We start from the raw sequence: 57,671 nt of genomic DNA on the forward strand, positions 1-57,671 counted from the left end.
ATACGATTTGGAAAAACAAAAAACCACAACAGCTCCCAAATTGGTTATTAACGGCGGAACCGATATGTCTATAAAACCCGTTTGGATTGAAGGCCCACATGTTGTTAAAAGAAACGGATTTTATTATTTAATCTGTGCTCAAGGCGGAACAGGATTTAATCATTCTGAAGTTGTTTTTAGAAGTAAAAATATCTACGGTCCTTATGAAAGTTATGCTGATAATCCGATTTTGAGGCAGAAACATTTAGATCCGAATCGCAAAAATCAGGTTTCTACAACGGGTCATGCTGATTTTGTAGAATTGCAAAATGGGGATTGGTGGTCGGTATTTTTAGGATGCAGACCTTACGGACCAGATTTGTACAATTTAGGAAGAGAAACGTTTATGATGCCAGTAGAATGGAAAAACGATTGGCCAGAAATTGTTGGCGGAAACGAACCGATTCCAATGATTCATAAACGCCCGAATTTGCCTCTTTCAAAAGAAAAAACAGAACCTCTAAATGGAAATTTTATTTCAAAAGATGATTTTAGTTCGAATGAATTGGATTTTAAATGGAGTTTTATAAGAACACCAAAAGAGAAATGGTACGAATTGATTAACGGAAAATTACTCATTAAACCAAGATCAGAATCGATTCATACCGAAAGCAATTTTTCTTTTATTGGAAGAAGACAGCAGCATTTAAAATTTGAAGCTTCGGTAAAGTTAGAATTTAATCCGAAAAATAATTTAGAAGTTGCTGGACTAACTGCTTTTCAAAATGAAAAACATTATTTTTTGGTTGGAAAACGTCTGAATGCGGATCATAAATTGGAAGTTTTTGTGGAAAGAACAGCTTCTAAAATTAATGAAGGGAAATCTGAAATTATTTCTAAAAAAGAACTTTTAGATACTGATGAACCGTTATTGGTAAAGATTGAAGGAAACGGAAGATTATATAGTTTTTATTTTAAAACCGCTGAAAAAGCAGAATGGAATTTATTGATTAAAGATGTTGATGGTTCTATTTTGAGTACGAAAGAAGCTGGTGGTTTTGTGGGGACTTATTTGGGGATGTATGCTTCTAAGAAACATTTTTAAAAAGAGTCCCAGCGGGGTGAAATATGTTTCGTAATGCGTCGCTCCGCTGGAGCTTTTGGGCTATGAGGTTAAAATGTTTCTATAAATATTATGCTCCTCTGGAGCTTTTTGCGGAAATTGATGTAAAGTCCCAACGGGACGAAATATTTATAGAAATTGTTTGTGCAATCCAATAAGAGAGCCCCAGCGGGGTGAAATATGTTTCTTAATGTGTCGCTCCGCTGGAGCTTTTGGGCAATGTGGTTTGAATATTCTATAAATATTTAGCTCCTCTGGAGCAATTGAAATGAAGCGAAATAATGTTCTGTCATTTCTTATGAAACCGTTCGCGTGAGGGATAGCAGTGGAAAGCCCACAGACGCGAGGAACGAACAGGCGAGGACTTGGAACGGATAGCCCGATTCGCCACGGCGAACACGCCCAAATTATTAAGATTAAAACATTTAAAAAAATAACAATTTTAACCTAAAAAATAATTTTTTATAAAAGATTTTTGTCTACTTTAGCATAACAGAACGGAACAGAACGGTATGCCAAAAGAAGAAGAAAAATTTGAGTTTATAATTAATCACGAAAGCGATATTCCGAAGTATCAGCAATTGGTTGACGGAATTACAAATGCGATTGCAGAGAATATTTTGCAAAAGGGAGATTTGCTTCCGTCTGTGAATGTGATTTGCAAAACGTATCAGCTTTCGAGAGACACGGTTTTTAAGGCGTATTCGATTTTGAAGGATCAAAAAGTGATTGATTCTGTGCCAAACAAAGGCTATTATGTGGCGGGCGAAACGAGAAAAGTGCTTTTGGTTTTAGATACGTTTAAAGCTTATAAAGAGGTTTTGTACCATTCGGTTGTGAATAATCTGCCTGATAATGTGATTATCGATGTGCAGTTTCACCATTATAATATTGATGTTTTTAAAACAATCATTAATAACGGAATCGGGAAATATTATAAATATGTGGTGATGAATTTTGACCACAAAGAAATTTCACCAGCGTTATCGGCAATTTCAAAAGACAAACTGCTTTTGATTGATTGGAATATCAGAGCTGATAAAGCGAATAATTATGTTTTTCAGGATTTCGGAAAAGCGTTTTATGATGCTTTAAAAGAAGCGGTTGATTTATTTAAAAAGTATAAAAAAATAGATTTTGTATATCCGGATTTCACGAATCATCCTTGGGAAACGGTAGAATTTTTTAAGAAATTTTGTGCTGATTTTGATTTTCAATACGACCTCATCACAGATCCGAAAAAGTTCAATATCGAGAAAGGAATTGCTTATATCAGTGTAAGCGACAGGATTTTGGGATACTTTTTAGAGCAGTGCAAAGAAAAGGATTTTGAACCGGGAAAAGATGTTGGTTTGCTTTCGTATAATGAAACGCCAATGAAGAAATTTATATATAAAGGGATTTCAGTTGTTTCAACTGATTTTAACGAAATGGGAACCAAAGCAGCGGCATTTATTACGCATGACGAAGAAACGAAATGTTATGTGCCGACTAAATTAATAATAAGAGAATCATTGTAAGTTATGTATTATATCGGTTATGATATTGGAAGTTCTTCTGTCAAGGCAGCCTTGGTGGAAGCAGAAACAGGCAAAAAAATCATTGTGCTGAATGAGCCTCAAAACGAAATGGAAATCCTTTCGATTCATCCAGATTGGGCAGAACAGGATCCAGAAATGTGGTGGCAATACATTTGTACAGCAACAAAAAGAGCCATTAAAGAAGCGAATATTGATGCTTCTAAAATTCAGGGAATTGGTATTTCGTACCAAATGCACGGATTGGTAATTGTCGATCAACAAGGCGCTCCGTTACGCAATTCAATTATCTGGTGCGACAGCCGCGCGGTTGAAATTGGAAATAAAGCTTTTGCCGAAATCGGAGAAGAAAAATGCATGTCTCATTTATTGAATTCGCCAGGAAATTTTACGGCTTCGAAACTGAAATGGGTTAAAGAAAACGAACCAGCAGTTTACAGCAAAATTGATAAATACATGCTTCCGGGAGATTACATCGCTTTGAAATTGACAGGCGAAGTAACGACAACTAAAAACGGTTTGTCTGAAGGAATGCTTTGGGATTATAAAGAAAATAAAGTAGCAGATTGGCTTTTGGATTACTTCGGAATCGATCAGTCGCTGACGCCAAAAATTGTAGAGAATTTTACAAATCAAGGTGTTGTTACAGAGAAAGCTTCACAAGAATCTGGTCTTCCTGTGGGAATCCCTATTGTGTACAGAGCGGGAGATCAGCCAAATAATGCTTTGTCATTGAATGTGCTTCGTTCGGGAGAAGTAGCGGCTACAGGCGGAACATCAGGTGTTTTTTATGCGGTTACTGAAACCAATTCAGGAAAAAGCACTCGTGTAAACAACTTTGTTCATGTCAATTACACAGAATCAAATCCGAGAGTTGGAAAATTACTGAATATTAACGGAGCGGGAATTCAATACCGATGGATGCGAAATAATATCGGAAATGAGTCGTATGAGGAAATGAATGAAAAAGCATCTCAGATCAATGTAGGTTCGCAAGGATTGGTGGTAATTCCGTTTGGAAATGGGGCTGAAAGAATGTTCAATAATAAAAACATCGGATCTCATATTTTAAACCTGAATTTTAATATTCATACCAATGCACATTTATTCAGAGCCTCTTTAGAAGCCATTGCGTTTTCTTTTGTGTACGGAATGGAATGCTTGAAAGATGATAATGCAACGATTAATGTCATTAGAGCTGGAAATGATAATCTTTTCCGTTCTGAGATTTTCTCAAATACTGTGGCGACATTAATTGGTCATGAAATCGAAATCTACAATACAACCGGAGCAGTAGGAGCGGCGAGAGCAGTAGGTTTAACCGATGGTGATTTTGAAAAATTTGGTTCAGCAATTACGACAAACGATCACGTAATGACCTTTTTACCTCTAAAAAACAAAGAGGAATATGAAACGGCATATAACAAATGGAAACAAGAATTAGAATTAATATTAACAAAATAAATAAAAGAACAAATGATAGTTTTGGGAGATAAAGAATACTACAAAGGTATTGGCCAAATTAAGTTTGAAGGAAAAGAATCAGACAATCCATTGGCGTTTAAATATTACAATCCAGACCAAGTTGTAGCTGGAAAAACAATGCGTGAGCACTTTAAATTTGCAATCGCTTACTGGCATACTTTCTGCGGACAAGGTAGCGATCCATTCGGACCTGGAACTCAAAATTTTGCTTGGGATGCATCGTCAGATCCGTATCAAGCGGCTAAGGATAAGGCAGATGCTGCTTTTGAATTCATTAGCAAAATGGGATTTGATTATTTCTGTTTCCACGATTACGATTTGATTAACGAAGGACCAACTTTCGCAGAATCAGAAAAACGTTTGGCATTCATTACAGAGTATTTAAAACAGAAAAAAGCAGAATCTGGAATTAAATTGCTTTGGGGAACTTCAAACTGTTTCTCAAACCCAAGATTCATGAATGGTGCAGCTACAAATCCTGATTTTAATGTTGTAGCAAGAGCTGGAGGACAAGTAAAATTGGCTTTGGATGCGACAATCGCTTTAGGAGGAGAAAATTACGTATTCTGGGGAGGTAGAGAAGGTTATATGTCTTTGCTAAACACAGATATGGGAAGAGAATTAGACCACATGGCGCAATTCTTAGCAATGTCTAGAGACTACGCAAGAGCACAAGGTTTCAAAGGAACTTTCTTCATCGAGCCGAAACCAATGGAGCCATCTAAACATCAATACGATTTTGACTCTGCAACTGCAATTGGATTCTTAAAACAATACGGTTTAGACAAAGATTTCAAAATCAACATCGAGGTAAACCACGCTACTTTAGCACAACACACTTTCCAACACGAATTAGAAGTGGCTGCAAAAGCGGGAATGTTAGGAAGTATCGACGCGAACAGAGGAGATTACCAAAACGGATGGGATACTGACCAATTCCCTAATAACATTCAGGAAACGACTGAAGCAATGTTGGTTTTCTTAAAAGCTGGCGGATTGCAAGGTGGTGGAGTTAACTTTGATGCTAAAATCAGAAGAAACTCTACAGATTTAGAAGATGTTTTCTTAGCACACATTGGTGGAGCTGATACTTTCGCAAGAGCTTTACTAACTGCTGATAAAATCATTTCTTCTTCTCCATACGAGAAATTAAGAAAAGAAAGATACAGCTCATTCGATTCTGGAAAAGGTAAAGATTTTGCCGATGGAAAATTAGGTCTTAAAGATCTTTACACTATCGCTCACGAAAATGGAGAATTAAATCTTCAAAGCGGTAAACAAGAATTGTTTGAAAACATCATCAACCAATATATTTAATTGGTAAGATTTTAAAACATACTAAACCTAACAGGTTTTAAAAACCTGTTAGGTTTCTACAAAATATTTAGTGAGACAAAATTTTTAAAAAGATTTACGTTTTTAAATATGATAGCTGTAAGACGTTATAATTGTTTAAAATGTTTTTTAGATTTAAATTTGAGAAATGTGTATTAAGATAATGACCTATTTTTTGACTTTCGAATAGGAGAGAATAGATTGAAGGTTTAGTTACTATTTTCTTTTTATTTGGAAGACCATAATTGAAGTCAGTTTGATAAGAATTAAGTGTGAGTTAAATTTTTATTGAAGGTTTTTTGAAGAGCAGAATCGATCGAAATGCACATTTTTTCTCGCTAAAATTAAGACGCACTTCAGTGCGTTTCTACTACTTAACCAAGAGAATACCCACAGTTTTGTTATTTCTCCTTTCAGTCGAAATGACAAACATTACGATTATGGTCTTCGAATAAACACACTATATTTAACCAAAAAACCACAAAAAACATGAAATTTTTTATTGACACTGCCAATCTTCAGGATATTGAAGAAGCGCAGGCTTTAGGCGTTTTAGACGGTGTAACTACCAATCCGTCTTTGATGGCAAAAGAAGGCATTACCGGAAAAGAAAATATTTTAAAACATTATTTAGCCATTTGCAATATTGTTGATGGCGATGTTTCTGCTGAGGTTATTTCTACAGATTTTGAAGGAATGGTAAGAGAAGGAGAAGAACTGGCTGCTTTACATCCCCAGATTGTGGTGAAATTACCCATGATTGGCGATGGTGTAAAAGCTTGTAAATACTTTTCTTCAAAAGGAATTCGTACCAATGTAACATTAGTATTTTCGGCTGGTCAAGCTTTGCTTGCCGCTAAAGCTGGAGCAACGTATGTTTCTCCATTTTTAGGACGCTTGGATGATGTTTCTACAGACGGAATGCATTTGATTTCTGAGATTAGAGAAATCTATGACAACTACAATTATCAAACCCAAATCTTATCGGCTTCTGTGCGACATACCATGCATATTATCAATTGTGCTAAAATTGGATCAGATGTGATGACAGGACCACTTTCTGCGATTAAAGGATTGTTGAAACACCCGTTAACCGATATTGGTCTGAAACAATTTGTAGAGGATGCCAAAAAGATGAACTTATAGTATTTTCTATTTCCCTTTTTATAGTTTTAAAACTCTCTTCCAGCTATCTGGAAGGGAGTTTTTTTTATGGAATAAAAGCAACCGATTGTTTCTTTTTTATGTTTTGTAAGAAATATTGTCTTTTGGTTTTATTGTGCTGGTTTACAGTTTCTAACGTGCCGTAAGGCGCGTTTTATAAGGGCTAGCTAAAACTTTAATTTAAGAAGAATTTTTAGACAGTTACTACAACGTTTTAGTGTTTCTTGAAAAAACCTCGTAATTTAACATTTTATGTTTTTTTTAAGATTTCGAATTAAATGATTTATTATCTCTAACGTTTTCGTTGTATTGAAGTTTGTTTTTGAATATTATTTAATATTTTACGAGTATTAATGCAATTTGTTCTTTTTTTTATGGGTATTTTTTTGAAATCAAGAAAAAATATTCACGCAACCGATTGTGTGTTGTTGTTTTTTGCATATATTTGTTTTGACTATAAGTTGTTATTGGCGTCAAATGTTAAAATAAAAGTCAATAGTAAAGTCACTTAAAAAAACAAACTAACTAAACCAACTATTAACTCATTAAACCAATTATTTATGACTAACTTTTTAATTACTAAAAGCAGATCTAAATACTTTAAGAATTTGGGGTTTGTATTCCTGATGCTGGTATTTTCTGCTGCGGTAAATGCACAAATTACTGTTACAGGTACTGTAACTGATGGTGTCGGACCAATACCAGGTGTCAATATTATTGTAAAAGGAACCAAAACCAGTACGGTGTCTAATTTTGACGGAACGTATTCCCTTCAAGCTATTCCCAATAATAGTATTTTGGTCTTTAGCTTTATCGGATATAAACCTCATCAAGTTGCAGTGAACAATAAAACTAAAATTGATGCTGTACTAGAAGAAGATTTAAATGATCTAAAAGAAGTTGTTGTAATCGGGTACGGAACCGCAAAAAGAGCAGATTTGACAGGAGCTATTTCTTCTATATCTAGTGCAGCGGTGGCGCAATCTGTTTCTACAACTATTGATCAGGTTTTACAAGGTCGTGCGGCTGGGGTACAGGTACAGCAAAACAGTGGTACACCTGGTGGAAGCTCTTCTGTACGTATTCGTGGTGTAAGTTCGATTACAGGTTCAAACGAACCAATATATGTAATTGATGGTGTTATTATAGATGGAAATTCAGGTTCTTTAAATTCAAATCCACTTTCTGGAATTAACCCTAATGATATTGCTTCGTATGATATCTTAAAAGATGCTTCTGCAACTGCAATTTATGGATCTAGAGCTGCCAATGGTGTCATTATGATTACCACAAAAACAGGTAGAAAAGGAGATTTGACTTTAAATTTTGACAGTTATGTAGGATGGCAGCAAATGCCTAAAGAATTGCAAGTCTTGAATTTAAGAGAATATGGAACACTAAAGAACACAAGAGCAGATTTAGGTATTGTACAGAGAGACCCTTATTTTATTCGCCCAGATTTATTAGGAGAAGGAACGAATTGGCAAGATGAATTATTTCAAACGGGTTTAATTCAGAGTTATAACTTATCTGCTTCAGGTGGATCTGATAATACAACATATGCATTAGGAATGTCTTATTTTGATCAAGAAGGAACTATCATCGGATCTTCTTTTGATCGTATGACGATTCGTGCCGTAATCGATTCTCAAGTAAAGAAATGGATGAAAGTTGGCGTGAATATGAATGCGTATAAAAGCAATCAGGTTACTACAGTTAATGATGACTCCGTAATCTTAACCGCTTTAAAACAAACTCCAAACGTAGCGGCAAGAAATGCTGATGGAACTTTTGATGGTCCAGATACAACAGAATTCGTTCAAACCAATCCGTTAGGAATTGCAATGCTGAAAGACAATCACGGAAAAGACTATGGAATTAGAGGAAATGTTTACGCAGAAATTGGCTTTACAAAAGATTTAAAGTTTAAAACAACTTATTCTATTGATTATGGTTTTGGAAACCGATATACTTTTAATCCATCTTACACTTTTGGCGCGTTATCAAACGAGATTAGAGAAGGATCAAGAACAAAATCGACTAGCGAAAACTGGATTTGGAATAATTTATTGACTTATAATAAAGCATTTGGAAAACATAACATAAACGCTATTTTAGGGCAAGAAATGCAAGAACAAAATTGGGAGAATCTTTACGGATACCGTTCGGGCTATTTAACAAACGGAGCAACAGATTTAAATGCTGGTGACCCAACAACAGCTAGAAACTCAAATGCAAGTTCTACTAAGTCGCTTAGTTCTTATTTTGCAAGAGCAAATTATACATTCGACGACAAATATATTTTAACTGGAACAATTAGAAGAGATGGATCTTCGCAATTTGCTGAAGGTAACAAATGGGATTGGTTTCCATCTGCTTCTTTAGCTTGGAAAGTTTCAAATGAATCATTTTTAAAAGATAGCAAAGCGGTTAGTAACTTGAAGTTGCGTGCAGGATGGGGAGTTACGGGTAATTCAAGCGTACCAAACAATGCGTATACTTCTGTTTATGGTACTTCAGCCACCAATTGGGGAAGCGGGCAAATTGCGACTAATACGGCAAATCCAGATTTGAAATGGGAAAAATCGAATCAAACCAATATTGGTGTAGATATCGGATTTTTGGATAACAGAATTGAAATTACAGCCGATGCATACTACAAGAAAACAGACGATTTATTATTGAGATTGTCACTTCCTGCTTATGTTGGGACAACTGGTCAGGGAGCTACATCACCGCCTTTTGCTAATGTTGGATCTCTAGAAAACAAAGGTTTCGAGTTTACCATAAACACGATCAACATGCAGAGAAAAGATTTTATTTGGAAATCAAATTTCAATATCTCAATGAACAGATCTAAAGTGTTGAAATTGAATTCAGAATCTGGTGTTTACGATCAGACTTTACAGCAAGGTTCAGACGTAACGGTGGTTACTCGTACAGCGGTTGGGCAGCCAATAGGACAATTTTATGGTTATAAAGTAATTGGGCGTTTTGAAAAAGCAACAGATTTCTACTATAAAGATGCCACTGGAACCGTAAAACCAACAGCTTTGCCAGAAGGAATGGCAATTGGTGAAAATGGAGTTTGGATTGGAGATTATATGTTTGAAGATGTAAACAAAGATGGCGTAATCAACGAAAAAGATGCTGGCTATATCGGTAATCCAAATCCAGATTTTACATTCGGACTTAACAATAGTTTCTCTTTCTTAGGTTTTGATGTGAGCATTTTATTTACAGGTTCTTACGGAAATGAAGCTTTAAACTACCAAAGAAGATGGTTAGAAAATCCTCGTGAGAATACCAACTTATTGAAAACGGCCTTAGGCTACGCGCAATTAGAATTAATCGATCCTAATGGGCCAAACGATTATCGTAATGTTCAGATTGTAGGCGGAGATCCTTATATGCCAAGAATTGGTGCTTCTTCAGCTTCATCTGCATCAAATTACCGTTTGAGCAACAGATTTGTAGAAGATGCTTCTTATGTAAGACTTAAAAATATTTCATTATCGTATAATCTCCCTAAAGACTTGTACTCTAAATATGGAATTTCAAATGTAAAGGTGACTTCAAATATGCAGAATATTTTAACCTTCACAAAGTATAAAGGATATGACCCAGAAGTTGGAGCAATAAATCAAAACCAACTTTTAAATGGTATCGATAACGGACGTTATCCTACGCCAACAATCACGACACTTGGATTAACAGTTAATTTCTAAAAAGCGCACAATGAAAACAAAGAAAATATTTTACACGGCTTTAATTATTGCATTGCCATTTGTTTGGACGAGTTGCAGCGACCTGTTAGACGTTGAACCAAACGATGTAATTACAAAAGAGAATTTTTATAAATCAGAGTCTGATTTTCAGGCAGCAACAGGACCATTGTACAACAAAGTATGGTTCGATTTTAATGATAAATTTTATTACGGATTAGGAGACGGACGTGGAGCAAACATGTATGCACCTTTCTCAGACTACGTTTATCCTTTTACAGATTTAACAGAAACTGGATTAACAGGGCCTTTGGTTTCGGCTTGGGCATCATTGTATAATGTTGTTCAACAATCGAATAACGTGATTATCGGAATTTCTGGAAGTCCGTTAAGCGATGCTGTTAAGAACAAATATATTGCTGAAGCTCGTTTTATGAGAGGAACGGCTTATTGGTACTTAGCTTCATTATGGGGAGATGTAATTATTTCTACAGATCCAAGTGAGCTGGTGAAGAATCCAATCGTAAATAAAAATCCGATGAAAGATGTTTACGAATTTTCTATTCGTGATTTAGAATTTGCAGCAAAATATCTTCCAGAAACTGCGGGCCAAGCTGGACGTTTAACAAGATATAGCGCATTCGGAATGCTATCTCGCGTGTATTTATCATTTTCTGGAGTAAGCGACAACCCAAACAGCGGAACTCGCAATCAAGAATATCTTGATTTAGCCAAAAAAGCGGCAGAAAAAGTAATGAGTTCTGGGCCATACGCTCTAATGACCAATTATGAAGATTTATTCATGATTGACAATAACAACAATACCGAATCGATGTTTGCACTGCAATGGGTTCCAAACGGAGATTATGGAGTAAACAATACCCAACAGGCTTATTTTGCATTAGGTTCTGATATTACAGGAGACGATGCCGCTTGGGGATATTGGACAAGAGCTTCTTACAATGTTTTGCAAGAATATGAGTCAAAAGATCTTAGACGTAGAGCAACTTTTATGGGAGACAATGACCATTATGCAGAAATTAATAAAGCAAACGGAGGCTATACAGTAGATCATAGCGCAGATTTCCTTACTGTTAAAAAAGGGGTTGTGGGTTCTACGAAAGACAATTCTAAAATTACCCGTATGAATTCTGCTTTGAACACTTATATGTTGCGTCTAGGAGAAGTGTATTTAAATTACGCAGAAGCTACTTTAGGAAACAATGCCTCAACAGCAGATGCAACTGCAATTTCGGTGGTAAACAGACTTCGCACCCGTGCAGGTTTAGATCCAAAAACAACTTTGACTTATGCTGATCTTGCACACGAGAGAAGAGTAGAATTGTGTATGGAAGGACAATATTGGTACGATTTAGTTCGTCGAGCATATTACAAACAACAAGAAGTTATTAATTATATAACAGCACAAAACAGAGGCGTAATTACTCCAATTTTGTATGATACAGCAACAAATACAGTTACGGTAGACGCTTCAAAAAGTACAAGTCCAAGAGCAATTGGTGTAATTGATGCGACAATTTTTACGCTTCCTTATCCAGAATCTGAATTAGTTCAGAATCCATTATTGAGAGAAAATCCTGTTCCGTATCAGTTTACAGAAGAGAAAATAAAAGACTTATTCTAGTTTCAGAAATAAAAAACTAAAAGACATAAATATGAAATATATTTTAAATAAAAAGTATTGGGCGCCCATCGCATTGTTAAGCATGATGGTTTTCGGTATGCTGTTTACTTCTTGCGACAACAACGATTCAGACGGAGGCGCAATTACTATTACAAAAGTATTTTTAGAAGACGTAAATTCATCTGTACCAGATAGAGAAGTTAGTTTTGCCCGTTTAGGACAATTGTTACGTATTGAAGGTTCTGGTTTTTCTGGACTAAAGAAAGTTTATATTAACGGGTATTCAACGTACTTCAATGTTGTTTTTGTTTCTAACAATTCGATGCTGGTAAGCGTTTCAGCAGATACGCCAATTGCAGATGCAGATCCGTCGGTAAGAAATACAATTCGTTTTGCAAATGATACCCATGAGGTGACATTTCCGTTTCAAATTCGTGCAGGAAAACCATCAATCACAGCAATTTCAAATACATTACCAAATCCAGGGGAAAGTATTACAATTGTAGGAAGCGGTTTGACAGAAGTAAGCAAAGTAATTTTTCCTGGAAATGTTGAAGTAACAACAGGGATTACTTCAGTAGAGGATGGAGAAATGTTTACAGTTGTTGTACCAAACGGAGTATCAGATTTAGGAGGTTCAATTTACGCAGAAACATCAAACGGAGGAGTTTATTCTCCGAGATATTTCAATTTCAAAAAAGGAATTATTTTGGATTTTGATGGATTAGGACAACACAGTTTTTGGGGAACACCTCCTGCTACTGGAATGATTTTAGGAACTGATTTAGAATCTGCATCTATAGGAGCAGGAAATCTTTCACATGGTAAATACGTACCGCATCGTCCATCTCGCATCACATCAATTGCACCAGCTACAGGAAGAGCTACAGAAGTTTGGACAGGAGGAACAGGTGTAGATAACTGGAGAGCACAATTAACGCCTTATATTCCGGCAACTACTTCGCTTGATAAAGTAGCGTTCCAATTTGATATTTATGTGCCAGATGCATGGAAAGATTCAGGTTATTTAAAAATATGTACAATCAATAATTTCAATGCAGGAACATGGTCTGGAGGTGTGTATAACTATATTCCTTGGCTAGTAGACGGAAAATCTGTCCCTTTTCAAACTGCAGGATGGACTACTATTACAATTCCGTTAAACAAATTTTATCAATGGTCTAAAGAAGCTGCAACATTTGAAACTGTTTTAACGTATCGCGAAACGGCAACTTACCAAAACTTTGGTATTTGGTTCGAAAATGCCGATGTAAAAATGAAAGATGTGCTAGGAACTGCAAGCGAAGTAGAATTCCCTTCAAAAGCAACATCTGTAAAAGTGTACACAGACAACTGGAGAATTGTACCGTTGGATACGCCAGTTTACAATGATTTTAACTAACTCAACAACCACAAAATGAAATATAAATATATCATACCAATAATTGCTTCATCACTAATGATTTTGTCATCATGCGATGATAATTTGATGGAGTGGGGAAAAGACCCAGAGCATGGAGCAGTAACAGGAGCTGAGCTTCCGTTGGCTTTAGTGGAAAAAATAGGCCGTTACGAACCTTTAAAAAACTATTCAGACTTTCCTTTAGGAAACGGAATCGGAATTAGTTTGTACATGAGCGATGCAGCTTACAGAAAAATCGTAAACGAAAATTTTGATGAAGTAACCCCAGGCTACGAAATGAAGCACGGTGCAATGGTAAACTCAAAAGGAGAAATTAATTTTACCAATGTAGATGCTTTTATCACCGCAACAAAAAGCGCAGGATTAAAAGTTTTCGGTCATACTTTAATTTGGCATTCCAACCAAAATGCTAGTTATCTAAACGGTATTATTGCCCCAACAGTAATTCCAGGTTCAAGCGGAACAAACGTTTTGGACCTAACACCTATTAAAAACGGAACCTTTACCGGATGGGCTAGAAATAACCCAGGGAAAGGTATTACAACAGTTGCTAATTCTGGATTAACAAGTACTTCTGCTGCCATTCAGTTAGCTTCAAGTGCGAGTTCTTCTGCGGCTTATAGTTTACAGCTGACTTCGCCAAACGTTCCAATTGTTGCTGGACATAATTATGAAATATCATTCTATATTAAATCGGATGTTGCTGGTAAAGGGCGTATTTCATTCAACGCTTCATTAACGAACCAATATCCATACAAAGATTGGTTTAATACAGGAGGAAGTTGGACAGAAGCTTTTGCAACAACCTCATCTTGGCAACAAGTTAAAATTAAATTAGCGCCAGGCGATTTCAAAGCAGGAAGTACAACTTTTCAGTTTAATTTAGATTTAGGATATCTTCCAAATGTAACGTATTTAATTGATGCGAATACCCTAGCAGTTGTCGATCTTGATGCCGCAACAGGACCAGTTAATCTAGTTTCTAATGGAACATTTAATTCTGGAATAACAGGATGGAGCAAAGCCAATGGAGCTGCAGATGCATTAAGCGCAGCAGGATCTTCTAACGCTTACGAAGGAAGCGGTGCGATGAAAGTAGTAAATGCTACATCTGATGCGGCAAACCAATGGAAAACGCAGATTCAAACGACCTTTACTTCGCCATTAGTAGCCGGAAAAAGTTATACTATTTCTTATATGATTCGTTCTGAGGCGGCTGGTTCTGTAAGATGTTCTACAACACCATCAAGTTTAGCAAATTACCAAGGCGATCAAGCTACTTCTACAACTTGGAAACAAATAGAATGGAAAATTACAGCAAAAGGCGGTGAGACAGGATTTGGTTTTGATTTAGGAGGAGCGGCAGGAACGTATTATATCGATAATGTTATGGTTACTGATGGTGCAACATCTGGCGGCGGCGCAACAGCTCCTGTTACAATTGAAAAAACAGATGCTGAGAAAACTAAAATCATTACCGATGCCATGACCGATTGGATTTCTAAAATGATGACGCATTACAAAACAAGCGTTTTCTCTTGGGATGTGGTAAACGAACCAATGAAAGAAGATGGAACGCTAAGAAATGGAACTGAAGGCGATACAGCTACAGACTATTTCTCATGGGTGAAATATCTAGGAAAAGATTACGCGGTAACAGCTTTCAAATTAGCACGTCAATACGGAAATGCAACAGATAAACTTTTCATCAACGATTACAACTTAGAATCTAGATTAGATAAATGTGACGGATTAATTGAATATGTAAAATATATTGAAGGTAAAGGCGCAACAATTGACGGAATTGGAACGCAGATGCACATTGGTTTAACAACAGATAAAGACAAAATTGTTCAGATGTTCCAAAAACTGGCTGCTACAGGAAAACTCATTAAAATTTCTGAATTAGATATTAGATTAGGAACAGCAACACCAACAGTTGCGCAGCAAGCTTCTCAGGCAGAAATGTACCAATACGTAATTGATATGTACAAAAAATACATTCCTGTACCACAACAGTATGGAATCACTATTTGGGGAGTATCTGATAATGCTAAAGAACATGAATATTGGCTTCCAAACGAGTCTCCAAACCTTTGGGATGCAAACTACGTTCGTAAACATGCTTACAAAGGCACGGCAGACGGTCTTGCAGGAAAAGATGTGAGTTTAGGTTTCTCAGGAGAATTACAAAAACCTTAAATATTTAATTAGTAATACTATCCATAGTGCAAGTCTGTAAAAAGGAATGCACTATGGATTGTTTATTTTCTTAACTTTTATCGCTCAAGATTTCTCAGAGCAAAAAACAAATCAAAATGGCTTTCAATCTTAGAATAAACCGAATAAAAGTTTTTACCAAAAGTAAATTGTTTGTCACGGCATTTTTGGCGATGCAATTTGGTTTTAGTCAAAACATACCTCATCTTCAAAAAGCGGGAAACAAAACACAATTAGTTGTCAACCAAAAACCATTCTTAATACGTGGCGGAGAATTAGGAAATTCATCTGCAACGAGTATGGAAAGCATGGAACCCATTTGGTCGAAACTGACCGATATGAACCTCAATACAGTTCTAACGCCAATTTATTGGGAATTGATAGAACCGCAAGAAGGCAAATTTGATTTCCAATTGGTAGACGATTTGATTCTTCGTGCGCGAAAAGAAAACTTAAAACTTGTTTTTCTTTGGTTCGGATCTTGGAAAAATAGCATGTCGAGCCACGCTCCAGAATGGGTAAAACTCAACCAGAAAAAATATCCAAGAGTAAAAGATGATAAAAACAAAAGCCACGAAATTTTGACGCCTTTCAGCGAAAATAATCTTCAGGCTGACTTGAATGCTTTTAAAAAACTGATGGCACATATTAAAGATTTCGACCAAAAAGACCAAACCGTAATCATGATTCAGGTTGAAAACGAAATCGGAATGCTGCCAACAGCTCGTGATTATCACGCTTTAGCGAATGCTGCATTTCAGAAACCAGTTCCAGATGAATTGATTCAATATTTAGAAAAAAACAAACAAAAACTAGTTCCCGAATTTTTAGAAATCTGGAAGAAAAACGGATTTAAAACCAAAGGAAACTGGGAAGAAATTTTTGGAAAAGGATTGCATACCGACGAAATTTTCATGGCTTGGTATTTTTCTAAATTTACCAATATCGTTGCCAAAGCTGGAAAAGAAGCTTATCCAATTCCGATGTTTGTCAATGCCGCTTTAAACGCACCAGAAAAAAAGCCGGGACAATATCCAAGCGCAGGACCATTGCCTCATATTATGGACGTTTGGAAAGCAGCAGGAAATTCCATTGATTTTTTAGCTCCAGATTTCTATAATCCGTCATTTAAACAATGGAACGATTTATTTACACGTCAAGGCGATCCGCTTTTTATTCCAGAACACCGTTTTGATGAAACCGCGCCATTCAAAGGACTTTACGCAATCGGACATTACGAAGCAATGGGATTTTCTCCGTTTTCAATCGAATCTGTTGCCGATGCCAAAAAAGAGCCTCTAGGTAAAATCTATGATTTGGTACAACAGCTAACTCCAACAATTGAAAAATACAAAGGACAAGGAAAAATCGACGGTGTTTTATTAGACAAAGAAAACAATACGCAAATCATAAAAATGGGCGATTACGAATTCACATTTAAACACGATTATACCCTAAATTGGTCTGATGGAGCAAAAGCCGAAACTTGGCCCATATCAAGCGCGATTATTATCGAAATTGCCAAAGATGAATTCTACATTTCTGGATCAGGAATTGTCGTTACTTTTAAACCTTTAAAAGAAAATGTAAACGCGGGAATTCTAAAAACAGATTTCGGCAAATTCGAAAATGAAGTTTGGAGAACCATAAGACATTTCAACGGAGACCAAACCCATCAAGGAAGGCATTTAAGAATCTCGGTGGGCGATTACGAAATCCAAAAAATAAAATTATATACTTATGAATAGGATTTTTTTTCTGCCACGAATTTAGTGTCAATTTGTGGAATTTGTGGCGAAAAAACTTTAGCCACAGATTAAAAGGATTAGAAGGATTTTAATAATCTGTGACAAAAAATAAAGAAAAAAAATCTGCGAGATCTGCGCAATCTGCAAGAGAAATTTTAGACATAGATTATAAGATTTAAAGAATTTTAATAATCTCTGACAAAAAATAAAGAAAAAAAATCTGCGAGATCTGGGCAATCTGCGAGAGAAATTTTAGCCACAGATTAAAAGGATTGGAAGGATTTTAATAATCTGTGACAAAAAATAAAGAAAAAAAATCTTCGAGATCTGCGCAATCTGCGAGAGAAATTTTGGCCACAGATTAAAAGGATTAGAAGGATTTTAATAATCTGTGACAAAAAATAAAGAAAAAAAATCTTCGAGATCTGCGCAATCTGCGAGAGAAATTTTAGCCACAGATTAAAAGGATTGGAAGGATTTTAATAATCTGTGACAAAAAATAAAGAAAAAAAATCTTCGAGATCTGCGCAATCTGCGAGAGAAATTTTAGCCACAGATTAAAAGGATTGGAAGGATTTTAATAATCTGTGACAAAAAATAAAGAAAAAAAATCTTCGAGATCTGCGCAATCTGCGAGAGAAATTTTAGCCACAGATTAAAAGGATTAGAAGGATTTTAATGATTTGTGACAAAAAATAAAGAAAAAAAATCTTCGAGATCTGCGCAATCTGCGAGAGAAATTTTAGCTACAGATTAAAAGGATTAGAAGGATTTTAATAATCTGTGACAAAAAATAAAGAAAAAAAATCTGTGAGATCTGCGCATTCTGCGAGAGAAATTTTAGCCACAGATTAAAAGGATTAGAAGGATTTTAATAATCTGTGACAAAAAATAAAGAAAAAAATCTGTGAGATCTGCGCAATCTGCGAGAGAAATTTTGGCCACAGATTAAAAGGATTAGAAGGATTTTAATAATCTGTGACAAAAAATAAAGAAAAAAAATCTTCGAGATCTGCGCAATCTGCGAGAGAAATTTTAGCCACAGATTAAAAGGATTGGAAGGATTTTAATGATCTGTGACAAAAAATAAAGAAAAAAAATCTGCGAGATCTGCGCAATCTGCGAGAGAAATTTTAGCCACAGATTAAAAGGATTGGAAGGATTTTAATGATTTGTGACAAAAAATAAAGAAAAAAAATCTGCGAGATCTGCGCAATCTGCGAGAGAAATTTTAGCCACAGATTATAAGATTTAAAGGATTTTTAATAATCTGTGTTAATCTTTTTTAATCTGTGGCAAAAAAAACATATAAAATGAAACAGAAAATATTATTACTGGCAATACTTTTAAATTGGACAATCAATGCTCAAATCAAACTGCCGCGACTTATAAGCGACGGAATGGTTTTGCAGCGCGATACCAAAGTCAATATTTGGGGATGGGCATCGCCAAATGAAAAAATCGAACTCGATTTTAAAGGAAAAAAATACAACACCATAACCGCTCAAGACGGAAAATGGTCTATCCAACTCCAATCCCAAAAAGCAGGAGGACCTTATGAAATGACTTTAAAAGCATCCAATACAATTGTTTTAAAAAACATTCTTTTTGGAGATGTCTGGCTGTGTTCAGGACAATCGAATATGGAACTTCCAATGGATCGTTTGAAAGACAAATACAAAGAAGAAATTGCAAAATCGGCTAATCCGAATATTCGTCAGTTTTTAGTTCCTGATGAATATTATTTCGCGAAAGAAAGAAATGATTTTTCATCTGGTTCTTGGTTGGAAGCAAATCCTATAAACGTTTTACAATTTACAGGCGTTGGCTATTTTTTCGCTTCAGAAATATACGAGAAGTATAAAATTCCTATCGGTTTAATCAACAGCGCTTTGGGCGGTTCTCCTGCCGAATCTTGGATCAGCGAAGAAAGCATTAAAAAGTTCCCAGAATATGATCAGGAATATTTGAAATTCAAAGACGGAAAACTCGAAAAACAAATAGACGAAAACGATCGTAAAGTCAGTTCAGAATGGTATAAATTAGTAAACAATACCGATATCGGAGTTAAAAATAAATGGGCAAATGCTACAGATATTTCAGATTGGAAAGAAATGCAGATTCCAGGTTATTGGGCTGATGGCGAACTCGGAAAAACAAATGGTTCAGTTTGGTTTAAAAAAGAATTTGTTCTGGAAAAAGTAAAAGAAAATCAGGCAAAATTAATTTTAGGGCGAATTGTAGATGCCGATTCCGTTTTTGTAAATGGACGTTTCGTTGGAACCACTTCATACCAATATCCTCCAAGAATTTATTCTTTTAATGCCGATGTTTTAAAAGAAGGGAAAAACGAAATTACCGTTCGAATCATCAACAATTCGGGTAGAGGAGGTTTTATAACCGATAAACCTTATGAATTAATTGTTGGTGATAAAACCATCGATTTAAAAGGAACTTGGAAATACAAATTAGGTTCAAAAATGGAACCATTACCAGGACAAACTTTTGTACGCTGGAAACCTGTCGGACTTTACAATGCCATGATTGCACCGTTAAGAGAATATCCAATAAAAGGTGTTTTATGGTATCAAGGCGAGGCCAATACTAAAAAGCCATCAGAATACGGACCTTTAATGGAAACTTTAATTTCGAATTGGCGCTCATTATGGAAACAAGAAAAACTGCCATTTTTGTTGGTGCAGCTTCCTAATTTTATGGAGCCAAAAACAGAACCGACAGAAAGCAATTGGGCTGCTTTAAGGCAACAGCAATTGAACACACTGAAAGTTCCCAATACAGGATTGGCGATAACAATAGATTTGGGCGAATGGAACGATATTCATCCTTTAGACAAATATGATGTTGGAAAAAGATTGTCGCTTCAAGCTAGAAAATTGGTTTATGGAGATAAAAATGTAACTGCTTCTGGTCCGATTTTTCAATCTATGAAACAAGATGGGAACAAACTGATTTTGAGTTTTTCTGATATTGGAACAGGTTTGCAAATCAAAAATGGAAATGAATTAAAAGAATTCGCCATTGCAGGAACAGATGGAAAATTTGTTTGGGCAAAAGCAACTATTGAAGGTGATAAAATTGTGGTCTGGAATGACGCTATTTCAAGTCCTGTAAAAGTGCGTTATGCTTGGGCAGATAATCCAATTGAAGCGAATTTGTACAATAAAGAAAACTTACCTGCTTCGCCTTTTGAGGCAGAGTTGAAGTAAAGTTTTTAAATACAATCTTGTCATTTCGACTGAAAGGAGAAATCACACTAGAAATTCGTCAATCTTTGTAGAGGTACTAGTGTGATTCCTCGTTCCTCGGAATGACAAACTTAACGTAAAGATTTGCACCCAATCTTGTCATCCCGACGGAGGAGGGATCTTCGCAAGAAACGCCGTAAAGTAATTCGCCAATCTTTGTAGAGCTACTTGTGGAGATTTCTCCTTCGTCGAAATGACAAACTGTGGCGTTGATCTTTTGGTAAATCTTGAAAAATCACTTCAAATTTTCCACTATTATTTTCAAGAAAGCCGTAACCGCTTTTTTCTCGTAAACTTCCTTCAAAGAAATAAGCATTGCAGTTCGCGTCATGTTTTTACCGCTTATCGGGATTGCGTACAAATCATTTTCGTTTTCAATAGTCGTTTTCGTTAAAATCGTGTGCCATTTTCCTGTTTTAATCAGTTCGAGTAAAGTCGGAATATCATTTATTTCAATTGTAACATTTGGATGCAGATTGCTTTTTTCAAAAGCTTTACTAATAAATTGAGTCGTACTGAAACCACCCGCTGGCATGGCAAGAGGAAGCGTGCTGATTTCTTCCAGAGAAATAGTTTTTTTATTTTTTAAAGCAGCTTCAGAAGACGTAACCAAAGCCATTGGCGAGGTAAACAATTCTAGATATTTAAAATGTGCTTCAGAAGCAATTTCTTCAAAAGTCAGAATCACATCCAACTGAAAATGATTTAGTTTATGGATAAGTTCTTGCGAAGTTCCAAAGATAATTTCGAACTGGATTTTCGGATATTCAGAGCTGAATAAAATCAATGCTTTTGTAACAACATGACGTAATGCATAGGTTACGCCAATGGCTACTTTTCCCGTTTCGAGTTTATTTAAATCTTTTAATAATTCCAATCCGTCAGAAGCTTTGTTGACCGATTGCTGTGCATAAACGGCAAACAAATCCCCAGCTTCGGTGAGCGTAATTCGTTTTCCGATTCTATTAAAAAGCGGAACTTGAAGTTCGTCTTCCAGCTGTTTTATTTGTTGCGATAAGGTACTTTGACTGATAAAAAGTGCCGAAGCAGCTTCAGTAAAATTCAGTAATTCTTTTGCTTTCAGAAAATATTTTAGCTGACGAAGTTCCATTTCTAAATCGGTTTTATCGATTGATTATATCGAAAAATAAGGTTTTACAAATATAGAAATTCTTAGGAACTTTGCTTCGTTGTAAAATTACAAGCAGAACAATATGGAAATTATAGCTTTACAAGAAGGAAATTATATTGTCAATTCTAAAAAAGAATTTCAACTTTTAGAAGAGAATACAACCGATTTGGGTTTAAAAATGGCTATTCAGCCTTTTGTTGTTATTACAGATAATGATGTTATTTTAATCGATTTTGGTTTAGGATTTGTCCATAATGGCGTTCCGTTTATTCATGAAATGCTTCGAAAAAATAATATCGAACCTCAACAGATTACCAAAATTCTGGTTTCGCATTTGCATAAAGATCATATTGAAGGAATCGGTTATTTTGAAAATGGCCAATTCGTTCAAAATTTCCCGAACACCAAAATCTATATTCAAGAACGAGAAATAGATTTCGCTTTAGAACAATTGCAAAATCCGTCTTACGTTCCTGAAATATTAAATGAGCTGAAAGAATTACCAAATGTTGAATTATTAAATGAAGACAGCGGTACTATAACGGACGAAATTTATTTTGAAGTTACAGCAGGACATACACAATTTCAACAAGCATTTTGGATTAAAGCTGATGACGAAATTGTATTTTACGGAGCTGATGATTTACCGCAAAAAAGATATTTAAAATTTCCTGTTGCTTACAAGACAGATTTCGACGGAAAACGTGCTATGGAATCTCGTAAAAAATGGGAGCAACAAGCAAAAGAGGAGAATTGGAAAGTGCTTTTGTATCATGATATGAAGACGCCGATTTTAGATTTTGCTGAGGAGAGAAGCGAGTTGGAAGAAGCGAGTTGATAAAAAAGAGGAAAGAAGCAAGAGGCAAGATTTACTTTGAGTTGAAAAAGACGCAAGAATAAAGATATTTACCTTAAAACAATAAAGGAAAATTCAGATTAAATTATTTAGTCTGAACTTTTTTTTAGCAGAAAACAGAAGGAACAAAACGCTTTTTACTTTTTCTTCCAATGAAGTGCGTAGAATTGAAAATGCTTTAGTTATCTGTGCTTCAACCGTTTTTATTGAAACATCCAAATGTTCTGCAATTTCTATATTGGTTAAACCTTCTTTTTTGCTTAGAATAAAAACCTCTTTGCATTTTGGAGGTAAGTTTTGAATTTCTTTATTTACTGCATTCAAAACCCTCTGGAAAGCTTCAGAATCATCTTCTTGAACAATTCCGTTTAAGGCATCGTAATACGATTTTTCTAGAGAAAATAAAGACTGGTTTTTTCGGTATAAATCGATAAATTCATTGTAAACCAGTTTGTAAAGAAAACTTTTTAAAGAATGATCTGCTTTTAATCTCGTACGCTGTTCCCAAACTTTTATAAAAACATTCTGCACGATATCTTCGGCGCTGTAAACATTCTTAACCAGACTGTTAGCATACACACAAAGTTTATGATGATAGGTGTCGATAAGATACGTGTACGCGCTTTCATCTCCATTTTTTAGAGACTCAATTAGAGTGGTATTATCGCTGTAATCATCAATCTTCATAAAAACAAATATATAAATTAATAGTTTTTGAGGTCAAAAAGTGAACTGAAATTACTTAAATCGACCTTTTTTTTGTCTTTCTATTTGAAAATTATTACAAATAAAAAAGAAACAAAAATGCAAATATAAATCATTTACTTTATAATTTCTACCAAATTAGTCGAGTTTTATTGAAAGAAAAGACTTGCGAAAAATAAAAAAATCATCAAAATGAAAAAAACTTTATCAAATTGTTAGGGTTTTGTTTTTTGGCTTCGTAATAATATTAAAAACGACTAAAATGACAGCAAAAAAGTCAGAGCGACTAATTGTTAAATTTATCACAAATCAGGCCTCTCAAGAAGAAATTGAGCAGCTTACGGAGTGGTTAAAAGACGAAGAGAATCAAATTGTATTTAAGGATTTTGTGCAAACCAATTATGCAATTGATACTGCTTTGAACACTTTTGATTCGACGGAAGTTAGAAAACAGCTTTCAGAGCGAATCAAGAAGGAAAATAATGTTTTCTACAAAAGGAGATTTTCATCGTATTATAAATATGCAGCGATTTTGATTGTGGCATTGGGAGGGTTTTATTTCTATAAAAATTCTAGCTCAGAACAAGTTAAACAAAATGTTATCGTGCCGAGAGTTGACGAAATTGTTTTACAATTTGGTAACGGAACATCTGAGAATATTGATATTTCTGAAGAAAAAAATATTACGGATAAAGACGGAAACATTATTGGAAAACAAGAAAAAAACAGATTGGTTTATAATAAAGTTTTAGCTGAAGGAGAATTGGTTTACAACACCTTGAAAATTCCGTACGGGAAAAAATTTGAAGTGCAATTATCAGACGGAACGTTGGTGCATTTAAATTCTGGAACATCCTTGCGCTATCCTATACAGTTTGTCAAAAATAAAAACAGACAAGTGTATTTAACAGGCGAAGCTTATTTTGAGGTGAGCAAAGACAAAGCACATCCGTTTACGGTAAATGCTCAGGAGGTAAATGTTGAGGTTTTGGGAACGAAGTTTAATGTAGACTCGTATAGCAACAATAGCAATACAGATGTTGTCTTGGTTGAAGGTAAAGTTTCGCTTTATAAAGATCAGAAAACAAGTCAAAATCAGGTGTACTTAACGCCAGGTTTTAAAGGTTCGGCTCCAAAAGGACAAAACGAAATTAAAATTGAACAAGTAAATACCGATTATTATACCGATTGGGTAAAAGGAAGTTTGGTGTTTAAAAATGCTTCTTTTAATGATATTATCAAAAAACTGGAACGCCAATACAACGTGACTTTCATTAACAGAAATAAGACTCTTGGAAAAGAAATTTTCAATGCCCGTTTTGACAATGAACCGATTGAAGTGGTCTTGAAATATTTCAGCGACAGTTATGCCATAGATTATAATATTGACCAAGATAAGATTACGATTAAATAAAGATAAAAAGCAGAAGAAAGAAGCAAGAAGAAGGATTGGAAAGATTTAGAATAGAAAATAAAGAAGCAAGAATAAAGAAGCAAGAATAAAGAAGCAAGAATAAAGAAGCAAGATTGGAAAAATCTCGAAATAAAATAAAGAAGCAAGAAGAAGGATTGGAAAGATCTAGAATAGAATAAAGAAGCGAGAAGCAAGATTGGAAAAATCTCGAAATAGAATAAAGAAGCAAGAGGAAGGATTGGAAAAATCTCGAAATAAAATAAAGAAGCAAGAAGAAAGATTGGAAAAATCTAAAATCTAAAATCTAAAATCTAAAATCTAAAATCTAAAATACCCCCGCCTATGTAGCAAAAATCCAAAATGAAAAGGATCGTTATAAAAAAACCGGAAAATGCGCCAACATTTCCCGGTGGAATATCGGTCAGTTAATTAACCAACCAACATTAAAAAAAACATTTAAAAGTATGAAAAAACTCTTGAACAGAATCAGGTTTGATAAGCCTTTTTTGAAATTTGATTTGAAAATGAAATTGACCACATTATTTCTGCTAACTGCCTTAACAGTAATGCACGCCGGAACCACTTATTCTCAAAAAAACAAGATTTCTTTTAATGCCAGCAATATGACCGTTGCCAAAGTGATTGAAAGACTTGAATATACTACAGATTACAGATTTGTCTACAATGTCAGATCGGTAGATTTGAACAGAATAATCGACGTAAATGCATACGAAGCTTCGATTGAAGTTATTTTAAATAAAATTTTTAATAATACGAGCACCGATTTTAAAGTATCTGGAAACCACATTATTCTAACGCCGAGAAAAGTCTCTGAAGAAAAAACAGAAGAGAAAAAACCTGTCGCAGATTTTATCGTAAAAGGTAGAGTTACCGATGCAAAGGGAATGCCTTTGGTGGGAGCAGCAGTTTCAGACAACGGTTCTGGAAGAGGTGTAAACACCGATTTTAATGGAGAATATCAGATTATTGCGGTAAGCAGCGAAACGACTTTGGCTTTTGCCTATTTAGGATATGTAAGACAAGAAATAAAAGTTGAGGGCAGAAGCGTGATCAATGTTGTTCTTAAGGAAGATGTTCTAGAACTTGAAGGAGTAGTTTTAAAAACGGGTTATCAGGATATTGCTGCAGAAAAAGCAACGGGATCTTTTTCAAGTTTAAAAGCAAAAGATTATCAAGAACAGCGTTTAAGCAGTTTAGATAAAATTTTAGAAGGACGTATTGTTGGATATCAGGATGGAAAAATTCGAGGAACGACATCTATGAATGCTAATGCTATGGCTCCGTTGTATGTTATTGACGGGTTTCCTGTTGAAAATACTAGATTAACGCCTTATGCAAGTATAGAAGAGAATCTTCCTAGTTTAAACTTAGAAGATATTGAAACAATTACGGTTTTAAAAGATGCAGCAGCTTCTTCTATTTATGGTGCTCGCGCTGCAAATGGAGTGGTGGTTATTACAACGAAAAAAGCAAAAGCAGGTAAAACAAATATTTCGTTTTCAAGTAATTTAACCGTTACACCATATCGAAATTATACTGGCAATCTTACGAGTTCTGCTGATATTATTGGTTTAGAAAGAGGATGGGCAGACGGAAATCCGAATTTGAAAAACGCTAATTCGGCTACTTATGCACAGTCTTTATTGAATAATGCGGTATTTCAAAGTTTAGGAATGCAGACTATTCTAAATGGCTATGCAGGAAATATTTCTCAGACAGATATGAATAATCGTTTGAATCAATTGGGTTCTCAAGGTTACAAATATTATGATGACGTAGCAAAATATGCAAAACGCGATCAGTATTTTATGCAGCACAACCTTAGTTTAGGGAAAGCGAGTGAAAACAATACTTTTAATGCGTCGATTACGTATAAAGACAATCAGCTAGAAGATATGTATTCTGAAAACCAAACGGTTGGAATTAATCTGAAAAACTCAACACAAATTAACAGCTGGCTGTCTTTAGATTTGGGCACTTATTTAAACTACGGAATCGGAGATATACAGTATTATAAACCTATTAATCCAGCTTCTGTTTCAGATAACCCTGGTTATAAATGGCAGCCGTATAATCAGTTAGTTAATGCTGATGGAACCAATTTTGTTTCGACTGCTGCTTCTCGCTATAACAATTTCACACTTAATTCTATGCAGACTTACGGTCTTTACAACATGGATATTACGCCAATGGATGAGTTGGGAAGAAACCTAATTGAAAACAAAAATTTCTTAAACAGAACGTTTGCTAAGTTTAATGTAAAATTCAGCAAAGCATTTACGTATAATGCTATGTTCCAATATGAATTTGCTTCAGATCGCGCAAGCCAGTTGTTTGATAGAGAGTCCTATTATGTGAGAAATAAAGTAAATGGTTTGGTAACAATTGTAAATAACAAAGCGGTTTACAACTTGCCTTATGGTGATATTATTAAAGAGACGAATCAGTTTTCTAATGCTTATAATTTCCGTCAACAGTTAAATTTCAATCAGACTTTTGCAGATAAGCATGATTTTTCTGCGATTGCCGGTATGGAAATCCGTCATTCTAAACAGGAATACAATGATAACACACGTTATGGTTACGATGCGCAGGCTTTATCTTTTACGGCGATAAATCAAGCCGATTTATTAAAAGTATATGGATCTGTTTTTAGTGGTTATATGTCACAAAACGATTTTGGATTACAAAAAGAATTGCAAAACCGTTACGTTTCTGTTTACTCAACAGGAGGTTACACATACGACAAAAGATATTCTCTTTCTGGTAGTATTCGTTGGGATCGTTCTAATCTTTGGGGTACTGATAGCAAATACCAAAACAAACCAATTTGGTCTGTCGGTGCGGGTTGGAATATTAATAATGAATCATTTTTTGATGTTGCTTGGGTAGATGCTCTTAAACTGCGTGGTTCTTATGGTATTGCCGGAAACATTGCTAAAGATTCTGCGCCTTATTTAACAGCTTTTTATTATGCTAATGCTAATGTTGGAGGAACTTATGGAAGTGTTGGCAAACGACCAAATCCTGAATTATCTTGGGAAAAAACAACCACAACCAATATCGGTTTAGATTTTTCATTCTTTAAAAGCAGATTAAGCGGAACGCTAGATTTATACAACAAAAAAGGTCAAGATTTGTTAGCGACTAGTCAAGGAATTCCAACAGAAGGATTCGGATATTCTTCTTATACACTTAATAATGGAGAAATGACAAACAGAGGTATCGAAGCTACTTTAAGAGGAACGATTGTAAAAACACCTTCTTTCTCTTGGGATGCAGCTGTTTTGTATGCCTATAATAAAAACAGAGTAGATTTTGTAAATGTAAAAGCTCCTGTTTACTATTTACAGTTAGATTATCCGCAGGCTTATCCTAGAGTTGGAACAAGTTTTAATACCATTTATGGTTACCAATGGGCTGGTTTAAGCAATACAGGAGTTCCGCAAGTTTATGATGCTTCTGGAACTGCAGTAAAATACAATCCGGGACAATTGGATGCAATTAAAGATTATGGTTCGACAGTTCCTACACACAGCGGTTCTTTCCATACCTCAGCAAATTATAAAAACTTCTCACTTTCAGCTCTTTTCATTTATGAGTTAGGACATAAAGTTAGAAACACATTCTTGCCAATGTTGGCTAATAATTACAATGGCGGACTTGGGGGTTATGTTACAGATATTACAGTGGTGAACAATAATATTGCAAATCGTTGGATGAAACCAGGAGATGAGGCTTTTACCAATGTTCCGAGAGCGGTTTACGAATATGAAGCAGATTTTAATTCAGAATCTCGCACTATTTATTCTTATGCAGATATTAATATTTTGGATGCATCAAATGTGAGGTTGAGCAACATTTCGTTAGCGTATCAAATGCCAAAAGACATTATTAAAAGAGTAAAACTAGACGGAGTACGATTCAATTTGAACGCAGAAAATGTATACACTTTTGCTAAAAGTAGAGATGCCAAATACATGTTAGGCGGTTTTATATCTCCAAGTTTTGTGATGGGTGTAAATGTTAATTTCTAATTTATAAAGACTAGACGATGAAAAATATATATAAAAAAGTAGCGTGCTTATTGGCTTTAGGATTGACTTTTGCCTCTTGCGATGATTATTTGAGTGATGTGCCAAAAGGAGCAAAATCGCCAGAAACATTAGCAGATTATGAAGCTTTTTTGCGTGACGAATACAATACAAGATTAGATATCTTGGGAGCAAATCATGTACTAAATGACCAATTTGTGACAGCTGCTACACTAACAAGCAATAGATTGTATAATGCCAATTATATGTGGGACGAAAATGCAGATCGTATTGCATTGAAAGTTTCAGACGAATCATATTATTATACAGCTTATAGCGGAATTTCAGCTTTTAATTTAATTATTGAAAATGCGCTTTCGACAACTAAAGCGACAGAGCAAGAACAGAGAGTAGTTTGGGCGCAAGCAAAAATAATGCGTGCCATGAACTTTTTTTACGTAACTAATTTTTATGCCGATACTTATGTAGCCTCTACAGCGGCAACAAAACTATCAGTTCCGTTAATTACAAGTGCCGATATTAATGCGCCAAGCAAACAAGTAACCATTCAAGAAATGTATGATTTCATTCTGAATGATATCAAAGAAGCTTTGCCTTATTTGCCTAAAGTTTCTCAAACGGCTTTGCATCCAAATTTGGGAGCTGGTTACGCTATCTATTCGAGAGTTTACCTGCAAATGAATAACTATACAGAAGCTTTAAAATATGCTGATTTGGCATTAGCAGAAAATAATAAATTGTTTGACTGGGTAGCTTTCTACGAAGCAAATAAAGCGATTATAGATGTGCCAAATTCATATACAACTGCTGTATCACCAATGGGTTACAACAATGTCGAAAATTATGTTTTTAGACACGGTTCAAGCCGTTCATTAGGAAGAGAACCAAGCATACCAGTAGAAAGAGCGGCACGTTTTGAAGCGGGAGATTTACGTTTAAAATCTCGTTGGAAAATAAGAACCGTTGGTGCAGATACTTATTACTATTCTATATTATCAGGAATGTACAATTTTGGCGGACTTACAACTGTTGAGGTTTATTTAATTAAAGCAGAGTGTTTAGCACGTGATAATAAGATCAGTGAAGCATTGGCAATTTTAAATGCAGTTCGTAAAACACGTATTCTTCCAGCATCGTATCAAGATATTGCAACAACAGATAAAACAACTGCTTTGAATGCTATTTTCAGAACAAAAAATAATGAATCTGTACAGACTCTTATTCCGTATGCAGATGCAAGACGTTTAAATGCAGAAGGTGTTTATAAAGTTAGTTTTAGCAAAGTTGTAAATGGAACTACTTACACTTTAAAATCTGATTCGCATTTATGGACATCGCCTTTTCCACAGGGGGCAACGCAAAATCCAGGAAACGGAACAATTACACAAAACGTAGACAAATAATAATCTAAAAGCTTCCCGATTAGATTTCCCCGAAAGGGAAGCTTTTTCTATAAAATATCAATCAAAAATGAAAGCAATTCAAAATAAAATAATAGGATTCTGTTTGTGCTTGTTTATGGTTTCAATAAACATTCAGGCACAAAAGAAAAAAACAACGGCAACAGCTCCAGCTTCATATACAATTGAAGGAAACATCACTGGTTTAGCCGATGGAACAGCTGTAAAATTGGTTCCAGGCGCCACACATTCATCTGAACTTCCAGTTGCTGAAACGATATTAAAAGACGGGAAATTTACTTTCACAGGAAAATTAAAAGAACCTCGTTTTTTCTATGTTGTCTTTGGTAAAAGCAAAGGAAATATTTCTGTAATGGTCGAAAATTCAAAAATACAAATTGCAGCAGCTGGTAAAGTTTCAGATCAAGAAGGAGAGTGGATTAGTTTTAAAGATGTAGTAATTACAGGGTCTAAATCTCATGATTATTATGTGAAAGAAACGGCTTTTAAAGAAGAATTGAATAATGATTATGCAGAATATCATAAAGGAACTGAAGAGTTAGGAAAATTATATTCTAAAGCAAGAGTTGCAGGAAACAAAAAAACTATGGATTCTATTGCAAATTCTCCAGAATGGAAAGCATTTGAAGCAAAAGAAAAGGCATTTTTCACAAAGGTAGAAACAAAGTCTAAGGAGTTAATTGCAAAACATAAAACCAATTGGTGGGGACCGTTTTTTATGATGACTTCGTACAGTTATTTTACTCCAGAACAAAAACCGATTTACGAGCAATTTTCTGAAGCTGCGAAGAAAAGCTATTATGGTCAGATCGTAGACAAAGATTTGAATCCGAAATCTTTGGTAGGAACAAGCATTGCCAATTTCGGATTAAAAGATAAAGACGGAAAAACATTTAATGCAAAAGATATCGTATCAGGAAAAAAATACATTTTGGTAGATTTCTGGGCTTCGTGGTGCGGTCCATGCCGAAAAGAAATTCCGAATCTTAAAACAGCTTACGCAGAATATGCTCCAAAAGGATTCGAAATTTTAAGCGTTTCTATTGATAAAGACGAAAAAGCTTGGCAGAAAGCGCTTGGACAAGAAAACATGCAATGGCACAATCTTCTTGATGACGATAAAGTGAGTAAATCATTTAACGTAAAAGCAATTCCAGCAACTTATTTAGTAGACGGTAAAGGTGTAATTATTGGAGAAAACTTAAGAGGTGCAGAATTGGAAGCTAAGTTGAAAGAATTGATGAAATCTTAATTTTCTAGTGGTCAGTATTCAGTTTTGAGTGTTCAGTTTTGAAAACAACTTTGTCAAAGTTTGAAACTGGGACAAAGTTCTAACAGCAACTGTGACTAAAAAAACATCGTAAATAGATAACAAACAAAAAAATATAACATGAAAAGTACAATTTTAAAATCTAGCCTATTCGCATTAGCAATGGCGACGGCATTTACTTCTTGCGCGAAGAAAGAAGGATACACGATTAACGGAAAAATTGCAGGATTAGATAAAGGAATTGTTTATCTAGAATATGCAGATGAAAAAGGAGAGAAGAAAATCATTGATTCTGCTGAGGTAAAAGAAGGTGCGTTTACTTTTACTGGAAAAACAGGAGAGCCGTTATTTCATACCATTAAAATTAAAGGACAAGAATACGGAGCATATTTTCTTTTAGATAATGAAGACATTGCAATCGAAGCAAAAAAAGATTCTGTTTTTAAAGCGAAAGTAACTGGCGCTACACAAAACGGATTCTACAAATCTTATTATGATAACGAATTCAAAAAAATACAAGCAATTGCAGGTCCGATTTACAAACTATCTGATTCTTTGACACAAGGAGGAAAAGTAAAATTGACTCCAGAACAACAAACCATGATGGATAAAAAATGGAAAGATCTTGGCGCTTTCGCGGATGATTTGACAGATAAATTCATTAGAAAAAATAAAGATAATTTAGGAGGAGCTTTAGTAATCGAAGACCGAATTGTGTCTTACGGAACTCCAGAAAAAGTAAAAGAATATTATGCAGTTTTATCTCCAGAAATTCAAAAATCATTCTACGGAAAAAAATTAAAAGCAACAATTGACTTGAATGATAAAACAGCAATTGGTGCTCCAGCATTAGACTTTTCTCAAACTGATGTAAATGGAAAAGTGGTGAAATTATCAGACTACAAAGGAAAATATGTTTTAGTAGATTTCTGGGCTTCTTGGTGTGGTCCATGCCGAAAAGAAAATCCAAATGTGGTTGTAGCTTACAAAACGTATCACGACAAAGGATTTGATGTTTTGGGAGTTTCATTAGACGATAAAAAGAAACTTTGGGAAAAAGCAATCGAAAAAGACGGTCTTACTTGGACGCACGTTTCTGATTTAAAAGGATGGCAGAACGAAGCAGCTGTTTTGTATGGTGTAAAAATGGTTCCAACCAACTACTTAATTGGACCTGACGGAAAAATCGTAGCTAAAAATCTTAGAGAAGCAGAATTGCAATCTAAATTAAAAGAAATTTTCAGTAAATCTTAAATTTAAGTATTCAGTGTTCAGTTTTTTAGTGTTCAGTTTAATATCGCACTGAAGACTAAAAAACTGAATACTGAACACTCCAAAAAAATCTTTCAAAAAATGAAAAAATACATCTTTCTGGGCTATTGCTCATTAGCTTTTTGCACCCTTATGTCAGCGCAGGGGAAATCAGTAAATTTTAAGAAAATAAAAGAATTAGGCGGAATCGAAGAATATTTATACCAACCAAATGGTATGAATGTTTTGCTGCTGCAAGACAATGCTTCGCCTGTTGCAACGGTACAAATTGTATATCGCGTAGGTTCTAAACACGAGGTTTTAGGAAACACTGGATCAACGCACCTTTTAGAGCATTTAATGTTTAAAGGAACCCCAAGTTTCAACAAGAAAAATGGAAATACGATTACTGATGTTCTGCAAAATACAGGAGCACAATTAAATGCGACAACTTGGTACGATCGTACTAATTATTTTGAAACGCTTCCAAGCGATAAAATCGAATTGGCACTTCAAATTGAAGCTGATAGAATGCGTAATTCTTTATTATTAAAAGAAGATAAAGAAGCAGAAATGACGGTTGTTCGTAACGAATTTGAGCGTGGAGAAAACAATCCGAATAGTTTATTAGATAAAGAAATCTGGGCTTCGGCATATATTGCACATCCTTATCACCACTCAACAATTGGATGGAAATCGGATATCGAAAAAGCGCCAATTGAAGTATTGCGAAACTTTTACAACACGTATTATTGGCCAGATAATGCGACTTTAACGATTATTGGAGATTTCAAAAAAGAGAATGTTTTTGAATTGATCGAAAAGTATTTCGGAAAAATTACAAAAGCGCCAAACGTAATGCCTCAGCCTTATACGGAAGAACCTCAACAATATGGCGCGCGTAAAATTACTGTGAAAAAACCTGGAGAATTAGGCGTTGTAAATAAAGCGTATAAAATTCCAGGAGCTTTACACGAAGATCTTCCTGCATTGAATATTTTGGCTCAAATTATTGGCGTTGGTCCATCAGCAATTTTAAACAAAACTTTTGTTGATACGCGTTTAGGAATTTACTCGTATGCCGAAGCAACCAATTTTAAAGAAGTTGGACTTTTCACAATTGGTGTTGGTTTCCCGACGACTTCAAAACATGAAGATATTGATGCTAAAATCAGCGAAGTTGTCGCTAAAATTCAGAAAGAAGGCGTAACTCAAGATGAGGTAAATCGTGTTGTAGCCAAAATTAGTGCACAGACTATTTTAGCACGCGACGGTTCTGGTGTAATTGCGTCTCAATTAAACGAATCTATCGCTGCTGGCGACTGGACAGATTATATTACAGGAGTGGACCGATTGAAAAAAGTAACTCCAGCTGATGTTTTGCGTGTTGCAAATCAGTATTTAGTTGAAGATCAAAGCACAACAGGATATTTTATTCCGAAACAAGCGGGTGCTCAAAATAATGATGCAGCTAAAGCAAATAATTATATGCCAGAAAATGGTCCGTTTTATTACAGACATTCAGAAGAAGGGCACATTCATGATGAAACTTCATCTGCTCCGGTTTTAGTAAAAAATACAGGAGAAGAGTTAATTTCTACAGAAACTTTAATCGAAAAATCAGCTTCAGCTTTTAAAAGAGAAAAAGTATCTGGAATTGATGTGGTTTCGGTAAAAACTTCAGCTAAAGATTTCGTTACCGTTGCAGCAAGTATTTCGTTAGGAAATTATGCCAGCGAAACCAAAAATGATATAATTCCTGCATTAACAGCATCAATGTTATCAAAAGGAACAACGTTGAATGACAAATTTAAATTCTCTGAAAAACTTCAAAAATTAGGTGTAAACCTCAACGTAAACGCTTCAACTTTCAAAATCAATATAGGATTTAAATGTTTGAAAAAAGACTTAGATCAAGTAATTACATTATTGGCTGAAGAATTAAGAAATCCGTTGTTTGATGCGAAAGAATTCGAAAACTTAAAACAACAATTTATTGGAAATACACAGCAAGATTTAAATGATCCGGGTGAAAGAGGAAGCATTGCTTTATCTCAAGCGATTTACCCAAAAGGGAATCCAAATTACAGCTTAAGCGTAGAAGAAAATATTGCGAATATTAAAAATGCTACTTTGGATGAAGTGAAAGCTTTCCATAAAAAATATTTCGGAACAGCTGCAATGCGTTTGGTAATTGTGGGGGATACGGAAGGAGCAGGGTTGAATAATTCTCTAAAAAAATCATTCAAAAATTGGAATGGTGGCGTTACTGAAAAATTAAAATTTGAAGAGGCTACAAAAGCTGCAGCAAAAACGGAAGTGGTTACAATTCCTGAAAAGCCAAGTGCCGAATTGTATATCGGGCAATTTACAGGTTTAAAAAGAGCCGATGCCGATTATATTCCGTTTTACATTGGAAACTACACTTTAGGAGCTGGATTTGCAGGACGTTTAATGCAGACGGTTCGTGATAATGACGGTTTAACATACAACATTTCTTCTGGTTTGGGCGGCAATATCGAAACAGGCGGTTACTGGTTTGTAAACGCTTCTTTCAATCCAAGTTTATTTCAAAAAGGTTTGGATGCTACAATGGTTCAAATTGATAAATGGGTAAAAAACGGAATTACAGCGGAAGAATTAGAAAACAAGAAAACGAACTTGATTGGAAGTTTTAAAGTTGGAATGTCAACCACAAATGGAATGGCGAGAACGATTTTAAGTTTTATCGAAAGAGGTTTAGAACCAAGTTACATCGATCAATATCCAAATGATATTCAAAAAGCAACTTTACAGCAAGTAAACGACGCGATTAAGAAATACATTCAGCTGGATAAAATGATTATTGTTAAAGCTGGATCTTTAGATAAATAGTTATCAGTATTGAGAATCAACTTTGTCAAAGTTTCAAACTTTGACAAAGTTTTACCTAATCTAAAATCTGCAATCCAAAATTTTAATAGTCGTCTTTCATTATATTTTCATTTTTAGAATCTGAATTAGTAAGCCATTTTCTGTGAAAGACCAAAAGAGCTGTTTTGCCGACAGCTCTTTTTTTTCAAAAATCTAATCAAAAAACAATGAGAAACACCCTAATTACATTCCTGTTATTGCTGTCGTTTTCCATGTTCGGACAAATGTATAATCCGGTAAAATGGACGACAACAGTAGAGAAAATTTCAGATAAAGAGTATGTTTTAAAAGCAAAAGCCGTAATACAATCAGGTTGGCATTTGTACGGACAATATATTGAAGAAGGCGGACCTTCGCCAACGGCTTTTACCTTTAAAAATCAGCCAAAGAAATTCGAATTAATCGGAAAAACAACCGAAGACAAAGGGCACGAAACGGTTGATAAAATCTTCGATATGAAAATTAAATATTTTGAAGATAAAGCACTTTTTACTCAAAAAGTTAAATTTACCTCAGACGATATTTCTAACGTTTCTGCAGAAGTTGATTTTATGGTTTGCGATGACAGCAATTGTTTACCGCCTTCTACAGAAGAATTAACTTTTAAAATTCCGACCGAAAAGAAATTGGCTTCCGCCGAAGAAACTGCAGTCGTTAAAAAAGATTCGTTAGTTTCAGAGGAAAAAACAGTTGTTCAAGCTGAAGAAAAAGTGCAAGGAGCAATTCCAGATTCGCCAAAGAAAACCGAATCGAGAGGGTTGCTGACGATTTTTATTTTAGCATTTTTATCAGGTTTTGCAGCGTTGCTGACACCTTGCGTTTTCCCAATGATTCCAATGACGGTTAGTTTTTTTACCAAACAAAGTAAAAGCAAAGCGGCAGGAATTAGAAACGCGATGATTTACGGAATCTCAATCGTAATTATTTACGTTTTATTGGGTTCAATTGTAACGGCAGTTTTTGGTGCCGATTCGCTAAATGCACTTTCAACAAACGTTTGGTTCAATCTGATTTTCTTTATTTTATTGGTTGTTTTTGCTTGCTCTTTTTTAGGTGCTTTCGAAATTGTTTTACCAAGTTCGCTAGCCAACAAAGTCGATTCGCAAGCCGATAGAGGAGGACTGATTGGTATTTTCTTTATGGCTTTGGCTTTAGCGATTGTATCCTTTTCGTGTACAGGTCCAATCGTAGGAACTTTATTGGTAGAAGCAGCTTCAAAAGGTGGAATCGCCCCAATTGTGGGAATGTTAGGATTCTCTATTGCAATTGCATTGCCGTTTTCTTTATTTGCTGCTTTTCCAGGTTGGCTGAATGCATTGCCAAAATCAGGAGGATGGCTGAATACGGTAAAAGTGGTTTTAGGATTTCTGGAATTGGCTCTGGCTTTTAAATTTTTATCTAATGCCGATTTAGTTTTGCAATTGCATTGGTTAGAAAGAGAAGTTTTCTTAGCCATTTGGATTGCCGTTTTCGGAATACTGGCTTTTTATTTGTTCGGAAAAATTACATTGCCGCATGATTCGCCGTTAAATCATATTTCGGTTGGAAGATTAGGTTTCGGATTGCTAGTTTTAAGTTTCACGATTTATTTAATTCCTGGACTTTGGGGCGCGCCGTTAAAATTAATCAGCGGATTTCCACCTCCAATGCAATACAGCGAATCTCCAAACGGATTGGGAGTTTCGGGGAATTCGGAACTAAAAATCACAGGTTCGTTGCCAGAAGGAGCAGAGCATGGTCCGCAAAATATTATCACTTTCCACGACTACAACAAAGGAATGGAATATGCGAAAAAGGTCGGAAAACCAGTTTTATTAGATTTCACAGGATATGCTTGTGTAAACTGTAGAAAAATGGAAGAATTGGTTTGGTCAGATCCTAAAGTTTTAGGAGTTTTAAATAACGACGTCGTTTTGATTTCGCTTTACGTAGACGATAAAAAAGAACTTCCTGAAAATGAACAATATGTTTCTGAAACCACTGGAAAAAAAATTAAAACCATCGGAAATAAATGGAGCGATTTACAGATCAAAACCTACAAAGCAAACGCACAACCGTTTTATGTAATTGTTGATCATAATAGCGCGAACTTGGCCGAGCCTTCGGCTTATAATCCTGATATTGAAGAATACTATGAATGGTTGAAGAATGGGATTGAGAGGTTTAAGAAATAGATTTAACTATTTTTAGAAATATAATTGAAAAAAAGCCTCTGTAAAGAGGCTTTTTTAGCGAATAAGAAAGAATGTTTAGAATACAACCATTAATACTCCAGTTGAGGTTCTGTAGAAATCTCCTGGTGAAAGTTCTCCTTCAATTGCAGATGCGTTATTTTCATGAACCGATAACATGCCTACATTAAATTGTTGTCCAAAAACTTTACCTTCTTCTGTAATGCCAGCAACTAATCTTGGAGGAGCCATCCCTTCTTGCGTAGTTTTATATAGTCCGCTGCCTGGATTTAACTCTATATCTTTATTAAAGGTTACATATTCTAAAAACGATAAAAAACCCGTAATCAAACCTCCAGTCAAAGGGAGATAAGCATCTAATTGAGATTTAGTTACATAATGATTTGGTAAACTTCCTATTTTGCCCGATACAGATTCTGTAAAAGTTTTGTTGCCTTGAATGGTTTGATTGCCATTTAATTTTACATTATCTCCTGTATCAGTAGATGTGTTTGCCAAAACGAATGCTGTTGTTGCAATTTGATTTGTATTTGTACCATTTGGCGCAGTAGGAGCCGTTGGAACACCATTGAAAGCTGGAGAATTTAATTTAGCATAATTTGATAAATCTAAGTCTGTAGCTTTTACATATTGAACATCTTCAAGGTATGTCGTATTGACTATTTTCCCTGTGTTATCAGTTGTAAGAACTTTAGCAATTGGAGGAATAATTTTTTGAATACTATTATATGCACATAAAATTAAATCTCCATTTGGCAAAATTTCAATCCCTCCAGGATTGCTAATTTGCCCAGAAAGTTGAGTTAATGAACCATTTGGAGCTATTTCTGCCACCGAGTACAGACCGGAGTAAGTAACAATAACTCTGTCATTTGCAAATACTCTTACTTGTGCAGCGCCATATGGAAGCGTTGCATAAACAGTAGGTGTTCCTCCGCCGGAAGGTATTTTATAAATTTTATTATCAGATGATCGACAATATAAAACATCGCCATTTGATAGTGTAGAAATACTCATCGCATTTCCAATAGTTGCGTTAAAAAAAGTTGCAGTTCCACCAGTGGCAGGTATTTTCCACATTCCGTTATCAAAATTTCGATCTGCTATCAAAATTTCGCCAGATGGCAATTTCGCCAGTCCTTGCGGATTAAAACCAAATCCTGAAGAAAATGTTGTAGGAGATCCTCCGCCAGCAGGAATTTTCATAACGGATAATTTTCCAGCATCGGCTACCAATACTTCTCCAGTTGACAGAAGTACCATTGCATACGGATAATTGAACCCAGTAGAGTACGGTACAGGTGCTCCACCACCCACAGGTAATTTGTAAATAGTCGCATCACCAACAACTGTTACAAGCATCTCACCGTTTGGAAGCAATAAATTAGAATAAACATTGGTATAACCTGAACTATAAGTTTGAGAACTAAAGTTGGAAGAAGAAGGAAGTTTAGCTAATTTTAATCCGCTGTCATTACTCGTACCACTGTCAATAACCAATTCACCAGTTTTAGTTTCTGAAGTATATCCGGTTTTGTGCAATACATTCTCTAAGGCAGCTTGAGTAGCGGTAGAGATATCATCAGAAGTGGCTATTGTGTATTTTCCTGCTGGTTTTGTTTTATTAAAAGAATATGACGCTGTTCCTGGAGCTTCCCTATTGGTTAATTCTAATTTATTTTGTGTTGTCGTTGATCCATTAAAATTAGTTGTGCCTGTAAGGTAATCTTTATCTGTTATTGTAGATTTTCCATTGCCCTCTATTTGAACATAAGCAGGGTTAATAATAATTCTTTGCAAAAGAGGATTATTAGAATCAAAAACCATATTAAATTGTTGAGCTGCTAATAACGCTTCTGCGTGATCTCCATTAGCTCCTTTTAAAATAATAGGTGGCACGCCTGTGGCAACAGAACCATTATGAAGGACTTGTTCTAATGTTACATCGCCACTCTCGCTATTAATTTCAATATTACCATTTGCATCAGCAAAATTTCCATTTACTGAAATTGGCAAAACCTCCATTCCTCCGTAATTTGGAGTCTGTAAAGTTAAAGCTTCCGTATTCCCTTCAGAAGTAAGGGTAAAAGCCTTTCCGCCCATCTTTAAGAAAAGCCCATTATGATAACCTAAAGAAGCTTGTCTTTCATTACCATCGTTTAAATTAAAATATAAATGGTCTGCGCTAAAACTGGAATCTGTCTTATTATTTTCGTCAATTTGCCTATTTGTAACTAATCCAAAACTAGAAACTACAGCTGCTGCATCATATTCTCCAGTTGCAGCGGTAATGCTGTAGTCACTAATGAAAACTTCCTGATTATTTTCTACACCAATTACTATAGGTGATGACGACCTGTTTCCATTAGTTAATGTTTGATCTAAATTTTGATTTCCTCCTGTCTGAAAAGCATTTCTTGATACAAATTTTACAGTTTTATCAGCGCCACGCACAAGTACATCGTCTTCATTATTTCCTTCGTTTACAGTTTCTAATTTTAGAGGTTTGTTGATTATTTGATTTTTAGGTTTTGGGACTTGTTTCGATTCTTTTGCAAGATCTTTGTTATTAGTTTCTATCATGTTTATTGTTGTTTTGGATTGAATAGGTATGTGTTTATTGTTTTTAAGAAAGCAAAATAGTTTACAGTAATTAGTGTGATAAATTTCACTTAGGACTATTTTTCCATATGATATTTAGGATCGATTGTGATAAGGAATTTTTTAAATAACTGTATTAATCTGTTTCTTATAGATTTAAGGATTAGCGTCATTGCGTCAAAATTTTCAACTTCTTTTTTGGATTTAATCGCAATGATATTACTGATGATCGAAATTCCATCGCTCACAATTAGCAAATCCATTACAATAGTGACAAACCATTTAAAATTATAGTTAAGGCCTTTGCTCATTAAGGCTAAAGCTGTTGGTATCAGTAAAACGGCTAATTTGGATACAAATCCTAAAGCTAATTTTTTGAAGCTAAAGGGATTGTTTAATACTATGGTTTTGATTATGCCCAAAAAAGTATCCATCACCATTAAGTAGAACAGTATTTTAACAATTTCTACATCCATTTCTAAATACATAAAAATTCCATAGAGGAATAATTTTAGTTCATCTGAATATTCTGATATTTTGTGCATCATAGTTTTTGTTGTTTGGTCTTCTATTAAAGAATTTTACGTAGGATCAAAATCAATGCTTTCATTGATAGTGCATTGTATTGGTTTTTTCATAAATTATTGGTTATGGTTTTCTAACAATGCCAAATTGATTTGTGGAGCAAGGCATTATGAAATGGTCATTTGTTAAGCTAAGTTTCCTTAGATGTTTAAAAAACTTTTTTATTTTAAATCTACCTATATAAAACAAAGAAGGGGAAAACCTAAAAAACAAATCTATACAGGTAAAAGCTGGGTCCATTTTATATGATTTTTTTTTTGAAAAGCAATCTTCTGGGGTTTTTAAGCCCCAGAAGATTTTTAAAATTATTTATTGATTATTGTGGATCCAGAGGTTTATTGTTATGCGCAACAATTCCAGAAATAACATAATTATCAACACTTTCTACATCTAAAAGTGCAACTTCCAAAGGTTCTTCTTTAAAAGTAATAGATTCAATAGTTTTTATTTGTCCTGATTTATCAATTAAAAGCATGTTTTGCACTACATTTTTGATACAAACCCATCTTAAATTTTCACCATCTTCGGTAATTAACAATGGGTGCTGGCCAGTAGCCTTAATTACAGCATCTTCAGTCTTAATTTCATAGTAGTCTGGCTGTACGCTTGTTATTTTGTTGACAACAGTAACTTCAACTTTAGTAGCTTCACTTAAGAGGCCATTCCACAACATATAATCTCCTTCAGATTCATCAATTTCATTAGGGAAAGTCAATCCTTGCAGTTTATCTCCAACGACAACATTTTTCAATTTTTTAGATTGGCCTGATGCCATTGTTACTAACGATTCAATATCGAAACATGAAATGTCTCTTGGATCTGTTGTTATTGAAATTTCACCTGTAGAATCAGAAACGCCATCAGCATCTCGTGCTAGAACTTTGTAGTAATATTTAGTCTCATAAGCGCCAGTATCGATATAATTTAAGGCAGGGGTTTCCTTTATCATTGTCCAAGTACCATTGGTTGTTTTCCTATATAATTCGTAAGTAGGTGTTGTACCGCTATGGACTTCAAAGTCCCAATAAATCATGATTTGATTTCCTTCTATGATGTAAGCATCAATGTACAATGGCTTAGTAACATTTGTAGTGACTATTGTTTTTACCTCGCTTTCAGATGATACATTACCTGCTTTATCTTTAGCTTTAACCGAAAAATTATAAGATGTTCCGGGTAATAATCCTGTCATATAATAAGCAAGAGTATTAGGGCCTAATTCAATCAAAAATATACCGTTTTGATAAACTAGATAGCTGGTAACCGCTACATCATCTGTTGCTGCTTGCCAAGTTAAAGTTGCTCTAGAATTAGTAACGTTTGAAACTGTCAAATTTACTGGAGCAGTTGGAGCAGTTATGTCGGTTGGGCGACCTGTGTATTCAATAAATTGAACAACTCTGTATGGATTTAAAAGCGAAAACTGTTGGCCGCCGCCAGTACTATTAGTCGTCGAATCTTCAAAATATCCTGCAGCTTCACCACCAGAACCATCATTTGAACCGCTCTGAGTGTAAGCCTTAAATCCGTGACTATGTGATGGAATTTCGCTAACAGAAAGCGTTTTGTTTTTTGCTCCGCCAGCCTTGTTAAACTGATCAAATTCCATTTGGGTAGTGTCAAGTCCAACAGGCATTCTTCCAGCAAGAGGCACATATTCTTCCCAGCCTTCTGGAAATGGAGCCGGTTTGCCCCAAATTGCCACCATTCCGATTGGCACAGCGGTAGTAGGTTTATTTTCTAAAACTGTAATTCGATCAATTAATGATTCGATTAAAGTATTGCTTTTAACAACTTGGTTTTGATTGTCTAATACTAATAAAGAACCGTTGGAAGCAGAAGAGCTAATATTATTTAAGTACACTTTTCCGCCAATTTGAGTATTTTCCCAATCAGCGTCATAATTTAATGTAAGGCTAGTTTCTGTATCGGTACTACTGTCTGCTAGAGCTCTTCCCGGATAGTCATTTGGATGAAATTTTCCTCTTCTGTCTTTAGATCCAAATTTAAAATCAACGGCTCTTACATTTGCAGCAAAAGTTTCAAGAGTATCAAGTTTTGATAAATGATAAATTCCTAAATCTAAATCTCCTTGCATCGCTTTTGAACCATTCAGCGGAAGATAAGATTGATTGATTAGATTTATATCTGCTTCGATGGTATTAATGTTGTTTTCGATGGCATTAATATTTCCTTCAACAGCATAAATATTGTTTCTAATGGATTGGAAAATTTCTTGGATTGATTGAAGATCCAAAACAGTTTCAAAAGATCTCAAATCATAATAATAAATTGTTAGTTCATCGTTATTTTGAGAAGACTCTGCATTGCTGCTGTATTCTTCTTGACTTACATATGCCGCTTCATAATCAAAGTAAGCCGTTTTAGATGCACCAGTTCCATAAATTAAGTTGGTACCTATTCTGGTTGTTTTTAAAAAATCAGTTGGCGTTCCGTCTACAATCGGATATAAAATACCTTGAAGTATTCTTGATTCTTCAGGATCCTTCTGATTATTTTCGTACTGATGGATAATTGCCCAACCATTTGCTTCACTGGTTGGTGTAGCTAAAATATAATTTGTTCCTGTCTCAATGCTTAAATGTCTTTTTAAAGCATCATACAGCTCCGATCTGTACGCTGTTTGAATTCTTTCTAAAGTTTCTTGCTCAAGCGGAAATCCTCCGGCATGATTAAAATTTATTTGTTTCATTTTTATTTATTTAAGTGTCTTTTGTTTGGTGTTCGATTAGTCCGGATCCGGTAAATAAGCATAGCTTTCATAACTTTTGCCTGCTAGTTTATAGAAGTTTAGAAGGTTATGGTATTCAATGTTTGCTACTTTGATTGGAGCTGATGAAGAATTATCTTCAGCAGACTGAACCACAATATTTCCCGCTTTTATTAAACTTTCAGGAATAAAAACTCTAAAATTGGCGTAGGCGATAGTGGTATAATCTTTTCGATGGGCTAGATAAACAGGTTTGTTATCTCGATCTTTATATTCATTATGGGTATATATTTCCAGTTGAGGAATCAATAACTTGTCTTTTACTATAGTGCCATCTGATAATATGTGGTCAGGTTCGTAAATTTCTTTATGGAGATAGACATATTGCAGGGTGGGTTTTACCGATTCGTCGATGTAGATTAATTCGTTTGATCGTTTTTGCTCTGTGCTTAAGTTGGGATCGTAATTGTTGTACGGATTAAAGGCTTCATTCAGCACTTTTTCCAGATAAATTACCTGTCCTGTATGCTGCATTTTATAAAGCGTTTCATCGTAAATTGAACGAATTGGAGTAAGTAAGACATGAAGCCATTGCGCATGCGTACGCTTTCTAAGAATAGGAGGGATGAGCCATAATAATAGCTTTTCCCATTTCAAAATGGTGTATTTATTCATTGTATATAAATTAGACTATTGTTTATCGCGATAAAATGTATAAGGAATATAATTGACCTCAACATCAAGAGTGTCCAGATCAAAATAGCCTGCTTTTGGAATGAAATACTCAATTTTTGTAACATCAGGAAGCGATGGATTTGGCTGGTCACTTGGATTTGTTGCCGGGCCAGTTTGAACTTTTGCCAAAATCGGAATTTTAACGCCTTGCGCTTTCTGAACTGCATCAACCAGATAGGTCTTAACAAATGCACCGTTAAACTCAATGTTTTTTAGGTGATCATTAATGGCATCTAATACTGGAAATGCTTGACTATTTGATATTAATGAACCATTTAAAGGATCAAGCTGATATGGTGCTAGTGGAGTAATAATGTCTTGAGTGGAAGCGCCATTTGAAATTCTAGATTGATAATATTCTATATCTTTTGGATTGATGTAAATGCTTAATGGGTCGATGTAGACATTTAAAGTAAGTTTTAAGATATCGCCCTGATCAGAACTGATGTAAACCTGATTGCCCGCATCCTTAATCTTGGCGATATATTCTTTAAATGCAAATAGCTCATTTGGAACATCGATCCTCGAAATTTTTTCATCTTTTACAGTGGCAACTTTGATAAAAACAACCCCAACTTTATTATGAAAATAGTCAGAGAAAATTTCTTCTGGTTCTACGCCAGGCTTTAGAACCGTTTCAAGATCGATTTCACTTACTGCACAATGTTTTACAATTTTAGAATCTTCAATCTCGGATTCTGTAAGACCTGTGGTGTCAAATTGGTAAGAGCCATTTTGCCAAACCAGCGGCGGAATGCCGTAATGAAAATTTAATGCCTGTTCTCTGTACCAGTTTAAAGTATGAGGTCTGGAAACCAAAGCATTTTTTTCTACTATTTTTTCATGAATCCAAATGGCAGTAGCCATTATATTGATCCAAAGTCTCCAAATAGCCGTTTTTGATTCTGTTAATTTGGCCAGAGACGGATAGTTCTCTTTTTCTTTCAGAATTTCATTCTGTATTTCAGCAATTGTACGTGCCATATTTTAATTTTTAGATATAGTTTAGCCTGTAAGACATGTGTAATATGCTTATAGTTAATTGTTTATTTTTTTTGTGTGATACTACTGAGTTGTAGTTTTCTTTTCAGAGATTTCTAAAAAGCAGAGAGAATTGTAATTTATATCGGTCTAATCAGGTGAGAAGATGTTTTTCCGATGCAGCATTTTAGATTGCTTTTTTTATTAATAAATGATAAAATCATCTTCAATAATCATATAATCAATTCCGGAGAAATTGTCTAGCAGAAATTGTTCTTCTTCAGTGAGTTCAGTTGCAGGTTTTAAGTTTCTCGAAGTATAATATTCTACAATATCTTTTTTAAAGGCTTCTCTACCTACTTTTAAATCCTCATATACCGAAATATTCTGGGTAATGTTAAATTGGTCATTGTCTTCTAAAAGGTCAAATACTTTTTCGATACTTCCATATTCTTGCAAAGAGATGTCAAGAATGTTTTGATTTTCTTGTGGTTTAATAGTTTCCATCGATTTTAATGTTTTGTAAATCGTTGACATCTAATGTTTTTACATGAAAATTGTCATACGATAATTGTTTGTCTATTTCGTTTTCTAGTCTTAGTCTAGATGTAGCATCTGGACTCATAATGTATTTTTCAATTCCTACTCCAAGTATCGGAAACTCTTTATAACTTCCTTTTTGACTTAACAGTAAATGTTCGATGTTTTGCTGATCTGCTTCTTTAATGGCAAAATCACCATTGCCCATAGCATCTGTTACAATTAACAAGTCGTCATCCATGATAAAATCCTTCATATGTCGTTATTATTTTGTTGTTTTTATTAATTAATTTTTCTCCTGAATTTGCGCGCCATATTCAAAAAGATTCTGTTTTATTTGATACTGTAAAAATACGCTAAGCTTACGCTTTAACCAAGATTTTTAAGCTTAGGAATCAGTAGTTTCAGTAGATTGGTGGAGTTTTTAATTTACTGGTAATTAGTGGTTTGGCTGTGTTTTGTGTTGGATTTTTTTTCTTTTTATTTGGTTGGAATTATCATGCCGAGAATCACATTAAAAATGATTTTGATGATGTTATTTTTAATCGTATTCAATTTTATTTTTGATATTCCGGCAGTTTGCAATGCCTGTAAAGACACCAAATCCAATTGACTTTTTAAAAGCCATTCGAGTTCTTCTTCCATTAAATCTCCAGAAGAAAAAAGAATCATCCAGCGTTCAAGTTTTGTTTTAGATGTTTCTAAAAAAGCATTTAAATCTTTTTCTAATTCTGGTATGATTTCTTTGTAATTATCGGTTAGAATAATTTTTAGTTTGCTTTTGAGTTCTTGTACTATTTTATCTTTATCCATCGTTTTTATTTATTTCTGTTGATTAAATCTAAAAGTTCGTCTTTCGATTCTTTGTCTTTTTTAATTTCATATTGAATCAACAAATCCAAAGCATCTAGAATTTGCTTTTTTGATTCTTCAAGAAAAACTGGAGAGAGAACTTCTTTTGTTTCCCAACGTTTAAAGAATGCAGTTAAAAGATTTTTTTCTTTATCCGTTAACATCTTCCACATGGCAAAAGTGATTTCGTTGTTGGGTTTGTTTTTCTCGTATTCCACCAGTTTGTCAATGTTAAAAAACAGTGCGTCAACTTCCTTTTTATGAAAGAGGTACGGTGAGGTTGCTTCATTCATTAAAGTAGAAGCTTCAACTTTCACCTCTGTAGTTTTTTGGTAGGAATAATGATCATACAGAGCTGTTTTTGTAGAAACGCAAGAAGCAAATGAAAATGAAATGAGGATTAGAAAAGCAGTAAGTTTTGATTTAAAATGGCTCATAGATTTATTTATATAAGATTACATAATTCTTTCTGTCTCGTTTTAATTTGCTGAGCACTTTCCAATCACTATATCCTTTTTTGTCAAAATGCGGAAGATCTTTAAAGGTTTTCCAGTCGCCGCCCCAGTTCCAGCCATTTTTTTTAAAGATTTCTACACATTCTTGCCAGTCCGAAATCTGATCATTATCCCAATCTTTTGCTGTATCCCAAGAAGCTGTTTTTCCATCTACAATCAGGCAGATATCCACTGCAAAACCATAATTATGTATGGATTGGCCGCCTTTGGCATTGGTTACTTTTTTCCCTGGTTTGGTTCTCCCAAAAGCATAAAGATCTTCTTGTTCTTGAAAAGTTCTGAGGCCTTGTGTGATGCGCACTTTGGCTTTTCCAGTCAATGCCAAATCGCATTCTTCGATAATTTTTGCAACTTCTTCCCTAACAGAAGGATGAAGCAAATCAATGTGTTTTTTTGTTGTTTGGTCCATATTTACATTATTAATGATTTAAGAATAGAAAGCTTTCTCGGTTATTAAAAAACACCAAGGAGATTGATTATTCGATAAGCTAAATTGTATTTTGAAGTTGTTTACCGTTGAGATTAGTTGGTAAATAAATCTTGAAAAGTCCTTTTTTTTTCTTTTTTTAAGATAAAACGGATGCTTTTAAGAACAGTGTAAAGATACGTTCAAATGCTGTTTTTGAAAAATAATAGGGCTTTGTAAATCAGTAGTTTCAGTTGAAAAATAATTGTGTTTGGTTAATTTATTTTGCACATTAAAGAGAGGATAAATGATAAAAAAAACACCCATTTTCTTGAGTAGAAAATGGGTGTTAAATGAGTTTGAAGTTTAGGTCAATTAATAAGATCCATCAGCTTCAATGTATCCAGCTTTTTTCATTATGTAAAGGAGTTCTAATGTTTCGGCATCAAAATAAGCAAAACAATACATTCCTTCAAATAAAGAAACAATTTCGCCAGATTCACCATATTCTATAATATCATCAGTTTTAAAGGACACAACATAAACTTCTTTTTGTGTTTTTCCATCTCTTAATTCTTTGATTTCTTTGTCTCTACATCTAAAATCTATATCTTTATCGTATGAAATTACATCTGTGGTTTTTAGCCATTTTTTTAAGTTTTCAATTATTTGTTCTTTTGTATCCATAATCTATTTTATTTTTGTTACATCAATACCGCTATCTATGCAGTCTTGAATGATCTCATTAATATATCTCTGTGCATCTTTTAATTGAGCTTCACTAAATCTAGTTTTATTTTTCATAATTTCATCAAAAACATATTTTTCTCTTTTATATGTTCTAATTAGATTTTCTGTAGGATTTCCACCTATAGCTTTCATGCCTTTCGTATATTCATCTTTTCCTAGAATTCTATATTCTTCAAAATGCTTAAATTCATGAAAAACTTCATAATCTGTTAAGCCCTTTTGTAAATAAAGATTGCCATTAAAAGGGTTAAATCCAGCCTTATTGCCTTGTAATAATTTGTGACCTTTTGGAAGTAAAATTAATCTTGATTTTCCTTCCGAAATTTCGTCTATTTTTTTGATATATTCTTTAATTTCTTTTCTATTTAATTTTTTTGCTCCTAAATAGCCTGTTTTGAATTTTTTAGGATTACCCTCCCATTTTGTTAAAAAATCAAAATGATCTTCATATTCTTTATCAGACATTTTAGAAACATCTTTCCCCGTTTCTGCTTTAACAATTTCATTTGCTTCATTTGTAACTCTTCTAATTTCTTTGGCATCTTCTGCAGTTTCTGCAAGTTCAGCTGCTGCATTTCCTTCTCTTGCAATTTTAGATAAATTAGGTAAACCAAAAGAGGCAAGATCTACGGTTACGCTAAATGCAATCCAAAGATTTGCCAACCATCCATATCCATTGTCATGCCATTTTTCTATGGTTCCATTACTTAACATGGCATAATGTGCAATATCTTTTGCTAGAACTGTTGTAGCAAGAACTCTCGCTGCAAGAGGAACTCCTTTGGCTAAAACGATACGCAATGCTCCATAAGCAGATAATAAGCTTAATAAATCTGTAGCGACATTAAACAAATCCCAATTAGATTGTTTGGTAGCCATATCATGGAGTTTCAACGCAAGAACAAAAGTGTTTTCATCTCCAACTTGTTCTCCTAAATCTCCTAGCTTTGTTCCAAAATTTAATTTTGCTAAGGGATTATAAGATTTATGGTTAATATAATACTCAGGAACGTTTCTTTCCATCGGACCTTCAAATTCCTTACTCAAAGTCATTTTTGTTCGATCCTTATAATTATTTATTAGAATTTTTCCACCAGACCAATCCGTTTTTACATGAACATCTCTGAATAAATAATAAGTGTTTTCAAAGTAAACAATATCTTTTGGTTTTGATGTATCAAATTCAGCAACTAGACGAGTTAAAAAACGGATTAAATCTTGTCTTTCTTCTCCTTGAAGTTTTGAATATATTTTATAAAGTAAGTCAATATCTCGGAGCATCATGTACAAGCTTTGCCTGTCTTGCATAGCATAAAGAATTTGCATTATGGCTTTGTCTTCATTAGTGCCAGCAGAACCTCCAAAATAATACATGTCATTTAATATGAGATCTAGATGTTTATGTAAATCTGTATCGCTTACTTTTCCATGCAGAGTCTTTGGAAAAGCTTCATAAATAACATCTAATTTGTTAGGGTCATCTTTAGCATCTTTTACTTTTTTGAGATATTGATCAATTATATTTTTATTACCAGTTTCAGTATATTTTACTCCTAATGATTTAAATAAGGCAAGGAAAAGATCAAAATCATGTACAATAAATTTGAATGCAGTTTCAGTTAAATCATTGTTGAAAATTGTTAGTGTAAAATTGGTGTGCTCATTTCCAATTTCAATAGAAACTTGAAAAGTTTCTACCATTAAATTTATGCCCTTAAAAATATTCCACTTTAAAAGAACACCGCCTTCTTTTATGTTTCCCTGATTATCTTCATAACTAAAACTTTCAAAACCGTCTGGCATACTATCATCAACATCAACTAACTCATGGTAAAACATTTTTTCATAAACCTTTCCAATTTTATTTTTAAGACTTTCGATAGTTTTACCTACTGAAACAAGCTTGAAATTATTGCTAATTTTCGAGGTTCCAGCATATTTGAGCATTTCAGCACCATTTTTATCATCCTCAATCTGCTGACGCCAAATGCTAAGCATCATTTGTCTAAACCTAGCCATTTCAGAGGCACTGGTGTCTTTTAGTTCTATATTGTGATTTTTAACAATCATGATTTTTGATGTTTTAAGAAAATAAAGAGTTGTTTTAAAGGACTTCTATCTTAACTGGTTTAGGTTGAATATGATCTGAAAATGCAGTAGTAATATTGAGACGTAAATCATCTTCTTGCTCGATTTTTCCATCGCCTCCCAAATAGCAATTCTTGAATAATACTTCCAAAGCTTTGAATTCATCCATTTTTGAAGCTTGTAACACGGCAGCACGAATGCTCATATCTGGCTTTTTAAAATAGGCAAAAAGGGTAGTGTCATCATCATCATTAATAGTCAGTTTTACTACCTTTTTATGTTTGTATTTCCATTGGTTTAATTGTGCCTGAGTGATATTTCCGTCTAAAACTTCAGTGGTTTCTGTTTCTGTTGCTTTCATTTTAAAAATCGTTTTTAGTTTTAAAAAAAAGGCTGCGTGAGCTTCATTTCAGGACGAAAATGCTCAGCGCAGCCTTGTGAAGTAGGTAAAATGTTTAAAACGGACTCCCAAAGAGCAGATGAAATAGTTTGCTTGCAAAAATCATGTTTCTTAGAACTTCTTTTTTGCGTAACGCATGATGTATTGGTTTTCTCTTTGGAATCGGTTTTTAAACAATCTACAGGTTAAGAAAGTTTATTTTTTTGGTTGACTAGTTCCACTCGATATGAGAACAGATCAAATCGAAAGAAACAGCAATTTTGGTGTCTCCCTGGCTGATTCCTCTGCTGTTTGAATTGAATTCACAGTTTCTTACAGTGTGTGTAATTACTTCATTGCTGTCATCTAAATAGCTTACAATGATGCTGAAAGGATTAATATCTTGTAATCTTTGTCCCTTTGGCAAAGCCGCTAAGATGGCTTCAACTTCGTAGTTGTATAAAGTAAGTGAAGCTTTAGCCTCATATTTACCTCTTCCTCTATGTACTGGCATATCTCCAGCTCCGTAATGGTTTTCTTTAGAAACTGAGTCGCTATAATTTACTGCTGTAATACCAGTTACGATATTGCCTGCAATACTTACTTCAATTGATGACCAGCTGTGTTGTTGTCCGTTAATTAATGGTAATTTATTCATATGTAGCTTTATTTGTTTTTTAATAATCCCGATAACGATCAGGAGCTATCACATTGCTTTGTTTGTGCTTAAAGCAAACGAATCAAGGCGATAAAATTTGTGATTTTTTATTTTCTGTGAAGTATAAATTATGCTTTGTCGATTCCAAAAGGATTTTTAAAACCTAAATCAACCATAATTTTACGGGCAGTGCCAATTGGAGTGATTTCTGCTTTTACTTTTAATTCTGAAGTTGCTAAAATGTTTTGTTTTGGATCTACATAAACATCAAAATCAGATACCTCTTGGTTAGCAACCATTCCTTCTAAAGCGCTTCTGCATAGGCTTTCAAAGCTTTTCGATACAGACTGTGGTAATTTGCCATCAATATCGACTAACACCGGAGAAGCTAATTTTGGCAATAAAGCAGTGCGTAATAAACGAGTTGCTTTATTGATCGTACGGTTGTTTTCTACATACGCGAAATCTGATGTGCCTGTTGTGCAAGTAGAACTATCATTGAAGTAAACACCTGGTAAACCAGTGTGAGTTCTTGCAAAAATGTATCTTTTTTCGTTTAAGTCGCTTAAAATTCCAAGATTTTTAATCTCTTCTCCACCTACAAAGCCTGCTTTTGCAAAACCTTCACCTGTAAGATTGAATTTTTCAATCCACGCAATGTTTTCAGAAACTTTTGCTTTAGAAATTGTCCCTAATGCCAATCCAACTGCTGCCGAATTTGGATAGTTTTCATTTGCTTTTTCAACATCCATTGCAATGACTACAGATACGTTTTCCGCGTTTAATTCAGCCAATGAAGTAGCATATTCGGAATCAAAACCTTTTCCTTCCAAAATAATTTCAAAAGGCATGTAATCTGCATAAGCAAGATTAGCTTGCGTTTGTGCTACCGCTACGGCATCCAATGTTTGTTCAAATGTTGTAGGCCCTGCATGGATAATTGCCATCTGACGAATATTTCCATTTGCTTTTTCCTGCATGTCAGAAGCTTTTGCAACAATTTCATCATAAGAAGCAGCATAGTCGGTAGCAGAACCCGCTCTGGTTTTCATAATATACAAATCTCCTGACGGATTCATTCTGAAAAATTGTTGAATTTGGTAGTAAACAGATTGTGATTCACTATCATAAGCAGCTGTAATACCTAATGCTTCAGCATCTTCTAATGAAGCCAAACGTTCTACTTTGTCTAACTCTAATTTTTCAAGTGGTTTACCGTCAAAAAGTAATCCTGAAACCATGTCTTGTTCTGGATTTCTTCTTCCTAATCCGCCTGATAGTTTGGTAATTACTACATCGTTTAATGTACTCATAATATAAAATGTTTATTTGTTAAAAATTAATATGGTTTTGCCAAGAAAAAGGCAAAAGAAGGCCTGTGGCAAATTGTTTAATTTGCTGTTTTACAGGTGTTTGTTGTTTTTTAATGTTTGTTTTTCTAAAATCCAAAAAGTAGAATTGTTATTTTCGGATGACTTTTAGAAATAGCTTTTTTTATTGAATTTTACTTTTGGCCAAGAGATAAATTAGTATTTGCTAGCGAGTACAAATTTAAAGCTCAAGGTTGTTTTTTCCAATTTTTCTGGCGGTCAAAACCAGTAGTTTCAGTGGTTTACGCTCGGGCTTCTGTAGCGAGCCCTTCGTTTATAATAGTGTAGATTGTACGTTCTGTTAGGAACAAAGTGTCCGAAAGTTCAGCAACAACAACTTTCATCTGTTTCGCCTGATTTCTGTTAAGATAGTTAATAACGTAATCTCTTCTCTTGTCTAATAGTGTTCTGCTTCTTTTCATCTGTGGTATTTAAAAGTAGGGTTAATTTGCTTAGGTTGTTTTTGGCTTGTAATATTTTGTTTTTTATGTGAGGCATAGATTCTCACATGATTGAAGGCTAAGAATTAGAATTTAAGTCGATCTCTCCTTGCACTTGATTTGGATTTATTTCGATTATTCCAGAAGTTAAATCGTACCCTAATTCTTGTAGCTCCCCATTATTTAATCCATTATTAAAGAGAATGTATTTTTTCTTCAATGTATTTTCGACTAAAGTTGTTTTATACGTGATTTCCCAAATGAAATAATCGTTTATGTTCCAGTATGTATGTTCATTTGTATACTGTTTTTCTTTGATCTTAAAAGTTGAATTGCTATCAATAAGCGTACTAGTGTTATTTGTCGTTAATACTGCTTTGTCAACTCGTTGGGCAATTTCAAATGCATTTGCATAACTTGTAGAAGAAATAGTATCTACAGGTAAAACGATGTACAAACAAAACGATACATCTGCTTTATAGTTTTTTTCAGATGATGTCTCCCAAGCAATATTGTCGTATTTAAATAGTACAACTGGAGTTTCAATTGCTGTTTTGAAAATAGCATCACTGTAAAGTTGAACAGCTGGCGCATTAGAAGAAAACTCCGTTTCGATTGCGCTCTTTTTTTCGGTATAAAAATCTTTTAGAATCATATGATGGATTATTTTTTGACAAATATACAACATATGTTTTAAAATATCCAACAAATTTAGATAAAAAATGCAGTTATTTCAGTAATATGATTTAATTTTTTCTTGCCGATATTCAAGTAATACAATAAGAAATGGGTTACAAATAGTTTGTAAATCAGCTATTTTGTTGAAAAAAAAGAAAAGAATGTGGTAATTTGAAATATATTATTTAGTTTTGCAACATATAGTGGAATGTTTTAACGAGTGTAAAACATATTACATAATTTAAAAATATCGCGGCAAACATGGAAATACACACTAAGATAAAACGTATTATAGACGAACTGAAGTTAAATAATAACTCATTTGCAAAATTAATTGGAGTAACCAGTACCACAATCGACAGCATTACTATCGGAAGATTACAAGCTGATGGAGATAGAAAAAGAACAAAACCAGGTTTCGATCTTCTTCAAAGCATTATTACACATTGCAATGTAAATCCAGATTATTTCTTTGGAGATAGTGAAGAAATTTTTACCAATAAAACCACTGCCACTGTTGGGTTAAATCTTCCAAAAATTATAACGGTAAATGAAGATGGAGATGAAAATATCAATTTTGTTGGAGTAAAAGCTCGTGCTGGATATTTGGACGGATATGCAGATCCTGAGTACATGGAAAAACTACCGTCTTTTAGTATGCCAATGTTGAAAAACGGTACCTACAGATGTTTTGAAATTAAAGGAAACTCAATGGCAACTACAATACATGATGGCGATTATCTTTTTGGAAAATACGTTGACAATTTTGATGATATATTAGATGGAAGAATCTATGTTATTGTCAGTAAAAATGATGGTGTAGTAGTAAAAAGGGTTTTAAATAGAATTAGAGAAAGCGGAAAATTAATTCTGAAATCGGATAATAGAGATGGAAACTACCCGATGTATTCTATTTATGCTGAAGATATTTTGGAAGTTTGGTATGCGAGTATGTATGCATCGAAACAAATGCCAGACCCAATTAATATTTATGAAAAAATTCATGATCTCGAAAGTAAATTTTACGAAATGGAAGAGACTTTGAGGAAGAAGTTGAATTAGGATTTTATAATCTTGGAATTTTTCCGATAAAAAATGCCTCTTGTGTTTAATCGCAAGAGGCATTTTTAGTTGTGGTTTATTAAGAGATGCTTCCCGTTCCCGTTCCGGCTTGAGCAGATGCTGAACCTGTAGTTGTTACAGTTGTAGTAACCGTTCCTGATCTGACAAATTTGTCAATAGCATCTCCTAATTGATTTACAATGTTATCGATAGAGGTAGTGCCGTCATCTCTTTTTGTGTTCTCTTCAGTTAAAAGTTTTTTAATGTCTTTTTTTAAGGTTGCTATGTCTAAAGGCATGATTTTTATTATTTTAATAGTTCTGTTAAATTTCCTTTTATTATAGAAAGTTGAGGTAAATTTATTGGAGGGCCAGATGGACCAACTGGAGTAGTTACGGTAATTTTGCCAATTTCGTTAATTAATTCTTCTAGTTTTGTTTTTAAACTTTTTCCTGCAACAGCAATTTTAAATTTATTATCCATTTCAAAAATAAGATCGTCTTTTACAAATGAAGTTTTTGCATCCGAAATTGTAGCTTCAAAACCGTCTTTAATGGTTACTTTTACTTCTTTATCCTTTAAATTAAAAACTGTATTCCCTTCATTTATGCTGATTTTTTGTTCGTCTCTATTGAAGTTGCTTTTAGAAATTTCCGTACCATTTTCATCATAAAAAGAAGCGTTGATATTTGGAGCGGAATTATTATTTGTAAATTCGAATTGCGCAATATTTCGGTAAGTAGGAGAGGAAGCCGGAGAAGAACCACTGTCTTTTTTTTCTTTAAATAAAAGTTGAAATTTATTTACATCAGTATCAATTTCTAGATAGTGATTTTGCTCATTTTTGAAACGAATAAAAGTGCGCTCAATTTCAGAAAACTGAGAAATAAAAGCCCTAGTTTCAACTCCATCAATAATTGAGGCCAAAACCCAACTATCCTTTTTCGGAATCGAAATAATTCCTTGTTCCAAATCCTGAATAGAAGCTTTTAGGCGCACATTTTTGATAATGGCGCCGTCAGCTCGCATGATGTTTACAGTATAAGCATCTTCTGGATTATGAAGAGAGTCTTCTTCTTTGTTTATTTCGATAACTTTTGCCGCAAAAGTTTCAATATTTTGATTATTGGCAGCGACATTTTTTATTAAATCTTTTATATTTCCCATTTTTCTTTTTTCTAAACTGATTCGACTCTTCTTCCTAAATAAATTTTTTGTCTATAACCATTTTCTCCATAACTGCGTTCTACTTTTTCTACCTGAAAAGTTCCATTTTTTTCTTTGTCCTTTGCGTTTTCAAGAATTACTTTATCTGTCGGACGTACAAAAGGCTCTCCAAAAGTCAGAATATAACCTTCAAATCCGTTTGGTTTGGATTGCATCGCTCTTAGTGCTCCATATTGATACAATTCTGATGCGATTTCTGTAGTTGTTTTTTCAAATAAAGTTGGATCTTGAGGAAGATTTTCGGTATCGTTGTGTAAAATGTGTGTTTTTGAAAGTTGACCGTTAGGATCTCCTAATTCCACAAAAATTGGAGTATTAGAATTCTTAAAGTATTTTTCAATTCTTGTTCTGGTATTTTTGCTTGATTCGTTGACCACTATTAATTTATCTTCGATAATATTATGACGAAATCTAAAATTTACCCTTCCGGAAAAACCTCCAGAAATAGGCTGAATGACTTTATTTAATTGAGAACCGAGAAGATTAAGGCCTTCATTAATCAGCTTTTTTACCAATGCTCCGGCTAGAGGACTTTTAATAAAATTGCGATCAATAAAACTTGATAATTCGTTAGGAGTATGCTGTTGCGGATTATTGGTAATCGTAAGGACGGGACCACTTGTTTCGGTTTTAAAATAGGTGTAAATTCCTTTGTCCTTTAGCATTTCAAAAACTTGAGCCAAACTGTGGTTTCTACTAACTACAATATTTCCTAAGTTCTCATCGAGAGCATTTACTTTAAATGGCAGTTTTAGTTCTTTGACTCTTTTTTCGAAAAAAGTTTTAGGATTAAAGCTATCCACATTTGTCGCTGGATTGACCGCTACAATATTTAGATGATCCTTTTTGTCCTGGATATCATCGTCTTTTACGGCTTTTACTTTTTTAAAAGCGTACATAGCGTCTTCGCAGGTTATTGTAGCATTGGTATCTGATTGAACACCTGTGATGTAACCTCTAAAAGCAGGTTTGTAATCGCCATCGTATCCTAAAAAGATTTCGATATAATTTTCAAGTTTGAAGAAATCATGAATGGTTTTTTCTTCTCCGCTGGCATTTGTAAATAAGTTTTGATCGAATCCTTTTGTATCCGTATATACTTTTTGCGGCATTACAATAGTTGCCGTATCAGTGAGTGATTTGTACGAACTATTTATGCTTACATTTTTTACATAATTAAATTCGTAAAATT

Annotated in this window: 42 protein-coding genes (2 of these 42 running past the window's edge); 20 read left to right on the forward strand and 22 right to left on the reverse strand. The window is 34.4% G+C overall.

Annotation, left to right across the window (positions count from 1 at the left end; all coding sequences use genetic code 11):
- The 11 genes from ABTV69_RS10175 to ABTV69_RS10225 all read left to right on the forward strand — a co-directional run.
- A protein-coding gene (locus ABTV69_RS10175; protein ID WP_433835984.1) for a glycoside hydrolase family 43 protein crosses the window boundary here: on the forward strand, positions 1-1,084 show its 3' portion. 650 nt of this gene lie to the left of the window's left edge; 1,084 of the gene's 1,734 nt are visible here — the last part of the coding sequence; its start codon lies off the left edge, out of view; the stop codon is at positions 1,082-1,084.
- A gap of 530 nt (positions 1,085-1,614) precedes the next feature.
- Positions 1,615-2,622, forward strand: coding sequence for a GntR family transcriptional regulator (locus tag ABTV69_RS10180; RefSeq protein WP_433835986.1), 1,008 nt, complete (start codon positions 1,615-1,617; stop codon positions 2,620-2,622).
- Between the two features lie 3 nt (positions 2,623-2,625).
- Entirely contained in the window at positions 2,626-4,104 is a 1,479-nt protein-coding gene (locus tag ABTV69_RS10185; RefSeq protein ID WP_433835988.1) for a xylulokinase, read from the forward strand.
- A gap of 12 nt (positions 4,105-4,116) precedes the next feature.
- Entirely contained in the window at positions 4,117-5,442 is a 1,326-nt protein-coding gene (gene xylA / locus ABTV69_RS10190) for a xylose isomerase (protein ID WP_306161054.1), read from the forward strand.
- A 507-nt stretch (positions 5,443-5,949) separates the two neighbouring features.
- The gene (fsa, locus tag ABTV69_RS10195) at positions 5,950-6,606 is read left to right on the forward strand and encodes a fructose-6-phosphate aldolase (RefSeq protein ID WP_433835991.1); all 657 of its coding nucleotides are present in this window, start codon (positions 5,950-5,952) and stop codon (positions 6,604-6,606) included.
- A 578-nt stretch (positions 6,607-7,184) separates the two neighbouring features.
- Positions 7,185-10,352, forward strand: a complete 3,168-nt coding sequence (locus ABTV69_RS10200) for a SusC/RagA family TonB-linked outer membrane protein (RefSeq protein WP_433835993.1) — start codon at positions 7,185-7,187, stop codon at positions 10,350-10,352.
- A gap of 10 nt (positions 10,353-10,362) precedes the next feature.
- Positions 10,363-11,994, forward strand: a complete 1,632-nt coding sequence (locus ABTV69_RS10205) for a RagB/SusD family nutrient uptake outer membrane protein (RefSeq protein ID WP_433835995.1) — start codon at positions 10,363-10,365, stop codon at positions 11,992-11,994.
- 31 nt (positions 11,995-12,025) lie between these two features.
- On the forward strand, positions 12,026-13,396 hold the full coding sequence (locus ABTV69_RS10210; RefSeq protein WP_433835997.1) for a glycan-binding surface protein: 1,371 nt from the start codon (positions 12,026-12,028) through the stop codon (positions 13,394-13,396).
- A 15-nt stretch (positions 13,397-13,411) separates the two neighbouring features.
- On the forward strand, positions 13,412-15,619 hold the full coding sequence (locus ABTV69_RS10215; protein ID WP_433835999.1) for an endo-1,4-beta-xylanase: 2,208 nt from the start codon (positions 13,412-13,414) through the stop codon (positions 15,617-15,619).
- A gap of 116 nt (positions 15,620-15,735) precedes the next feature.
- Positions 15,736-17,385: a DUF5597 domain-containing protein gene (locus tag ABTV69_RS10220; RefSeq protein WP_433836001.1), complete on the forward strand. Its 1,650-nt coding sequence runs from the start codon at positions 15,736-15,738 to the stop codon at positions 17,383-17,385.
- 1,313 nt (positions 17,386-18,698) lie between these two features.
- Entirely contained in the window at positions 18,699-20,612 is a 1,914-nt protein-coding gene (locus tag ABTV69_RS10225) for a sialate O-acetylesterase (protein WP_433836003.1), read from the forward strand.
- A 274-nt stretch (positions 20,613-20,886) separates the two neighbouring features.
- Here the strand turns inward: ABTV69_RS10225 and ABTV69_RS10230 are convergent, their stop codons facing one another.
- Positions 20,887-21,762, reverse strand: coding sequence for a LysR substrate-binding domain-containing protein (locus ABTV69_RS10230; protein WP_433836005.1), 876 nt, complete (start codon positions 21,760-21,762; stop codon positions 20,887-20,889).
- A gap of 103 nt (positions 21,763-21,865) precedes the next feature.
- On the opposite strand from ABTV69_RS10230, the gene ABTV69_RS10235 reads away from it, so the two are divergent.
- Complete coding sequence (locus tag ABTV69_RS10235) at positions 21,866-22,621, forward strand: MBL fold metallo-hydrolase (RefSeq protein ID WP_433836007.1); 756 nt, start codon at positions 21,866-21,868, stop codon at positions 22,619-22,621.
- Positions 22,622-22,714: 93 nt separating this feature from the next.
- On the opposite strand, the gene ABTV69_RS10240 is transcribed toward ABTV69_RS10235, so the two are convergent.
- Positions 22,715-23,326 carry an RNA polymerase sigma factor gene (locus ABTV69_RS10240; protein WP_433836009.1) on the reverse strand — a complete coding sequence of 204 codons (612 nt, stop codon included), beginning with the start codon at positions 23,324-23,326 and terminating at the stop codon, positions 22,715-22,717.
- Positions 23,327-23,606: 280 nt separating this feature from the next.
- On the opposite strand from ABTV69_RS10240, the gene ABTV69_RS10245 reads away from it, so the two are divergent.
- The 7 genes from ABTV69_RS10245 to ABTV69_RS10275 all read left to right on the forward strand — a co-directional run bounded on the left by ABTV69_RS10245 (position 23,607) and on the right by ABTV69_RS10275 (position 37,863).
- On the forward strand, positions 23,607-24,758 hold the full coding sequence (locus ABTV69_RS10245; protein ID WP_433836011.1) for a FecR family protein: 1,152 nt from the start codon (positions 23,607-23,609) through the stop codon (positions 24,756-24,758).
- Between the two features lie 464 nt (positions 24,759-25,222).
- Positions 25,223-28,816, forward strand: a complete 3,594-nt coding sequence (locus ABTV69_RS10250) for a SusC/RagA family TonB-linked outer membrane protein (protein WP_433836013.1) — start codon at positions 25,223-25,225, stop codon at positions 28,814-28,816.
- 17 nt (positions 28,817-28,833) lie between these two features.
- Positions 28,834-30,237: a RagB/SusD family nutrient uptake outer membrane protein gene (locus tag ABTV69_RS10255; RefSeq protein WP_433836015.1), complete on the forward strand. Its 1,404-nt coding sequence runs from the start codon at positions 28,834-28,836 to the stop codon at positions 30,235-30,237.
- Between the two features lie 67 nt (positions 30,238-30,304).
- On the forward strand, positions 30,305-31,507 hold the full coding sequence (locus tag ABTV69_RS10260; protein WP_433836017.1) for a redoxin domain-containing protein: 1,203 nt from the start codon (positions 30,305-30,307) through the stop codon (positions 31,505-31,507).
- A gap of 138 nt (positions 31,508-31,645) precedes the next feature.
- On the forward strand, positions 31,646-32,779 hold the full coding sequence (locus ABTV69_RS10265; RefSeq protein WP_433836019.1) for a redoxin domain-containing protein: 1,134 nt from the start codon (positions 31,646-31,648) through the stop codon (positions 32,777-32,779).
- Between the two features lie 99 nt (positions 32,780-32,878).
- Entirely contained in the window at positions 32,879-35,650 is a 2,772-nt protein-coding gene (locus tag ABTV69_RS10270) for a M16 family metallopeptidase (RefSeq protein WP_433836021.1), read from the forward strand.
- Between the two features lie 206 nt (positions 35,651-35,856).
- On the forward strand, positions 35,857-37,863 hold the full coding sequence (locus tag ABTV69_RS10275) for a cytochrome c biogenesis protein CcdA (protein WP_433836023.1): 2,007 nt from the start codon (positions 35,857-35,859) through the stop codon (positions 37,861-37,863).
- 75 nt (positions 37,864-37,938) lie between these two features.
- Here the strand turns inward: ABTV69_RS10275 and ABTV69_RS10280 are convergent, their stop codons facing one another.
- From ABTV69_RS10280 to ABTV69_RS10360, 17 genes are all read right to left on the reverse strand, one after another.
- Positions 37,939-40,464 carry a hypothetical protein gene (locus ABTV69_RS10280; protein WP_433836025.1) on the reverse strand — a complete coding sequence of 842 codons (2,526 nt, stop codon included), beginning with the start codon at positions 40,462-40,464 and terminating at the stop codon, positions 37,939-37,941.
- A 95-nt stretch (positions 40,465-40,559) separates the two neighbouring features.
- A complete protein-coding gene (locus ABTV69_RS10285; protein WP_433836027.1) occupies positions 40,560-41,030 on the reverse strand; it encodes a phage holin family protein in 471 nt (156 codons plus the stop codon).
- 353 nt (positions 41,031-41,383) lie between these two features.
- Positions 41,384-43,780, reverse strand: coding sequence for a fibronectin type III domain-containing protein (locus ABTV69_RS10290; RefSeq protein ID WP_433836029.1), 2,397 nt, complete (start codon positions 43,778-43,780; stop codon positions 41,384-41,386).
- 36 nt (positions 43,781-43,816) lie between these two features.
- Positions 43,817-44,473, reverse strand: a complete 657-nt coding sequence (locus ABTV69_RS10295) for a hypothetical protein (protein ID WP_433836031.1) — start codon at positions 44,471-44,473, stop codon at positions 43,817-43,819.
- 15 nt (positions 44,474-44,488) lie between these two features.
- Positions 44,489-45,517 (reverse strand): hypothetical protein, encoded by a 1,029-nt coding sequence (locus ABTV69_RS10300; RefSeq protein WP_433836033.1) that lies wholly within the window; start codon positions 45,515-45,517, stop codon positions 44,489-44,491.
- A gap of 201 nt (positions 45,518-45,718) precedes the next feature.
- Entirely contained in the window at positions 45,719-46,021 is a 303-nt protein-coding gene (locus ABTV69_RS10305; protein ID WP_433836035.1) for a hypothetical protein, read from the reverse strand.
- Entirely contained in the window at positions 46,008-46,310 is a 303-nt protein-coding gene (locus tag ABTV69_RS10310) for a hypothetical protein (RefSeq protein WP_433836037.1), read from the reverse strand. Before ABTV69_RS10310 ends, ABTV69_RS10305 begins: the two co-directional genes overlap by 14 nt.
- 224 nt (positions 46,311-46,534) lie before the next feature.
- A complete protein-coding gene (locus ABTV69_RS10315; protein ID WP_433836039.1) occupies positions 46,535-46,867 on the reverse strand; it encodes a hypothetical protein in 333 nt (110 codons plus the stop codon).
- Between the two features lie 5 nt (positions 46,868-46,872).
- The gene (locus ABTV69_RS10320) at positions 46,873-47,343 is read right to left on the reverse strand and encodes a hypothetical protein (protein ID WP_433836041.1); all 471 of its coding nucleotides are present in this window, start codon (positions 47,341-47,343) and stop codon (positions 46,873-46,875) included.
- Between the two features lie 4 nt (positions 47,344-47,347).
- Positions 47,348-47,830, reverse strand: a complete 483-nt coding sequence (locus tag ABTV69_RS10325; RefSeq protein WP_433836043.1) for a M15 family metallopeptidase — start codon at positions 47,828-47,830, stop codon at positions 47,348-47,350.
- A 372-nt stretch (positions 47,831-48,202) separates the two neighbouring features.
- Entirely contained in the window at positions 48,203-48,514 is a 312-nt protein-coding gene (locus ABTV69_RS10330) for a hypothetical protein (protein WP_433836045.1), read from the reverse strand.
- 3 nt (positions 48,515-48,517) lie between these two features.
- Entirely contained in the window at positions 48,518-50,647 is a 2,130-nt protein-coding gene (locus ABTV69_RS10335) for a zincin-like metallopeptidase toxin domain-containing protein (protein WP_433836047.1), read from the reverse strand.
- A gap of 34 nt (positions 50,648-50,681) precedes the next feature.
- On the reverse strand, positions 50,682-51,026 hold the full coding sequence (locus tag ABTV69_RS10340; RefSeq protein ID WP_433836049.1) for a hypothetical protein: 345 nt from the start codon (positions 51,024-51,026) through the stop codon (positions 50,682-50,684).
- A gap of 250 nt (positions 51,027-51,276) precedes the next feature.
- A complete protein-coding gene (locus ABTV69_RS10345; protein ID WP_248729710.1) occupies positions 51,277-51,702 on the reverse strand; it encodes a hypothetical protein in 426 nt (141 codons plus the stop codon).
- A 128-nt stretch (positions 51,703-51,830) separates the two neighbouring features.
- A complete protein-coding gene (locus ABTV69_RS10350; protein WP_433836051.1) occupies positions 51,831-53,015 on the reverse strand; it encodes a DUF2586 domain-containing protein in 1,185 nt (394 codons plus the stop codon).
- 299 nt (positions 53,016-53,314) lie between these two features.
- Positions 53,315-53,494: a hypothetical protein gene (locus ABTV69_RS10355; RefSeq protein ID WP_433836053.1), complete on the reverse strand. Its 180-nt coding sequence runs from the start codon at positions 53,492-53,494 to the stop codon at positions 53,315-53,317.
- 97 nt (positions 53,495-53,591) lie between these two features.
- A complete protein-coding gene (locus tag ABTV69_RS10360; RefSeq protein ID WP_433836055.1) occupies positions 53,592-54,167 on the reverse strand; it encodes a hypothetical protein in 576 nt (191 codons plus the stop codon).
- Between the two features lie 284 nt (positions 54,168-54,451).
- Between ABTV69_RS10360 and ABTV69_RS10365 the strand changes: the two genes are divergently transcribed.
- On the forward strand, positions 54,452-55,252 hold the full coding sequence (locus ABTV69_RS10365; protein WP_433836057.1) for an XRE family transcriptional regulator: 801 nt from the start codon (positions 54,452-54,454) through the stop codon (positions 55,250-55,252).
- Between the two features lie 79 nt (positions 55,253-55,331).
- Here ABTV69_RS10365 and ABTV69_RS10370 read toward each other — a convergent pair whose 3' ends face one another.
- The 3 genes in view from ABTV69_RS10370 to ABTV69_RS10380 are tightly spaced (at most 11 nt apart) and all read right to left on the reverse strand, a layout consistent with a single transcriptional unit that may run on beyond the window.
- Entirely contained in the window at positions 55,332-55,550 is a 219-nt protein-coding gene (locus ABTV69_RS10370) for a hypothetical protein (RefSeq protein WP_433836059.1), read from the reverse strand.
- 8 nt (positions 55,551-55,558) lie between these two features.
- Positions 55,559-56,419, reverse strand: a complete 861-nt coding sequence (locus tag ABTV69_RS10375) for a hypothetical protein (protein WP_433836061.1) — start codon at positions 56,417-56,419, stop codon at positions 55,559-55,561.
- An 11-nt stretch (positions 56,420-56,430) separates the two neighbouring features.
- On the reverse strand, positions 56,431-57,671 hold the 3' portion of the coding sequence (locus ABTV69_RS10380; protein WP_433836063.1) for a hypothetical protein. Its footprint extends 61 nt past the window's final position; only the last 1,241 of its 1,302 coding nucleotides appear in the window; its start codon lies beyond the right edge, outside the window — the gene reads right to left on this strand; the stop codon is at positions 56,431-56,433.

It is taken from the genome of Flavobacterium anhuiense, assembly GCF_050990855.1.
In the GTDB taxonomy this organism is placed as follows: domain Bacteria; phylum Bacteroidota; class Bacteroidia; order Flavobacteriales; family Flavobacteriaceae; genus Flavobacterium; species Flavobacterium anhuiense_C.

Bases quoted from the DNA above. Each gene is read 5' to 3' on its own strand.
- ABTV69_RS10365 (WP_433836057.1), top strand. From the start codon at position 54,452: ATGGAAATACACACTAAGATAAAACGTATTATAGACGAACTGAAGTTA.
- ABTV69_RS10320 (WP_433836041.1), bottom strand. From the start codon at position 47,343: ATGAGCCATTTTAAATCAAAACTTACTGCTTTTCTAATCCTCATTTCA.
- ABTV69_RS10290 (WP_433836029.1), bottom strand. From the start codon at position 43,780: ATGAAACAAATAAATTTTAATCATGCCGGAGGATTTCCGCTTGAGCAA.
- ABTV69_RS10315 (WP_433836039.1), bottom strand. From the start codon at position 46,867: ATGGATAAAGATAAAATAGTACAAGAACTCAAAAGCAAACTAAAAATT.
- ABTV69_RS10300 (WP_433836033.1), bottom strand. From the start codon at position 45,517: ATGGCACGTACAATTGCTGAAATACAGAATGAAATTCTGAAAGAAAAA.
- ABTV69_RS10310 (WP_433836037.1), bottom strand. From the start codon at position 46,310: ATGAAGGATTTTATCATGGATGACGACTTGTTAATTGTAACAGATGCT.
- ABTV69_RS10305 (WP_433836035.1), bottom strand. From the start codon at position 46,021: ATGGAAACTATTAAACCACAAGAAAATCAAAACATTCTTGACATCTCT.
- ABTV69_RS10210 (WP_433835997.1), top strand. From the start codon at position 12,026: ATGAAATATATTTTAAATAAAAAGTATTGGGCGCCCATCGCATTGTTA.
- ABTV69_RS10230 (WP_433836005.1), bottom strand. From the start codon at position 21,762: ATGGAACTTCGTCAGCTAAAATATTTTCTGAAAGCAAAAGAATTACTG.
- ABTV69_RS10220 (WP_433836001.1), top strand. From the start codon at position 15,736: ATGGCTTTCAATCTTAGAATAAACCGAATAAAAGTTTTTACCAAAAGT.
- ABTV69_RS10345 (WP_248729710.1), bottom strand. From the start codon at position 51,702: ATGAATAAATTACCATTAATTAACGGACAACAACACAGCTGGTCATCA.
- ABTV69_RS10245 (WP_433836011.1), top strand. From the start codon at position 23,607: ATGACAGCAAAAAAGTCAGAGCGACTAATTGTTAAATTTATCACAAAT.
- ABTV69_RS10240 (WP_433836009.1), bottom strand. From the start codon at position 23,326: ATGAAGATTGATGATTACAGCGATAATACCACTCTAATTGAGTCTCTA.
- ABTV69_RS10215 (WP_433835999.1), top strand. From the start codon at position 13,412: ATGAAATATAAATATATCATACCAATAATTGCTTCATCACTAATGATT.
- ABTV69_RS10260 (WP_433836017.1), top strand. From the start codon at position 30,305: ATGAAAGCAATTCAAAATAAAATAATAGGATTCTGTTTGTGCTTGTTT.
- ABTV69_RS10350 (WP_433836051.1), bottom strand. From the start codon at position 53,015: ATGAGTACATTAAACGATGTAGTAATTACCAAACTATCAGGCGGATTA.
- ABTV69_RS10335 (WP_433836047.1), bottom strand. From the start codon at position 50,647: ATGATTGTTAAAAATCACAATATAGAACTAAAAGACACCAGTGCCTCT.
- ABTV69_RS10325 (WP_433836043.1), bottom strand. From the start codon at position 47,830: ATGGACCAAACAACAAAAAAACACATTGATTTGCTTCATCCTTCTGTT.
- ABTV69_RS10330 (WP_433836045.1), bottom strand. From the start codon at position 48,514: ATGGATACAAAAGAACAAATAATTGAAAACTTAAAAAAATGGCTAAAA.
- ABTV69_RS10235 (WP_433836007.1), top strand. From the start codon at position 21,866: ATGGAAATTATAGCTTTACAAGAAGGAAATTATATTGTCAATTCTAAA.
- ABTV69_RS10295 (WP_433836031.1), bottom strand. From the start codon at position 44,473: ATGAATAAATACACCATTTTGAAATGGGAAAAGCTATTATTATGGCTC.
- ABTV69_RS10255 (WP_433836015.1), top strand. From the start codon at position 28,834: ATGAAAAATATATATAAAAAAGTAGCGTGCTTATTGGCTTTAGGATTG.
- ABTV69_RS10340 (WP_433836049.1), bottom strand. From the start codon at position 51,026: ATGAAAGCAACAGAAACAGAAACCACTGAAGTTTTAGACGGAAATATC.
- ABTV69_RS10280 (WP_433836025.1), bottom strand. From the start codon at position 40,464: ATGATAGAAACTAATAACAAAGATCTTGCAAAAGAATCGAAACAAGTC.
- ABTV69_RS10200 (WP_433835993.1), top strand. From the start codon at position 7,185: ATGACTAACTTTTTAATTACTAAAAGCAGATCTAAATACTTTAAGAAT.
- ABTV69_RS10205 (WP_433835995.1), top strand. From the start codon at position 10,363: ATGAAAACAAAGAAAATATTTTACACGGCTTTAATTATTGCATTGCCA.
- ABTV69_RS10180 (WP_433835986.1), top strand. From the start codon at position 1,615: ATGCCAAAAGAAGAAGAAAAATTTGAGTTTATAATTAATCACGAAAGC.
- ABTV69_RS10370 (WP_433836059.1), bottom strand. From the start codon at position 55,550: ATGCCTTTAGACATAGCAACCTTAAAAAAAGACATTAAAAAACTTTTA.
- ABTV69_RS10270 (WP_433836021.1), top strand. From the start codon at position 32,879: ATGAAAAAATACATCTTTCTGGGCTATTGCTCATTAGCTTTTTGCACC.
- ABTV69_RS10225 (WP_433836003.1), top strand. From the start codon at position 18,699: ATGAAACAGAAAATATTATTACTGGCAATACTTTTAAATTGGACAATC.
- ABTV69_RS10185 (WP_433835988.1), top strand. From the start codon at position 2,626: ATGTATTATATCGGTTATGATATTGGAAGTTCTTCTGTCAAGGCAGCC.
- ABTV69_RS10285 (WP_433836027.1), bottom strand. From the start codon at position 41,030: ATGATGCACAAAATATCAGAATATTCAGATGAACTAAAATTATTCCTC.
- xylA (WP_306161054.1), top strand. From the start codon at position 4,117: ATGATAGTTTTGGGAGATAAAGAATACTACAAAGGTATTGGCCAAATT.
- ABTV69_RS10375 (WP_433836061.1), bottom strand. From the start codon at position 56,419: ATGGGAAATATAAAAGATTTAATAAAAAATGTCGCTGCCAATAATCAA.
- fsa (WP_433835991.1), top strand. From the start codon at position 5,950: ATGAAATTTTTTATTGACACTGCCAATCTTCAGGATATTGAAGAAGCG.
- ABTV69_RS10360 (WP_433836055.1), bottom strand. From the start codon at position 54,167: ATGATTCTAAAAGATTTTTATACCGAAAAAAAGAGCGCAATCGAAACG.
- ABTV69_RS10250 (WP_433836013.1), top strand. From the start codon at position 25,223: ATGAAAAAACTCTTGAACAGAATCAGGTTTGATAAGCCTTTTTTGAAA.
- ABTV69_RS10265 (WP_433836019.1), top strand. From the start codon at position 31,646: ATGAAAAGTACAATTTTAAAATCTAGCCTATTCGCATTAGCAATGGCG.
- ABTV69_RS10275 (WP_433836023.1), top strand. From the start codon at position 35,857: ATGAGAAACACCCTAATTACATTCCTGTTATTGCTGTCGTTTTCCATG.
- ABTV69_RS10355 (WP_433836053.1), bottom strand. From the start codon at position 53,494: ATGAAAAGAAGCAGAACACTATTAGACAAGAGAAGAGATTACGTTATT.